Origin of the sequence: Ochrobactrum sp. AP1BH01-1, assembly GCF_018066705.1 — a bacterium.
Lineage (GTDB): Bacteria > Pseudomonadota > Alphaproteobacteria > Rhizobiales > Rhizobiaceae > Brucella.
This window is the reverse complement of the sequence record NZ_JAGPOU010000001.1, coordinates 1,086,589-1,137,580: the sequence shown is the minus strand read 5'-3', so window position 1 is coordinate 1,137,580 and position 50,992 is coordinate 1,086,589. Positions and strand designations below refer to the sequence as shown.

Below are 50,992 nucleotides of genomic sequence, written 5' to 3'. Positions count from 1 at the left end.
CGTTCAGATAACGCAAAAATACCAAAACCGGTTCAATAAACACACCATGGCGCGGGGTGGAGCAGCCCGGTAGCTCGTCAGGCTCATAACCTGAAGGCCGCAGGTTCAAATCCTGCCCCCGCAACCATCTTTACTTGCGACCCCGTAGCACCCGCTGCGGGGTTTTTGCTTTGCGTGGAAATCGTAAGGATTCCAGCAAGATCGCCCTGAACGTCGATCTCCACCTTGCCCTCCACCGGCGTCAGAACGATCTGGTCCACCAGCGAGCGCAGGATGTCCGCCGCTTCGATCCGCTTCTTTTCTTCTTCGTCCTGCAAGGCTTCGTAGAACTGCTGGACCCGCTTGCGATATTGCAGCGCCATCGACGGGTGCAGCAGGGGAGGCGGTTCCTCAGCCTCGGCCAGGAACGCTCTCAGCTCCGCTTTCCGAGCTTCCAGCCGCTTCATGTCCTCCACGATTGCTTCGATCGGCCCGCCAGCCTTGATGGCGGTCAACAGCTTCGCCAGTTCACGCTCGGTCCTTTCGATCTCGGACTCGGCCGAGGCAATACCCGCACGGCCCTCCATGCGTAGGCGATTCATCTCCTGTGTGAAGATCTCGCAGAAGCGGGCGAACATGGCGGGATCGACCAGCTTGGTGCGCAGGGCGTTGAGCACCCGCGCCTCCAGCTCGTCTCGGCGGATGTTCACACGGTTGGAGCAGGTGCCCTTGTTGCGGGCCGTCGAGCAGCCGATCAGGGTCGCCGAGATCGCGGAATAGCCGCCGCCGCAGCAGGCGCATTTGGTCAGGCCCGAGAACAGATATTTGGGCCGGCGGCGATAGTTCATTGTTCGGACGTCGGCGACGCCGCTTTCGTCGCGCTCGGTGCGGTTCTCGCCCTGCCTCGCCTTCACGGCGTTCCAGAGATCGTCGTCGAGGATGCGCAGTTCCGGCGCTTCCTGAATGACCCATTCCGATTCCGGGTTGGGGCGGGCTTGTCGCTTGCCGGTATCGGGGTCTTTGACGAAACGCTGGCGGTTCCAGACGATCTTGCCGACATACATCTCGTTGTTGAGGATGCCGTTGCCACGCTTCGGATTGCCATTGATGGTGCTGAAACCCCAATCGCCGCCGGAAGGAGCGGCGATGCCGTCCCTGTTCAGGGCAAAGGCGATGGTCTTGGCGGACTTGCCGGCGGCATAGTCGCGGAAGATGCGGCGCACGACCTCGGCTTGAGCTTCGTTGATCGTGCGATCGCCGCGGATCGGTTCGCCGTTAGCGTCCAGCTTCTTCACCACGTCATAGCCGTAGGAATTGCCGCCGCCCGACTTGCCCGCCTCGACCCGGCCGCGTTGTCCGCGCCGGGTCTTGTCGGCCAGATCCTTCAGGAACAGCGCGTTCATCGTGCCCTTGAGCCCGACATGCAGATGCGAGACTTCACCCTCGGAGAGGGTGAACATTTTCACGTCGGAATAAGACATGCGCTTGAAGAGGCCCGCTATGTCCTCCTGATCGCGCGAAAGCCGATCCATGGCTTCGGCGAGGATCAGATCGAAACGCCCGCGCGTGGCGTCGGAAATCAGGGCTTGGATGCCGGGGCGCAGCAGAGACGAACCAGAGATCGCGTGATCGGAATACTCCTCGACGATCCGCCAGCCCTGCTTCTCCGCATGAAGGCGGCACATGCGGAACTGGTCGGCGATCGAGGCGTCGCGTTGATTATCGGACGAGTAGCGGGCGTAGATCGCGACCTTCAATGTACCTCTCCTTTCGGCATCAGGAGGTGCGCTTCCCCCGTCGCCTCGTCATCTTGACTTCTTCCGCGTAACATTCCCGTGCCGCCTGCCGCGCCAGAAAGTCGACCAGACGCAAAAGCCGCGGGTCGGGATCGCCCCTTGGAGTAAAGGTCAGTTCCGGCTCGTCGATGAGCAGGGATTCGAGCAGCGCTTCGCGCTCGTTCCTTGTCATCTTCGCCGACGCTTGGATTGATCGTGAGGTCATACATCCAAGCATTCACCTAAATATCAGTGTAAGCAATTGATATAACACGCGTATATTGGGCGGCAGAAAGCCTGTTCTCGGCGGCTTCGGTGAAGTCTGGCGTATTCCCTCGTGCCGCAGCATATAGAAAATACTGGCGCAAATGCGCAGTATTCTTCTGCATTACCTCACAGCGGTGGGCGGCCCAAGGCATCGCTGACATCCCTTGTTTGCAAGGCCAGTATCGGCTATATGTCAGGATATAGCACGGAGGCCCGTCATGAGCAATGCGGCACAGAAGAGAGCGATCGAAAATTACCGGGCACGCTTGACGCAGCGTGGCTTCAAGCGCTTCGAGGTCTTAGCACTGGAATCCGACCGCGAGCTAATCCGGTCGCTTGCTCGCCAACTGGCGGAAGAGGGGCCGGAAGCGGAAAAGGCGCGGGCTGCGGTCAAGGCGGCCCTTGTTGCAGGTGAGCCGCCAAAATCCGGTGGCATCCTGTCTGCCCTTCGCCGTTCCCCCCTTGTCGGCGCGGATCTCGATCTGTCGCGTCCACGCGAAGAAGGGCGCCGGGTCGATCTGTGACGCGTTATCTTCTCGACACCAACATCATTAGCAACATCGTCAAACCGCAGCCATCCGAAACCCTTCTGGATTGGATGACCGCGCAGCAGGACGAGGATCTTTTCGTCACTACGTTGACCATCGCTGAGATCCGACGTGGCATTCTGGAAAAGCCGCGTGGGAAAAAGCGCGATGCGCTCGATGCCTGGTTTTCGGGACCGGAAGGGCCACAGGAACTGTTTGCCGGTCGCATTCTCTCGTTCGATGAAAAAGCTGCCCTCATCTGGGCACGATTGATGGCGGAAGGGAAGGCGGCAGGTCGTCCACGAAGCGGACTCGATATGATTATCGCCGCGATCGCGGGAGCACACGACTGCGTAGTCGTCACAGATAACGAAAAGGATTTCAGGGGGCTTCAGATCGTCAACCCCTTGCGCCGTGGAACAGAGGGGGAGGAGACATGACAACAGCGGCACCTGTGCCGATAGAATACCAGCTCATTGGCCTTACGGAGGGCGGCGGTGTTGGTGATCTGCTTTCCGGGCTTGATCAGAAGCAAGGGCGCATTCGTCTACAGGCGTTGATCTCGGAATGGCTGCGTATGGAGAATCTCGTCGTCCTGACGGGATCGGGCACCTCGGTCTCGGCAGGCGGCAAGACCATGGCCAACCTGGAGAAGGACGTTCTCGCAACCATTGAAGCGCTGCCCGACCTCCCGCCCTCGATCGCGCCCATCATAGAATCGCGGAAGAATGCAGTGGCGTTTGCGGACATTCTCGGTGCTGCAATCGGTTTTGAGGCATGGCTGTCCTTCGTCGCCAACGCCTTGGTCGTCGCCGAATCTGCAGGCGCACCGTTTTCTGCTGTCACTTGGCCAGAAACGCCGGCCCCAAATACCGCCGATTTGGGTTGGTTCGTTCGCCGCCTGCGGATCGCCATCTTCGCAGAATGTGCGCTATCACTGCCAGACACCACGTCCGCGACTTCGGCAAAGGGGATCGCACCCCAATTGGCGTTTCTCTCAAAACTCGTTGCCCGCGACAGCAATCTCGGGCGCACCCATCTTTTCACCTTGAACTACGACACCCTATTCGAACAGGCGCTGGAACTTCTGGGCGTCCAGTACTTCGATGGGTTCACGGGGCGCGCGGCGGCGCGCTTCGATCCGTCCGTCTATGGGCTCGACATCTATTATCCCGGCGAGGTGGCGGAAGGCCGTGTCCGCCGTTTCGACAAGTTTCTGCATTTCTACAAGCTGCACGGCTCGATCCACTGGTTCGAGCAAGGCGATGAAATGCGCGCCCGTCATCCCGACCTGACGCTTTTCCAGTCCTATGCAGCGAAGAGTCCGGCGGACAAGGCGGCGGCACTCGTGCCACTGGCTGACAAAACGCCCTCGGTAGGCATCCTGCCCACCGCCAACAAGTTCGCGCAGACGCTGACCATGCCCTACGCGCATCTGTTCCGGTCGTTCCAGGTCCGACTCGGCATTCCCCAAACCTTCTTGCTCGTCCTCGGTTATGGGTTCGGGGATGAGCATGTCAGCCGGATCATCGAGAATGCCTTGATGAATCCTTCGCTGGTGATGCTGGTAATCGAACCCAATCCAGAAAGTCCGGTCATCGAACGCATCCGACGCTACAAGGATCTCGGCAAACGCGCCTTCGTTCTCTGCCCCACGACAGATGCTTTCGCCGCCGCGCCTTTCACATTTGCGACGTTCGACGACTTTGCGACCTCGGTGATGCCCGACGTGCAATGGCTCGACGACTTCCTGCGGCTGCGGCGTTTCGAGAAACAGATTGCCTCCTCTGAAACGCCAACCGATCCAAACGCCGGTGTGGGGGCTTAGATGGATAATCCCCGGCTTGTCGGCCATATCGTTTCGGTCCAGGGTTTTCGGGTCAAGGTAGAGTTGCTCCCCGAAACCCGTTCGGCGTTACGTGCCACTCTGGATGGCGTTCAGGTCGCGATCGCGATCAATGCTTACCTGACCTTCTCGCTCGGGGCGGGGGAGACCGTCATCGGCATCATCACCGATCTGGAGGCCCGCGAGACCTTCGATCCGAACAGCGGCGATGATCTCAGTCTCGAACTGATGAAGCCGCGCCGCGTCGCCAGCGTACAATTGCTGGGCGCCATCGAGCATGCGGATGATGAACCCTCCTTCAGCCCAGGCATTTCCGTTCTGCCGACGCTCGATACGCCAGCCGAGATCGGCTCACCCGACATATTACGGGCGGTCTTCGAGATTCCTCCCCGCCGCAATAAGCCGGAAGACTACGACGATAAGGACTTCGACTGTGACCTGAGAATAGGGTTTCCGACTGGTCAGGCCCGCAACGTCGTGCGCGCTTCCTACAATGACCTGTTTTCGCGGCCTTTAGCTATCGTAGGCAACACTGGGTCCGGCAAGTCATTCTCCGTATCGAGCCTGATACAGAAAGCCATGAAGGCCCTCGATGGCGCGGCCGAGGAGCCGCATGTCTTCATCCTCGATATCAACGGGGAGTACGGCAAAGCCTTTCCGACAGTTGCAACAACCGCGCGTTTGCCGGACCGAATCTATCTGAACGGCAGGGAGTTCGGTCTCCCTCTCTGGTTCATGAATGCCGAAGAGATCTGTGCCTGGCTCAGTGCGGCGGAGCAGACACAAGAGCCTGTGCTGAAGGATTGGTGGGCGATCGCCAAGGGCGGCGATGCCGCCGCCGCTGTCAGTATGAACGCGCTCCAAAACGCCATGAGTGCACTCGATCAACTTCTCAGCGAACTGACCAAGATCAAGAAAAAGGCAGCAGGTTCGCATTGTGATGCCGTGACAGGCCATCTAGCAGATACCGACATCGATACTGCAGCCTTCGAGGTGTTGTTCGAGAACCATCGGCTCGTCAACGACTACAACACCGAGGTCATGAACAACCAAGCTGCAATTGCGGCAGAGGCGGAAAAGCTCAAGGACGTCATCAGAGGTAAGATTGTGGGTGGAAACGCGACGGCAGAAGCCGGAGTGCGGACGGCCGACTCTCCGTTGCCAATTAGTCGAGCTACGCTGACCGATCCCTCCCTTATCAACCGCGCGGTATCGAAGGAGGATAGCTTTCGCGTCGACGCCCATCTCACCACACTAAAATTGCGCCTCAAGACTCGTTTGGATGACAAGCGTTGGCGGGCCTTTCTAAACTACGAGGATACCGGTACGAAAATCGAGAATCTGTCAGGCTGGTTCCGGCGCTTCGGGCTTGGTGCGGCAATGGGACCAAAGGTTTCAGTTCTCGATCTCTCCATGCTCAGCAACGAGGTTCTGCCCTACGCCTGTGCGATAATCGGCCGTGTGTTGCTGGAAGCGCGTGAGCGCCTGCCGGCGGCTTCGCGCTACAGGAATCCCTGGGTTTTGGTGCTCGAGGAAGCACACAATTATGCTCGTCCAGCCAGATCCGATGAGGATCGGGGACATCGCCTTGCGCGTCTTACTTATGAACGGATCGCCAAGGAGGGGCGTAAATTCGGTCTTTCGCTTATCATCGCCAGCCAGCGGCCGAGCGAGATCAGCCAGACCATCATCAGCCAATGCGCGAACTTCATCAGCCACCGGCTTCAGAACCCCGACGATATCGACCATTTCCGCCGGATCATCCCCATGCAAGCGCGGCGACTGTTGGATCAGGTGACTATCCTAGCCTCCGGTGAGGCGATTGTTTTCGGTAGTGCCTTCCATATCCCGACACGCGTACAGTTCGACCGGCCTGATCCGGGTCCGTACAGCCAGACTGCAGCTCCGTTCCATGAATGGTCAAAGAGTAGCACGCCATTTCCCCTCGATACCGTGATTGATGCGTGGGGCACCTGACCGTACATTTCCTCGGGTAATCCAGTGGGCGAGCGGGCAGTCATGGCAGCACCCTTAGACGATGATCTCCTCGGCATTTGGGGAGGGAAAGCCTTCCCCCTGGCCGGCGCCGCAGTCGCCGGCACACCCCCTTCTGCGGGGAGATCCCCAGGCTGTGCAGAAACTCAGCGAGGACTCGATGCGGCCGCGATGACGCAAACCGAATAGAGCGGGGTTCTCAGCCCCGCGACATCAGCGCTCCGGTTCCGAAGGCGTTCGAAGCGCGGATAATGTTGAATGCCAGAACCGAGAGGGCAGCTTCGGCTTTCACCCGCCGCAAACCGCGGGTCAGGAAGCGACCTCCGCCAGACATTCGCTTGATGGTGCCGAAGGGATGCTCGACCGTGCAGCGCCGGATCGTCATAAGATCAGGTTTCTCCTGAACCCGACGTTCCATCCGATCGAGCGCGCCCTGATCCACGAGCCTGTGAATGGTGCGCTGATATCCCGGCGTACACTGCTGTTTGATCTGGCAAGTCTGGCAGGCGGCCGTTCTGTAACGGATCGCCCGATTTCGGGTATGCTTGCCCTTGGGATACATAGTTTCACCAGCAGGGCAGCGGATCGTGTCGGTCTGCTCGTCATGGACGAATTGCACGGGGCGGAAGTATTGCGCGCTCATGGCCCCGCGCTTGATCGGCGCTGCCACGCGGACACCGTCCTGTTCGCAACGCGCGACTTCCTGCGCGTTCGAGTAGCCTCCGTCCGCCAGCACTTCGAGCTGGTCGACGTCGAGCACTTCTTTTGCCGCTATCGCCATTGGATGCAGCAACTGGCTGTCGTTGGCTTCGTTGGCGACATCGTTGTGAATGATCAGCCCGCTTTCGATATCGACGACACTCTGGAGATTATAGGCCGGGAACTTCGGCGCCCGGCCATATCCCATTGGTCGTGCATCCGGCTCTCCGAAGACCACGACGTTGGTATCATGCTCAGCAAGTTCGGCCTGCCGCTTTTCCAAGCGCTGCTTACGGCGTTCGAGTGACGCGATCGCGCTGGCAAACGCCGCGCGATTGACCGTCTGATCGCGCGCGCCCGCCGAGTGTTGATCTGCTATGTTGAGGCGGTCGAGATAGTAGGCGATTTCTGTTTCGGTATGAGCGATGTCGCGTGCCAAACGATCCGCTCCTGCAATATTCTTCGCGCTGGCAACCGCCCGCATCTTTGTTCCGTCCAGCGCCACCTTGCCAGGAGTGACCAAGCCGTTCTCGCGACAGAAGCTGATGAATGCGGCCCCCGTGCGGATGATCGCTTCGGGGTTGTCGTGCCGGAACGCCGCAATGGTCCGATAGTCCGGGGTCATGCGCCGCATCAGCCAGATGGCCTCCAGATCGCGCTGGCAGGCGCGCTCCAATTGTCGCGATGAACGCAACTGGTTCAGGTAGCCCCAGATGTAGAGCCGCAGCATGTCGCCGGGGTGATAGCCAGGTCGTCCTGTCGGGGCAGAGACGGTGCGCTCGAAGCCGAGCGCCGTGAGATCGAGGGTTTCGACGAAGGCATCAATGACGCGGACGAGAGAGTCCTGCGACACGTAATCTTCAACACAGGCCGGCAGCAGTAACGGCTGGCTCCGGTCATATCCCTCAATAAAGCGTCCCATCGTGCCCCCGTCCCGCAAATAATTAAGTGTACCATCCGCAGGTGAATAACCCCAGTAAATGCTTGGCAATACGAGCAATATCTACTGAGCGCGCTTGGGCTTCCCGTCCTCACTGTTCGGCGGCGCTGTCCAGCTACCCGACCAGATGGAAACTTCGGATCGTCCCTGCCTAGACTCTCGCCAATATGTCGATTAGTCTCGACATATGGAATCAGATAATGCCATCCTCGCTTTCGCCGCGCTCGCGCAACCGACCCGACTCGACGTGTTCCGTCTACTGATGGAGCATGAGCCGGACGGGTTGCCCGCAGGCGAGATCGCCCGCAGGTTAGATGTCCCCCACAATACGATGTCCACACATCTGGCGACGCTGACGCGCGCCAGCCTGATAGAGGCGGAGCGGCATAGCCGGTCGATCATTTATCGGGCAAGGCTCGACGCCGTTCGCGCGCTTGCCAGCTTTCTCGTCAAGGATTGCTGCGGCGGCCGACCCGAGATCTGCGCGCCGCTGATCGCCGATTTTTCCCCTTGCTGCTCACCGCAAACCCTCACCGCAAAGGAGGCCACTCATGACTGACCGCATCTTCAACGTCCTGTTCCTCTGCACCGGCAATTCGGCGCGCTCAATCCTCGCGGAAGGCATCCTGAACAAGGATGGCGAAGGCCGATTTCGTGCCTTCTCTGCCGGGTCGCAACCCAAGGGGGCGGTCAATCCCTTCGCGCTGAAGGTGCTGAAGAGCTTCGACTACCCCTCTGAAGGCTTCCGCTCGAAGGGTTGGGAAGAGTTTGTTGGGCCTGATGCGCCTGTTATGGATTTCGTGTTCACCGTCTGCGACAACGCCGCCGGCGAAACCTGCCCTGTCTGGCCTGGCCAGCCGATGACAGCTCATTGGGGCATCGAAGACCCTGCCGCCGTCGATGGGCCGGATATCCAGAAGGAAGCCTCCTTCGTTGCGGCCTTCCGCTACATGAAGAACCGCATCTCGGCGTTCACGTCCCTGCCGGTTGCTAGTCTCGACAAGGCGTCGCTGCGCACGAAGCTGACCGAGATCGGCCAATCAGATGGCGCGTCGTCTCCCAGAAACAGCGCGGCGTGAGGCAAGCCATGGATGTCATCATCTATCACAACCCGGATTGCGGGACTTCGCGCAACACCTTGGCGATGATCCGCAATGCGGGCGTCGAGCCGCATGTCATCGAATATCTGAAGACGCCGCCATCTCGGGACATGCTGACTCGGCTTATCGCGCGCATGGGTATATCTGCGCGAGAGCTGCTCCGTGAGAAAGGCACGCCTTATGCCGAACGTGGCCTTGGCGACCCGGCTCTGAGCGAGGCGCAATTGCTCGATGCCATGATGGCGCATCCTATCCTGATCAACCGACCCATCGTCGTCAGCCCTAAGGGCGTCCGGCTCTGCCGACCGTCCGAGGACGTGCTCGACCTGCTGCCGCCGCAACGCGGCGCGTTCGTCAAGGAAGACGGCGAGCGCGTGATCGACGAACACGGCCAGCGTGTCGCAACGGCCTGAGGGAATTGCATGTCCACCTTTGAACGCTACCTGACCCTCTGGGTCGCGCTGTGCATTGTCGTCGGCATCGCGCTCGGCCATTTTCTGCCGGGCGCATTTCATGCCATCGGCGCGATGGAAATTGCCAAGGTCAACCTGCCGGTGGCGGTACTGATCTGGCTGATGGTCATCCCTATGCTGCTCAAGATCGACTTCGCTGCGCTTGGTGAGGTCGGCCGCCACTGGCGCGGCATCGGCGTAACGCTGTTCATCAACTGGGCGGTAAAACCGTTCTCGATGGCGCTACTGGGCTGGTTGTTCATCGGCTGGCTGTTCCGGCCCTATCTACCTGCCGACCAGATCGACAGTTACATTGCCGGCCTCATCATCCTTGCAGCCGCGCCATGCACGGCCATGGTGTTTGTCTGGTCGAACCTGACCAAGGGTGAACCGCATTTCACATTGAGCCAGGTCGCCCTCAACGACGCGATCATGGTCGTCGCCTTTGCGCCGATTGTCGGCCTGCTGCTGGGCCTGTCAGCCATCACCGTGCCGTGGGGCACGCTGGTCCTGTCGGTCATCCTCTATATCGTCATTCCCGTCATCATCGCGCAGATCATCCGTCGCCGGATGCTGACAAGTGGCGGGCAGGCAGCGCTTGACCGGCTGCTTTCAAAGCTCGGCCCGGCTTCTCTCGTCGCTTTGCTGGCGACGCTTGTTTTGCTGTTCGGATTTCAGGGCGAGCAGATCATCGCGCAGCCGGCCATCATCGGCCTGCTGGCAGTGCCGATCCTGATTCAGGTCTATTTCAACTCCGGCCTTGCCTATCTGCTCAACCGGCTTGCCGGCGAACAACATTGCGTTGCCGGTCCCTCGGCGCTGATCGGCGCGTCAAATTTCTTCGAACTGGCGGTTGCCGCCGCCATCAGCCTGTTCGGTTTTCACTCGGGTGCGGCGCTCGCCACCGTTGTCGGGGTGCTGATCGAAGTGCCGGTGATGCTCTCGGTCGTCTGGACCGTGAACCGCTCCAAAGGCTGGTATGAGCGTGGCGGCAAGGTGTCCGAACTCGCGAAAGAGCAGCGTTGATGCCGGACGATCTTCCCAATCTTGATGCCGGCTGCGTTGATACTCCCAGCCTTGGTCGGCTGCGCGTAACCGACCCTTCTACCCATCCGCCGCGTATCCTGCTGCTTTATGGCTCGCTCCGCGAGCGATCCTACAGCCGTTTCCTGACATTCGAGGCCGAGCGCCTGCTGAAACACTTTGGCGCGGAAACACGCATCTTCGATCCGCATGGCCTGCCATTGCCGGACGGCGCCGAGGTCAGGCATCCGAAAGTGCAGGAACTGCGAGAGCTCTCGCTCTGGTCGGAAGGCCAGGTCTGGACCAGCCCGGAGCGGCACGGCGCAATGAGCGCGGTGATGAAGGCGCAGATCGACTGGATTCCCCTTTCGGTCGGCGCGGTAAGGCCAACGCAGGGCCGGACACTCGCGGTGATGCAGGTCTCCGGCGGCTCGCAGAGCTTCAACGCCGTCAACCAGATGCGTGTGCTCGGCCGCTGGATGCGCATGGTGACGATCCCCAACCAGTCCTCCGTCGCCAAGGCCTTTCAGGAGTTCGACGATGCGGGCCGGATGAAACCGTCCTCCTATTATGATCGAGTGGTCGACGTAATGGAGGAACTGATGAAGTTTACGCTTCTGACGCGCGACGTCTCACCCTACCTGACCGACCGCTATTCCGAGCGCAAGGAGAGCGGCGAGGCCCTGATGCAGCGGGTCAATCTGACGGCTGCAACCTGAGAATCTATCCCGCGCCGATCGCGCGTCATCGCTCGCAAGAATGCCCCAACCAACGAGGTCCCTTGAATGGATCATAGCCCGCAACAGTCGCAAGGAAGCGTCTCCGAGGTATTCCGCGCATTCCTGAAGCTGGGGCTCACCTCCTTCGGTGGACCGATCGCACATCTGGGCTATTTCCGGGACGAGCTGGTGACGCGGCGAAAATGGCTGAGCGAAAGCGCATATGCCGATTTGGTGGCACTGTGCCAGTTCCTGCCCGGTCCGGCTTCCAGCCAGGTCGGCTTTGCTCTTGGTCTGACGCGGGCGGGATGGCTCGGCGCGTTCGCAGCTTTCCTCGCCTTCACCCTGCCATCGGCCATGATCCTTCTTGCGCTTGCCATGACGGCTACGCGGCTGGAAAGCCCGTTAGCGCTTGGCGTCCTACATGGTCTCAAGATCGTCGCCGTCGCCATCGTGGCGCAAGCCGTGTGGGGCATGGCAAAAAACCTGTGCCCCGATAAGGAGCGCGCCACGATCGCGGTGGTGGCCGTGCTTCTGCTTGCCTGGGCGCCGGGAGCGATCGGGATGATGGCGGCCATACTGCTGGGCGCACTTGCCGGGCTGGCTCTTGGCAAAGGACAGGTCACGATTGGCGAGCATCTGCCTGTGCCGGTTTCACGCAAAGCCGGACTGATGGCCTTCGCGCTGTTCGTCGCCCTACTGATTGGCCTGCCGGTCCTAGCGGGGCAAGCGCAAGGATGGGCGCTGGCGGACAGCTTCTTTCGTGCCGGCTCGCTTGTCTTTGGTGGCGGACATGTCGTGTTGCCGCTGTTACAGGCTGAAACGGTCACGCCAGGATGGGTGTCCGATGATGCCTTCCTTGCGGGTTATGGCGCAGCGCAGGCGGTCCCCGGACCGCTCTTTACCTTTGCCGCCTGGCTCGGAGCGGTCATGGGACCGGCGCCGAACGGCGTGGCCGGCGCGACGATCGCTCTTGTCGCACTTTTCCTGCCGGGCTTCCTGATCCTGATCGGGGCGTTGCCCTTCTGGGATCAACTGCGCCGTAAGACGTGGGCGCAGTCGGCCATGCAGGGCGCCAATGCCGCAGTCGTCGGAATCCTCGGCGCTGCGCTTTATTCGCCTGTCTTCACCAGCGCGATCGGAGGCATGCCGGATTTCGCACTGGCCTTGATTTGTTTCGTGGCGCTGATGGCCTGGAAAGCTCCGCCATGGGTCGTCGTGTTGCTGGCGGCCGTGGGTGGAGCTGCGCTTAGCCTGTTGATGTAAGGCGGTTTCGAAAGCTATCGGGCTCACTCTGTCAAACCCGAGGTAGCACGATGCTGAATTGTGTCGCGCCACGCCAACGCTAGCCGGCGAGATCCAAGCCCAGCGACATCAGGGAGAGTTTCTGCACAGCCTGTCCCGCAACGCCCCCTTTAGAGTGAGAGTGCGGGTCGGATTTGCCGTGACGGGAAGATAGCCGGAGGAGAGTCTTCCGGCGCCCGTCGCGGAGAACCGCGATGTCCAGACATGATCGCAATGTTCGCACCGGCTCGGACCGGACGAACCTCTATGACGAAATCACCACCAAAATCATCGCCGAACTGGAGGCTGGTCGCGTGCCGTGGGTGCAGCCCTGGGGCACATCGGTCGCCAAGGCGCTGCTCGGCCTGCCGAAAAACGCCGCTACCTCTCGCAGCTACAGCGGCATCAACGTGCTCATCCTTTGGGGCGCTGTCATCGAGCACGGCTTTCCCTGCCAGGGCTGGCTCACATTCCGGCAGGCGCTTTCGCTCGGCGGCCATGTCCGCAAGGGCGAGCACGGCACCACGGTCGTCTATGCCGACCGCTTTACGCCGGGAGACGAGAAGCGCCGCGCCCGCGAGACCGGCGAGGAAGCGCATGCCATCCCGTTCCTGAAACGCTTCACAGTCTTCAACGTCGCGCAATGCGACGGGCTGCCCGACGACATCGCCACCGTCGCGCCGCCGCCACCGCCCGACCTGATAGAGCCGAGGGTCGAGGCGCTCATCAAGGCGACCGGCGTCGATTTCCGCATTGGCGGCAACAGGGCGTTCTACGTCCCGTCCCAGGACTATGTGATGGTCCCTCCGCCCCAGGCGTATTTCGAGCCGATCAACTGGCACCGGACGGCTCTGCACGAACTCGGTCACGCCAGCGGCCATCACAGCCGATTGAACCGTGACCTGACGGGCTCGTTCGGCTCGAAGAAATACGCCTTCGAAGAACTGATCGCCGAGCAGATTTCGGCCTTTAGCTGCGCCGCGCTCGGCATCGTGCCGACGGTGCGCCATGCCGATTACATCGGCAGTTGGCTGGAGGTCATGCGCGAGGATTCCCGCGCTATCGTGCGCGCGGCCTCGCAGGCGAGCAAGGCGGCCGACTGGCTGCTGTCCTTCCTGCCGGAAGACGAGCAGCGGCCTGCCACACCCGAGACGGCTATCGACAGGAGGGCAGCATGATCCTCCTGACCGACGAGCTGCGCGCGCAGCTTCTCGCCAATGGCCGCCAGCGCGATACCGATCATGTGCCGGTCGTCAAATTCTTCAACCCGCTCGGCGCCGGCGTCTGGCTGGCGACCGAACTCGATGCCGACGGCGATATCCTCTTTGGGCTTGCCGATCTCGGCGAGCCGGAGCTTGGCTATTTCTCGCTCGAGGAGATGGCTTCGGTGCGGCTGCCTTTCGGACTCGGCATCAAGCGCGACGTTCTCTTTTCCGGCGACTTTCCGATTTCGATCTGGGCCGAGGCTGCACGGGAAGCCGGCAGCATCCGCCGCGCCGAACGGATCATCTATGCCGCGGCGCGTGCGCGGCGGGGGAGCATCTGATGCGCTTCCGCCGCTGGCATAGACCCGAACCCTATGGAGATACGTCGCGCAAGCGTGCGGCGTTTCTCCGCAAGCAGCGCCTCGAACGCGAGGCGCTGCCGCTCTTCGCCGAAGAGATCGCCGCCGGCCAGCACGGCGTCGACGATGAAATGGCCCGCCGCGCCGTGTGGTGGGACGAGGCGGAACGCGAACGCCGCGACCAGCGAGCGGTGTGGTGGCGGAAGGGCCGCGCCCGGCTCTTCGCGCTGCCCGACAGGCTGCGCGCCCGTGTCCGCGAGATCTGGCGGACCTGCCCATATCCGGCCGACCCGGCGAGCTTCGTCGATTTCCTGCATCAGATCGCGGTTGGAAAGCTCGATCCCTGGCGCCCGCCGTGGCAGTTCCATCCCGAGCGGACTGCGCGGATCACCGGCGATCCGTCAACCTTCAACGAAGCCTTCCGCAGGATCGGCGGCCGCAAGGCCGGCATCGGTCCGAGCGCGCCGGACGTGGACGAATTGCTTTACTGCGGCAATCTCGGCTCCGGCATCCTGTTTCTTCGGTCGAGGCTGCGCCCGGTCGATACCGGCGGCAATGTCCACATCGCCGCGTGCCATCACGCCAACGCCGCCCAGCGGCTCGAAATCGAGGTGCGCGGCGCGTGCTCGGATACTGAGCTGGCTCTGATCGAGCGCCTGGCGCAGGCGACCGAGACGCGGCCCGTCGTGGTCCAGCGTGTCGTCATGGGAGGCCCGTCATGATCGGGCCGACGATACGCGGACACAATGGCGGACCGCCGCTTGACGAGCCCGTCGACCGGTGCTCCGGCCAGTGCAAGCACTGCATCCATTGGGACGCGCCGCCGGAAAGCGAACAGCGCGTTTATGAATGGTTCCGGCTCGGCCTTTCGCGCCGCCGCGTAAAGCGCCCGTCCGGCACCTGTGATCGCGTGCTTCTGCCGGGTCGCAAAAGCACCGTATTCTCGGCTACCTCGGCCGTGTTTGGATGCCTCAACTTCGAGGCGAAGCCGTTCCCCGTCCGCTCGACCGGGGGCGGCTTCGTTACGATTCGGTGGAACGGCCGCATCGCCTGGCAGGGACCGGAGGAGAACGTCCCGCCGCGCTTCCTTCAGGACGTGCTCGATCCCGGCCCGCCTGATGACAGAGGACAGCGTGATGATGCCTCCTGATCGTCTGCGCTTGCTGCTGGCACGCATAGAGGACGCGCTTGCGGATGCGCGGCGCAATCTCGGACTTGCCGAACGCGCACTCAGCAATCGCGCCGAGGACGAGACGGTCCGTCTCCGCCCGAAATCCCGGCACTACCACCGGCGCATGAGCCGGTGGACCGGCGCGGACGAGGCGGAATACCGGCGGGTGCTCGATCGGCTCCTGGTGGTTGCGGGGCCGGATCTCGACCGGCTCCGGCGCAAGATCGACCGGCAGGAGGCGGCGATCCTGGCGTTGCGTCGGAAATACCGGGTGAATGCGGAGCGACCGCAGCGCTTCGACTTGTAGCGCCGCGCCCGCTCCACGGTCGAGAGTGAGAGAGGGGCTGTGGATTTCGTGACGGGTTGGAAGGTCGAGAGAGGGTCTCGGCCGCCCGTCGCGGAGAACCACCATGGCCAAAGTTGCCAGGAAGTCGAAGAAGCCTGCCGTCGCGATGATCGTCTTCTCGCGCTCGCGTGATATTCCCTTCAATCGCATCCGCCTCTCGGACAGCAACGTCCGCGAAACCGACGTCGAGGCCGGTCTCGACGATCTCACTCACGACATCGACCGTCGCGAGGACATCGTGCAAGGCATTAATGTCCGCGCCATCCTCGATGCCGACGGCAACGAGACCGGCGATTTCGAGACCCCGGCCGGCGGCCGCCGGTTCCGGGCGATCGCGCGGCTGGTCGCGGCCGGACGCTTTCCCGCCGATGGCCTCGTTCCCTGCCTCGTCAAGAAGACCGACGCCAAGACCTCGGCCGTCGACGACTCGCTCGCGGAAAACATGCTCCGCCTCGGCCTGCATCCGCTCGACCAGTTCCGGGCGTTCAAGCGCATGTTCGACGACGGCATGACGAAAGAGGAAATCGCCGACGCCTATCGCACCACGCCGCGCTACATCACGCAGCGTATGCGCCTGGCTTCAGTCTCGCCAACTCTACTGGAGGTCTATGCGCGTAACGGCATGCCGCTGGCGATGCTGGAAGCGTTCACCGTCAATCCCGACCATGCCCGCCAGGAGCAGGTCTGGGAGGCTGTCCAGCGCTCCTACAATGTCCAGCCTTGGCAGGTCCGCCAGCTCCTGACCGAGACCACCGTTCCAACCGACGACAAGCGCGTGCGCTTCGTCGGCGTGGACGCCTATGAGCAGGCCGGCGGCGCGATGCTGCGCGACCTTTTTTCCGAAGACGATGGCGGCTGGCTCGAAGACGTTGCGCTTCTCGACCGCCTGGTTTCGGAGAAGCTGAAGGCCATTGCCGATGAAGTGGCGGCCGAGGGCTGGAAGTGGATCGCTGTCGATACCAGCCATCCCTACGGTTACGACAACGGCCTTCGCGAGATCACCGGCAGCTTCGCCGATCTCACCGACGAGGAGCGCGCCGCGCGCGAGGCATTGCGCAACGAGTACGACGATCTCGAATCGGAATATTCCGAGCACGACGAACTGCCCGACGAGATCGATCGGCGGCTGGGCGAGATCGAGGCCGCTCTGGAAGGCTTCGAGAAGCGCCCCGTCATCTATGATCCTGCCGAGATCGCCCGCGCCGGTGTCTTCATCAGCATCGACCGCGACGGCGAGCCTGTCATCGAGCGCGGCTATGTCCGGGCCGAGGACGAGCCGGTGGCCGATGCCGGGAACGGCGAGAACGAAAACACCATCGTCGCCGGCGGAAATGACGGCGACGTGCAGCGCGCCGTCATCACCATCGGCGGCCAGCCGGCCGAACCCGAAGAGGACGATGACGACGACGGGATCAAGCCGCTGCCGGAGCGGCTCGTCATCGAGCTGACTGCACATCGCACCGTCGCGCTTCAGGAAGCGCTCGCCAGCAACCCGCACGTCGCGATGACGGCGCTGCTCCACCGCATGGTGATGGAGCGCTATCATTACTCGGCGCCGACCGGGTGCCTGGAGGTTTCCGTTCGCCACAGGTATTTGGCTTCGCAGGGCTCCGATCTCGCCGACAGCCCGTCGGTCAAGGCGATTGGCGAGCGCTTCGATGCCTGGAAGGCCGACATGCCTTCCGACGAAGCAGCGCTCTGGGACTGGATCGCCGCGCTCGACGAGGCGAGCCGCATGGCGCTTCTCGCCCATTGCGTCAGCTATGGCGTGAATGCGCTTTACGAGCGTCCGAACCCTCATAGTGCCTCCGGTATCTCGCAGCATGGCCTTGATCGTCGCCTTGCCGGGGCCGATCGGATCGCCCGCGCCACCGGCCTCGACATGGTGCTCGATGCGGGATGGCGGCCCACGGTCGAGAACTATCTGGGTCGCGTGACCAAGACCCAGATTCTCGCGGCGGTGCGCGAGGGTGCGGGCGAACGCGCGGCCCAGCTTATCGACCATCTGAAAAAGGGCGACATGTCCAAGGAAGCCGAGCGGCTGCTGGCCGATACCGACTGGCTGCCCGAACCGCTGCGCCTGGTCGATCTCGATAGTGATGCGACCGCCGACACCGATGGCGAGGTCGAGGCTTTGCCCGACTTCCTCGCCGGCGACGGTGACGACGAGGAAGCAGCGGCTGAAGAAGACGAAGACCGGCAGCACCTCGTCGCTGCGGAATGACCGCATACGGGGCGGCGCAGGCCGCCCCGTATCGTTCTTCAACTCGCCCGGCCATCGCGCCGGGCATTTTTTATGGAGGTCGTCATGGCTGACCATATCGACATCGACTTCATCTTTCAGGCCGACCGAGAAAATCCCCCGGCCGAGCGGTCACTGCCCTGGGAGGAGACGCGCGACGGCGTCACCGTCGTCGTCGAGCCCAAGCCGCATTGGGCCGACGATTTGCGGGCCTTCCGCCTCGGTGCCCGCGAATATTGCTACTATGCCGACTGGAGCCGATGCGGTGCGCGCGCCCGGTTCTATGGCCATATCGATACCTGTGGCGATGACCTGCTGCTGAAGGCCCGCGCCCTGATCGTCCGCGAGATTGCCGAGGGGCATTGGAGCTGACCATTATCCCGGTCGCGTTTCAGTTTCACCAGCATCCGCCGTCCTTGCCATGCCGTGTGGAGTTGGATTCCGTCTCCGGCCTGGAACACGTCGATCCGGTGAGACCGGCATGGGGGAAAGGCTGGCGCGGCGCGGCACCTGCGACGGGATTTCGGCATCCTGTCAGAGGCAGAACACCACCCCCGCTTCCATTCGCTGACCTTGGTCTGAGCCGTTTCCTTGTCAATCAACCCACGAGGGGGGTCGGCTTACGCGAGCGTGCCGCCCTCGCGGATTCGGACGAGCCGAACGCGCGAGGGTGATTGCAGACCCGTTCAGACACTTCGGGCGCCTGTCGCGCGGGGGATGGTCCCCCGCCTCCAGAGACAGGAGCCGGAACCCATGTCCTACGCAGATGCCACCGCCTTCGCCGCCAGCCTCGCCACCACGCTCATGGTCTCAATCGTCGTGTTCCAGGCCGGAGACGGAACCCACGGCGCCATGCCCGCCGACGAATTCGACGGCGACGACGAGATGGTGAAACTGGAACTCGACCCATGGAGCTGAGGCGCGCAAGCGCCTCATTCCCGGCGGCCCGGAACGCTCAGGAGGCGTCCGGGCCTCCTGCCTTGCGATGGGGCTGCCCATCGCCGGCAACATCGCCGAGGCGGACGCCTTCGGCAGATGAGAGGAAGAGGTCGGGCCTTTGGCCGTGACGGGTTGGATGCTGAGAGAAAGGCTCTCTGCGCCCGTCGCGGAGCGATCCCGATGACCCATGCCAGCCAATCCACCTTCGCCCCGATCGGGCGGATTCTCGCCGACCGGGTGCTGCCCGAATTTCAGCGGACGCAGAAGCTGCCGCTGCGCATTTCCTGCCTCGGCACTGTCAGCTATGCCGGAGCCGCCGATGCCGATTATCGGGACCGCAGCGTCTCGCTTGGCGAAGCTGCTTCGCCGGAAGACGCCATCGCTCTTGCCGCGCTCCGCGTTTCACGCGGCGATCTCGGCCCCGGCGACGACACCGCATTGCGCTTCGAGCCGCGCCTGATCGTCATTCAGGACAGCGCGCTCGGCTTGGTTCTCGGTGGCGAAATCCGAGCCGGGATCATTCTCTGGCGGCAGCCGGTCGCCAGCGACGGCGAGGCCCGCCGCATCATCATCGAAGCCAGCCGAAAGCGCGGCTTGGCCTTCGCTGCCTCCGGCCGAGGCGATCATGTGTCGGCCCGCGTCCTGCGATTCGGAGCGGCGTTGCTGGAAGCGCGGCTGGTCGATCCGCTTTGGCGCGAGACCGCCGCCGAGCTGCTCAGGCTACCGCAGGCGGCCTGATTCCATTCCCTTCCTTCAATCAGCCCGGCTTCGCGCCGGGCTTTGTCGTTTCAGGAGCCTGACATGGCCGACTACTTCACCCATTTTTCCTGCCTGCTCGATGTGGGGACGTCCGACAACGCCGCTCGCGCCCTCGATCTCTACAATCAACTTTCCGAGGAAAACGCTTCGGAAGAGCCGCCGTCCGACAGTTTCCTCCTGTCAATCCAGCCCGAGCATGGCGGCACCAAACTCTGGATGCGCGATGACGTCACGGGCGACCCGGAGCGCCTGATTCAGTTTGTGAAGCGTTGCGCCGCCGAATTCGGACTGACCGGCCGCTGGGGGTTTCAGTATGCCAACGCCTGCTCGAAGCCGCGCGTCGACGGCTTCGGCGGCGGCGCTCATGTGCTCGATCTCGCTACAGGGGAAACCGTAGCCTGGACCTACACCGACGGCTGGCTTGCCGAAGTGCTGGATGGAGGTGATCCCGATGCCTGAGATCATCGAAACCACGGTCTATCGGCTCGACGAGCTTTCCGATGCCGCAAAGGACAAGGCCCGCGCCTGGTATCGTGAAGGCGGCTTCGACTATGACTGGTACGATTCCGTCTATGAGGATTTCCAGCAGATCGCGGAAATCCTCGGAATCCGCTTCAAGACCCGCACCGTCCGCCTCATGGCCGACGGCACACGTCAGGAGCCTCGTGTCGCCTTTACAGGCTTCTGGTCGCAGGGCGATGGCGCATCGTTCGAATGCTATTATTCGTATCGGAGGAATGCCGCGGCCGAGATCCGATCCTATGCGCCGCAGGACAAGAAGCTGCATGAGATTGCCGATGCGTTGCTGGCGATCCAGCGCCGGAACTTCTACCAGCTTCGCGCCGAGACTAGCCATCGTGGGCACTACTATCACGAGTATTGCATGTCCATTTCGGTCGAACGTGACAGCCCCACCTATCAGGACATGACCGCCGACGCCGAGGAGATCGTCCTCGAGGCGCTGCGCGATCTGGCCCGCTGGCTCTATCGCCAATTGGAGCGCGAATACGAATACCTGTCCTCGGACGAGGCAGTCGATGAGACGATCATCGCCAATGAATACACCTTTACCGAAACAGGTCGCCGGTTCGGCTGACGCCATTTGAGCGCCCCCTCTACAGGCGGGGCGCTCTTTTTGTGTCTGCCATGGTCTGGTCGGCAAGCAAGGCCGGCCATGTTGCCACTCACCCTTCGGCCGCCAGGGGCCGCGATCGGCGGCTTTCGGCGATTTTGGCCGATGGAGTGAGAGTGAGAGCGAGGCCGGGACGGATGCGAGCCTGCGCGGTCAAGAGAGAGCGCTGCGCGGGCTCGATTCTGTCCCGCTCTCCCGAGGCTCCTTCCATGAACATGATCTCCGCATCCGCGGCGGCATCCGCCACCGCGCCGCTTTCGCTTGTCCCTGACACCGACATTCCTGCCGCCGTCTTCGCCGCGGCGGAGCTTCTCCTGCCTCACCTCGAACGCGGCCAGCGCGTCGACGCCGCTACGCTGCGCGGCGCGATGGAGGCTACCTTCGGCGCCTCCGACGCGACCGGAGCGTGGAGCTGGAAAACGGCCTATGACGCCTGCGAGGCGGCGACCGTGCTTTTCCTGCGCAAATACGGCAAGGCGCTTTTCCGCAAATCCGCTTCTCCGGCGACGGTTCTGCCGCAGCTCACCGAGATCGCCGGCCTCCTGCCGATGCATACGCGCCGCTCAGAGGAATCCCAGTCCTTCCAGCAATTTTCGACTCCGCTCTCCCTCGGCCTCGCGGCCGTGACGGCGGCGGCGATCACGCCCGCCGACCGCGTGCTGGAGCCCTCGGCCGGCACCGGGCTTCTCGCCATCCTGGCCGAGATCGCCGGAGGCTCGCTCGTTCTCAACGAATTCGCCGAGACCCGCGCCGGTCTCCTGTCTCTTCTCTTTCCGGCCCTGTCCGTCTCCCGCTTCGACGCGGCGCAGATCGACGATCATCTCGACACTGGCATTCTGCCATCCGTCGTGTTGATGAACCCGCCGTTCTCCGTCATGGCCAATGTCGAGGGCCGGATGGCCGACGCCGCCTTCCGCCACGTCGCCTCGGCGCTTGCGCGTCTCGCGCCCGCCGGCCGTCTCGTCACCATCACCGGCGCGAACTTCGCGCCCGACGCGCCGGCCTGGTCCGCAGCCTATGGCCGGCTGCAGGAACGCGGTCGCGTTGTCTTCTCCGCCGCGATCGACGGTTCGGTCTACGCGAAGCACGGCACGACCTTTCCGACGCGCCTGACCGTCATCGACAAGATGCCGGCGGACGACCCGTCCGTATTCCCGACCGCGCCGGGCGTCGCGCCGGATGTGGCCACGCTGCTCGGATGGCTAGCCGAGCATCTCCCGCCACGCCTGCCGGTTGATCCGGCCGTCGCCGTGCCTGCGGCAGCACCTCGCACGGTTCGCGCCTATGTCAACCGGGCGGCCAGAGACGCGCCTGCCGTGGCGCATGCCGAGCCGGAGGGCGTTCCGCTCGACTACGAAACCGTCGACTGGAAGCCGGCGGATGCCGGTCGCCTTTCCGATGCGATCTATGAGGAATACGGTCTCCAGACCGTCCGGATTTCCGGTTCTCAGGCGCATCCGACCCGGCTCGTGCAGTCGGCGGCCATGGCGAGCGTCGCCCCGCCGAAGCCGAGCTATCGCCCGACGTTGCCGGCGAACGTCGTCGATCTCCTGTCCGATGCGCAGCTCGAAACGGTGATCTATGCCGGAGAGGCGCATTCGGATTTCCTTGCCGGTGCGTGGACGGTGGACGACATCTTCGACAAGCTGACCGCTGCGTCTGAGGACGCCAAGGGCGCCGTCAGGCTGCGCCAGGGCTTCATGATCGGCGACGGCACCGGCGTCGGCAAGGGTCGCGAATCGGCTGCGATCATCCTCGACAACTGGCTTCAGGGACGGCGCAGGGCCGTCTGGATCTCTAAATCGGACAAGCTGATCGAGGACGCACAGCGCGACTGGGGCGCACTCGGCATGGAGCGCCTGCTGGTCACGCCACTGTCGCGGTTCCCGCAGGGCAAGCCGATCACGCTGAGCGAGGGCATCCTATTTTTAACCTACGCCACGCTGCGCTCCGACGACCGCGGAGAGAGGGTTTCGCGGGTCAAGCAAATCGTCGAATGGTTGGGCTCCGACTTCGATGGAGTGATCATTTTCGACGAGGCGCACCAGATGCAGAACGCCGCTGGCGGCAAGGGAGAACGCGGTGATGTCGCCGCCTCGCAGCAGGGCCGCGCCGGCCTGCGCCTTCAGCATGCGCTTCCGAACGCCCGCGTCGGCTATGTCTCCGCCACCGGCGCAACCACCGTCCACAACCTCGCCTATGCGCAGCGGCTCGGGCTGTGGGGCGGCGAGGATTTCCCGTTCGCCACGCGCGCCGAGTTCGTCGAGGCGATCGAGGCCGGCGGCGTGGCGGCGATGGAAGTGCTTGCCCGCGACCTGCGCGCGCTCGGCCTCTACACCGCCCGCTCGCTCTCCTTCGCCGGCGTCGAATACGAGCTGGTCGAGCACGAGCTGACGCCCGAGCAGGTCCGCATCTATGACGCCTATGCTGCGGCCTTCGCCATCATCCATAACAATCTGGATGCGGCGATGCAGGCCGCCAATATCACCGGCGGTGGTGAAGGCGGCTCCGGTACGCTGAACAGGCAGGCGAAATCCGCTGCGCGCTCTGCCTTCGAGAGCGCCAAGCAGCGCTTCTTCGGCCATCTGCTGACCAGCATGAAGACGCCGACCCTGCTGCGTTCGATCGCCACCGATCTGGAGTCGGGCCATTCGGCCGTCATCCAGATCGTCTCGACCGGCGAAGCGCTGATGGAACGGCGGCTGGCGGAGCTGCCGACGGAGGAGTGGAACGACGTCCGCGTGGACATCACCCCGCGCGAATACGTCCTCGACTATCTCGCCCACTCGTTTCCAGTGCAGCTCTACGAGCCGTTCACGGATTCCGAGGGCAATCTGTCGTCACGGCCGGTCTATCGCGACAGCCAGCCGGTCGAGAGCCGCGAGGCCGTCGCCCGTCGCGATGCGCTGATCGCCAAGCTCGCCAGCCTGCCGCCGGTTCCCGGCGCGCTCGACCAGCTCGTCCAGCATTTCGGGACGGATATGGTTGCCGAGGTAACGGGCCGCTCGCGGCGCATCGTACGCAAGCGTGGCGGCAGCGCCACCATCGACCGGCTTGTCGTAGAGACGCGCGCAGGAGCCGCCAATCTCGCCGAGACGCAGGCTTTCATCGACGATGCCAAGCGCGTGCTCGTCTTCTCCGACGCCGGCGGCACCGGCCGCAGCTACCATGCGGAAATGTCGGCGAAGAACACGCGCCTTCGTGTGCATTACCTGCTCGAGGCAGGCTGGAAAGCCGACACCGCCATTCAGGGCCTCGGCCGCACGCACCGCACCAACCAGGCACAGCCGCCGCTCTTCCGGCCGATCTCGACCAACGTGAAGGCGGAGAAGCGCTTCCTCAGCACGATCGCCCGCCGCCTCGATACGCTCGGCGCGATCACGCGCGGTCAGCGCCAGACCGGTGGTCAGGGTCTGTTCCGACCGGAAGACAATCTGGAGAGCCACTACGCCCGCGATGCTTTGCGCCAGCTCTATCTCCTGCTGGTGCGCGGCAAGGTCGAAGGCTGCTCGCTCGACCGCTTCGAGCAGGCCTCCGGGCTGAAGCTGATGGACGCGACCGGCATCAAGGACGATCTGCCGCCGATCACGACCTTCCTCAATCGGCTGCTCGCGCTCACCATCGAGCTTCAGGGCGTCCTCTTCACCGCGTTCGAGCAGCTCCTGACCGCCCGCATCGAGGGCGCGATTGCGTCGGGAACCTATGACGCCGGGCTGGAGACACTTCGCGCCGAAAGCTTTGTCGTCGTTGGTCGCCAGACGATCTACACCCACCCGCGCACCGGCGCGGAAACCAGCCTGCTCACGATCAACGAACGCAGGCGCAACCGTCCGGTGACACTCGATGCCGCTCTCGCCGAACTCGGCGATCCGCGCGCGAAGCTGCTCGTCAACGAGCGTTCCGGCCGCGCTGCTGTTCAGATCCCGGCCAGCAGCATCATGCTCGACGATGGCGAGGTCGAGCGCCGTGTCCGGCTGGTCCGCCCGACCGAGGCGCATAACATCCCGGTGCGCTTCATGGCCGAGACCAATTGGGTCGAAGCTGACCGGGAGACCTTCGCGTCGGCCTGGCAGGCTGAGATCGCCGACGTGCCGGAATTCACCGACGCGACGCTTCACATGGTCACGGGCCTGCTTCTGCCCATCTGGAAGCGGCTGCCGAACGATTCGACCCGCGTCTACCGGCTCCAGACCGACGACGGCGAGCGCATCATCGGCCGCAAGGTCTCGCCTGCCTGGGCCGCGAATGCGACCGCAACCGGCCCAGCCGCGATCACGCCGGATGATGCGTTCACCGCCCTGATGGACGGTCGCACCATCCTCGATCTGGCCGAAGGTCTTCAGCTTCGCCGCGTCCGCGTCATGGGCGCGAACCGGATCGAGCTGTCCGGCTTCGACGACACGATGCGCGAGCGCCTCACGGCCTACGGCCTGTTCCACGAGATCATCTCGTGGAAGCTGCGCATGTTCGTACCGACCGATGCCAATGGCCCCGCGGTTCTCGCCAAGCTGCTCGACCGCTGGCCGATCGAGCGCATCGGCGAGAAGGAGGCAGCGTGATGGCCCGTCACGATGCTTCCGAACTGGCATCCCGTCTCGGCCGCAATGCCGAGGCGGTTTGCCGCCACTACCTGTCGTCCGGCCACCGCGCCGGACGACACTGGGTGGTCGGAGACGTTCAGAACAGCCCCGGCCGCTCGATGTTCGTGCGGCTGACCGGGCCGGAATCCGGCAAGGGTGCTGCCGGCAAATGGACCGATGCATCAACGGGGGAACATGGCGATCTGCTCGACGTCATCCGCGAAGCGCTCGGCCTCATCGACTTCAACGACGTGGCCGAGGAAGCGCGCCGCTTCCTCGCTCTCCCGCATCCCGAACCGAAGAAGACGAGGACTCCGACCGGCAGGACGTCGAGCATCGCTATCGGCTCGCCCGAAGCGTCGCGGCGGCTTTTCGCCATGTCGCAGCCGATCGGCGGCACACTGGCGGAAATCTACCTCAACGGGCGGGCGATCACCTCCCTCGCGGGAACCTCCGCGCTGCGCTACCATCCGCGATGCTACTATAAACCGGACGAGCATTCGCCCACAGAGATCTGGCCGGCGATCATCGCTTCCGTCACCGATCTTCACGGCAACCAGACCGGCGCACACCGCACCTGGCTCGCTCCGGACGGTTCGGGCAAGGCGCCGGTCGAGTCACCGCGGCGCGCGATGGGCGACCTTCTCGGGCACGGGGTCCGCTTCGGCGTCGCCGGTGAGGTGCTCGCAGCCGGCGAAGGCATCGAGACCGTGCTGTCGCCCCGTCAGGTTCTGCCCCACATGCCGATGATGGCGGCGCTCTCAGCGGCTCACCTCGCTGCCATCCTGTTCCCGGCGACGCTGCGCAGGCTCTATGTCCTCAGAGATCGCGACCCGGCCGGTGACGGCGCAAGAGACAGCCTGGTCGCCAGAGCAAGGAGCGTCGGGATCGAGGCGATTTCTGTGTCGCCGATTGCCAAGGACTTCAACGAAGATCTGCGCTGGCGCGGCATCGACGCCCTCCGGGCGACCTTGATGGAGCAGCTTCATCCTGAAGATGTCCACCGTTTCGTGGAAGGGTGAGGAGATCGGTGGGGACAAGGCGCGGTCGAGGCGTCTCCACCTGCCGTCTCCATTCATCACCGCGAACATCCTTTGAAGTCGGAGAGAGCGGCGCCCACGGCCTTCTGAGAGGGCGATCGGCCCACAAACGGCCCGGGCAGGCAATGGCCGTGTTCGGGCTATTTTCCGCCGGCGCCTGACCACCCCACGCGACAGGTCGCGTGGGGACCCCGGATCAGCCGCCTTTGCAGCGCGAAACAAAATAGCCCGAACCCGGCCATCGAAGCCCTCGCGAGGGCGCGAGCGTGCCAGTCCAGTCCGCCCGTGGGCTTCCGACGCCTGCGAAGGCCGCGATGGGCGCGGTCTCCAGACAAAGGACGCTCCCGATGACGAACGAAGACGATAACGTAGGTTTCGAGCCGAACCACACCCCGTCCCCCACCGATCATCTCCTCACCGAACTCCAGCTCTACGGCTGGCGGCCGTATCAGGACGAACCCGATCCGAGGCCGCTCCCGGAGGGCAGCGCCGTCGCCGCAGCCGTCGCGGATATCTTCGACGCCCTCGTTGCGACGCTCGGCGACACGCGCCTCGAACCCGACCTCGACGAGTTGCTCTGGGGGACCGTCAATCTCTTTCACCGCGCAACGAGCCGGGTCGAACGCGATCTCGACGACAACGAGCAGTCGCAGCGCCGCCTCCAGCGTGAACAGGACGGCAGCGAGGTCAAGTCGGTAGAGCTTGAGCGCCTCACGGCAGAAGGGCAGACCCTTATCGAGCGGCGCAACAGCATGGAACTCTTCCGCGACGTCGCCTCGGAAGCCTTCGAACACCACACCGGAAGCGCCTGGCGGCCCCGTAGCGGCTCGATGGTCAACCACCGCAACCTGACCGCCGCGATGATCGACAGCCGGGACTTCCTTGCCGCGAAACACCGGGCCGAGACCGAGGTGATGATGCCCGCCGGTCCCAAGGTTGCCTTGACCGGAGGCGCCGACTTCAACGATCACCGCCTGATCTGGGCAAGGCTCGATCAGGTCCATGCGAAGCACCCCGACATGGTGCTGATGCACGGCGGCACGCCGAAGGGTGCTGAACTGATCGCCTCCCGCTGGGCTGATAGCCGGAAGGTGTCTCAGGTCGCCTTCCGGCCCGACTGGACGAAGCACGGCAAGGCCGCGCCCTTCAAGCGCAACGACGCGATGCTCGACGTCCTGCCGGTCGGTGTCCTCGTCTTCCCTGGCACCGGCATCCAGGAGAACCTTGCGGACAAGGCCCGCAAGCTCGGCATCCCGGTCATGAAGTTCGACGGCGGCGCGTAGCGCCGCCGTTTGGTGGCTGTTCCAGTCGCGCAAACTTGAATTTCCGCTTGCGACCTTAACGTCTGTCGTTGCGACGAAAAATGTTCCCACCACATAGCGGACATTGATCCTGCACGAAAACGCGCTGTACACTCCCAGTAAAAGTGGACCAAGTAGGAGGGTGCTGTGCGTCGCGCCAAGCACTGCTTGTTAGAATGTCATTAGAAATCAGAGACAAGATTCGTAAGAGCGGTTACATATTTTTCAGCAGCCATCGGCCGAACGATAGCATCATCGAGATCGCGGAGGATCTGGGCAAGCCTTTGGACCCATGGAAAGATGGACCCGTCCAGACGCTCGTGCCGCGTAGCCAGGCTGCGCCGAACAGCTATGGCGGCATTTTCGGTCTCAATCATTTCCCTTTTCATTCGGATCTCGCTCACTGGCGCACTCCACCACGCTACCTCCTTCTGCGTTGCGTCGTCGGCTACGCCGATGTGCCGACAATGGTGATAGACGGGCACGACCTTATCGATGCCGTTACCCTTGACATTTTGCGGCGCGCCATCTTCAAACCGCGACGACCGCGTGACGGGAGCGTCTCGCTCTTGCGCCTTTGCGAGCCTGCTGACGATATCGTCCGGGTTCGCTGGGACGAGGTCTTCCTGAAGCCGGCGAGCAGGGTTGGTGAAGTCGCCGACCTGCGTGTTCGCGAATGGCTTTCGACATGCATGCCGACCGCGGTGTCCCTGGCCGAAACGCACGACACGCTGCTGATCGACAATTGGCGGATGCTGCATGCCCGCTCCCCGATCTTACCTGGGCGCGAGAACCGGGCGATCGAGCGTGTCTATCTGGAGGGGCTTCATTGAAGAAATCGATTTCACCCGGCGCGACGCCGGCATCATGCGATCCGGATGCGCTCTATCTCAAGGCAGAGCGGTACATCCAGCATATGAGCGCATTCGACAGCGACGACTGGGAATATGCCCTGTGGTCCAGCCTCGCGCTCGAATTTCTCGCCCGCGCCGCGCTCGCCAATGTCAGTCCCGCCCTGATCGCGGACACCGATAAGAGCTGGTCGAGCTTATATCACGCGCTGGGTTTCACGCCCACGGAGGAGCGGTTTGCGCCAAAATCGATCGCCGTCACCGAGGTCTTCAAGCGGCTCACCGCGATCCTCCCGGATTTCGCCAAGGAGCATGAAAATTTTGGCGTCCAGCATACGGGCCGCCGCAACGCCGAGCTTCATTCCGGTGAGCTTGCCTTCGACGGGGTCAAGGGATCGTCCTGGCAGCCGCGCTTCTATCAAACCTGTGAGGTTCTCCTCGCCTCGATGGGGGCGACGCTCAAGGATTTCCTCGGCGAGGATGAGGCGAAGGTCGCAACGAAACTGATCGCCGCTGCGGTCGACGAAAGCGCGAAGGTGGTAAAGGGCGAGGTCGAGGCCCACAAGAAAGTCTGGCTCGCCAAGGCCGACGATGAGCGAGACACACTGACCAAACAGGCAGCGGTCTGGGCCACGCGCCATGCCGGCCATCGCGTCGATTGCCCCGCTTGCGCCTCCCAGGCGCTTATCTGGGGCGAACCGGTTTCTGCGCCACAGCAACGGCTGAGCGACGGCGAGATCACCGAAACGCAGGAATTCCTGCCGAACTGGTTCGAGTGTGTCGCATGCGGGCTTAAAATAAGCGGCCTGTCGCGTCTCGCGGTGGTTGGCTTGAGCGATCGATACAAGAAAACACAAGTCTACGACGCTGCCGAATATTACGCACCGGAAGATGACTATTCCGGATATGAGGATGACAACAACGAACGCTGAACGTCGTCGCTCGGCGCGGTCGGCGTGGAACATGGCCTAGCGAAGGGCCGGGAGGGCAAATGGCCGGCGAGGAACATGTATCCGTCGCGGTAAGAGATGATTTCGTCGCGCGGCAGACCAAGGCGAAGCCGGTGCCTGCCCTTGCCGAGCTGCTGTGGAACAGCCTCGATGGCGACGCCACCGAGGTATCGGTCGAGTTCGCGCATAACGATCTCGCAGGCGGCATGTCGAAAATCGTCGTCTACGACAATGGTGATGGATTTTCCCGCAGCGACGCCCGTGCGCTGTTCGGTAATCTCGGTGGCTCTTGGAAGCGCCATGTCCGACAGACCAAACGCAACCACCGCATGATCCACGGCCAGGAAGGGCGCGGCCGCTACAAGGCGTTCGCCCTCGGCCAGTCGGTCACCTGGAAGGTCTGCTACGACGATCCGGCCGGACGCAAGGCGTTCGAGGTTCGCCTTCTCGAGGCCGATCTCACCGACGTCACCATCACTGAGGAGGTGCTTGCGCCCGACCGCTTAACGGGCGTCATCGTCGAAATTGGCGACCTCCGGCGGGATTTCAAAACCTTCAAGAGCGAAGGCGGCATTCAGGACCTGAACGAGATTTTCGCGCTCTACCTGATGAACTATCGAAGCGTGTCGATATCAGTCGCCGGCCAGAGGCTCGACCCCGAGAAGGTCATCGCCAGTCACCACAAAGCGTCACTGCCGCCGATCGAAAAGGAGGATGGCGCTGGGCACGACGTCGAGCTCGAAATCATCGAATGGCGAACGGATGCGCGCCGTGTCCTGTATCTCTGCTCCGCGAGCGGCTTTCCTTTCGATCAGGTCGAAACGCGCTTCCACATTCCTGGTTTCTCTTTCTCAGCCTATCTGAAATCCACCTATGTCGAGGAATTGCACAATGAAGAGCGCGTTGCGCTGTCGGAGATGGATCCGCTGCTGAGAGCAGCTGTCGAAAGTGCGCGCTCGGCGATTAAAGACTATTTCCGCGACAAATCGGCGGAAAAGGCGCGATCCCTGGTCGACGAGTGGATTGCCGAAGACGTCTATCCCTATCGCGGCACGCCGCAGAACGCCGTCGAGAAGGTTGAGCGTCAGGTGTTCGACATCGTCGCGGTCCAGGTTCAGGAGCTCGCGCCCGATCTCGGCATCAGCTCGGCAAAGGCGAAGGCGCTTCACCTTCGCATGCTGCGCAACGCCATCGAGCGCGGACCGGAGGAATTGCAGCTCATCCTAAAGGAGGTGCTGGAACTGCCGGCGCGCAAGCAGAAGGAGCTTGCCAATCTCCTGCAAGAAACGACCCTGTCCGCGATCATCACCGCGGCAAAGACCGTCGCCGATCGGCTGAAGTTCATATCCGCACTCGAATCGATCGTCTTCGATCCGGAAACCAAAGGCCGATTGAAGGAACGCACCCAACTTCACAAAATCCTCGCTGAAAACACCTGGGTGTTCGGCGAAGAGTATAATCTCTGGGTGAGCGACAAAGATCTCCGTCGCGTCCTCGAAAAGCATCGCGACCATCTCGACCCGAGCATCGCGATCGATGAGCCGGTGAAAGTGATCGGCAAGGCGCGCGGCATCATCGACTTGATGTTCTCGCGCTCGACGCGCCGGCATCGTGCGAACGACATCGAGCACATGATCGTCGAGCTCAAGGCGCCGAAAGTGAAGATCGGCGCCGATGAGATCACGCAGGCAAAGAAATACGCGATCGCCGTCACGTCAGACGAGCGCTTCTCGACCGTCGACGGCGTGCGCTGGCACTTCTGGCTGGTCTCCAACGCCTATGACGACTTCGCAAAGCATGAGATCGAAAGTGGTCCGGATCGCGAGCGCCGCCTGATCGCGCGGGGGCCGCGGCATATTGTCGGTATAAAGACGTGGGGCGAACTGATTGAGGAAAATCGAGCTCGGCTTCAGTTCTTCCAGGAGCATCTTCAGCATTCCGCAGACGAGAACACGGCCATCAAATATCTGCAGCAAAAGCACAGCCAGTTTTTGGAAGGTGTCATTGTCGAAGACACGGACGAAAATGGTGACGATCAGCCGGAGGCTTTGGTACAGGAAGCGGCTGAGAGCAGTGCCTAGCCTGAATTACTAGGGGCTGATCGGGCTCCGCAGTGGCGGAAGGCCGGGTTTCGCTCTTCGCGCGAAAAGCGGCCGGTCGGCTTTGCATCCCATTATGGACATTCAATTAAGGGGCTGATTCACGCCCATACTTGACGCGATTCCATCTTCGTCGTCGAATGAAAAATCCTTGCAGAACCGGAACAGTAGTATAGTCGCAGGCGGAGCGTATCTACAGGCAGCCTGTCGTGATCCTCAACCGATCATGTGGAGGTTTCCATGTCGCTCATCCTGCTCGCAATCTCCTTGACGATCGCGTTCTGCATCTTTGCCTACAACCTTGCGATCTACGCTTTGCCTTTCATGGTTGGGCTGTCCGCTGCCCAATATACCTGGGGCGCCGGAGGCGGCATCCTCCTGTCGGGATTGGCCGCCATCGGCGCGGCGTTGGTTTCGATCGGCCTGGTCATCGCAGTTCTCGGCTTCGCCAGGAATCCGGCTCTGCGGCTGATCGCTCTCGCCGTCTTTGCCGTACCAGCAGTCATCGCCGGATATGCACTCGTCCACGGCGTGGCGAAGAACGCCATCGACCCCGGCTTGATGCTCAATTTGCTTTCCGGCAGCGCCGGCTTGTTCATCGGCATCGCGGCCATCATCAATCTGAACGCCCTCGGCGTGTCGTTCTTCTCGCGCTGATTAGTCGGTCGCAATCCGGCGCGACCGTTAAAAACCCGGCGGCTTTCGCCGCCGGGCTTCACGTTTTCCGCGCAGTCGAAACTGTCGCGTCAGCGCTGCCTTTGTCGTTGTTGCTTTCGGTCCGCTTCACCCGGCTTCGGAAGTCGGTCATGGGATTGATATCCGTATGCCGTGGACAATCGGTGCCTACCCGTCCATCCATTCGTAGTGAGGACGCGAGGGCGAATCAGAACCTTCATTCCCTTCTCGCTATTCGGCTGAATCGGACCATCCGTCGTCAAACACGGTAATGCGCTGCTGGTCCGTGCTCTGAAAGCCCGATAGCCTGCTCGTTCTTCTCCAGCCCATGTGCCCGTCAAATCGGCGAAGACGCGAAATGGCCGGAAGCGGAGAAGGTCGGGAGTCGCCCCGAAGTGCGCAGGTCCGTGAGCCTGCCTGGTCGGCGTTACCGGTGAGGACGATGGTTCGGCTGCGCGTCCCCGTATTCGTGCTTTCAAAGGCACCAATCCCTCCGACTGACTGATCCCCTAAGTCCGTTCTGTTTCCTCCAGCAACCCCGGCGGCTCCCAGCCGTGTTGCCGCGCAAGCGCGGCTGCCCGCCCCACCTGGGGCCTTAGGGGGCAAGCTGCCGAAAGGTTCGGCAGCTGCGGGAGTCTCCCGACGGCCTTGGCCGGGTCTCGTCGGAGGGATGGTCCCTCCGAGAAGCAACGGAGACTTACAATGCAGAACATCGTCATTCTCGCCGGCAACGTCGGTCAGGCCCCCGAAACCCGCACCACCCAGGGCGGCACCCGGATCACCCACTTCACGCTGGCCACCTCGCGCCCCCGCTACTCGGACGGCAAGGTTGTCCGGGACGAAAAGGGCTACCGGGTCCAGGATACGGAATGGCACCGCATCACCGCCTTCAACGGCCTCGGCAAGACGATCCAGGAGTATTGCGAGAAGGGAATGAAGGTTCTGGTTCGCGGCCGCATCCACTACACGAAGTGGACGGATCAGCAGGGCAACGACCGCTACGGATGCGAGATCATCGCCGAGACGGTCGACTTCCTGAGCCGGGCGAAGCAGACCGAAAGCGAGGACGGCAAGTTCATCGACGACGATGACATCCCGTTCTGAGCGGGAACCGCGAAGCCCGGCGGCGCAAGCCGCCGGGTTCTCTCATGGCAGGCCATGCGCCGAAACGACCGAATCAGTCGTCAAAGGAAAGCTGATTGCAGTGTCGATTAGGCATTTCATGCTGGCGAAGTGAGCCAAGAACGACTAATTTAGTCGTAGTTCTGGAGTGCGCACAGGTCCGAATGGGAGGTGATCATGCATGATCACCGCCCGACAATCACGGGCCGCACGCGCGTTGCTGGGTTGGACACAGGAGACGCTCGCTGACAAGGCCCGAGTAGCACTGACCGCACTGAAACGCCTCGAATCCGAAAGCGGTCTCGAAGTGTTCGAATCGACGCGCGATCAGGTGCGCCGGGCCTTCGAATCGGCCGGGATTGTTCTCCTTTCGACAGACAAGGGCGAAGGAGTTTTGCTCCTGCATGACAGGAGCGATTCGTCCCGGTAGTCACGCCGGGCACCGAGCTACCAAACCCTTGTCAAAAAAAGAGGCTATCTCCTGAGAGAGATGGTTAACGGACTTAGCGCGCGTGAATATGGTGGCTCGATGGCACAGGAGACGCAAACATTTCTGGACGAACCACCGTTCAGCGAAACGATCACGTCTTATGACCGCAAACATATGAAGCTCTACATGCGGCTGGTCGACGCCAACCGCGACGGCGCAGACTGGCGCGAGGCGGTGCATATCCTGTTTGGCCTCGATCCCGATCAAGACCCCAGACGCTGCCGCTCTATCCACGATGCGCATCTGGCGCGCGCCCGGTGGATGATGGAGCGCGGCTATCGCCAACTGGTTCGTGAGAGCCAGCGCGGGTCGCCATCGTGATGCGCCGAACGCATCACCTGTTGAGGCGCAACTGACTTCCGCAGATCAACCCAAACGGGAATCGTGATTCTCCCAAAGACTTAGACAAATACTTGGGAGGATCAGCGATGACACCCGACGCATCGATCTGGCGTTCCTCGGAATATGATCATCTGGACGGCCTGACCGCGTCCGATCTGGCCTGGGAATGGCTCCGCCGCAACGACGCCTATGACGCGGATTTTGAGGCTTCGGCCTCCGCTCGCGGAATGCATGAACCACTGACCGTGCGAATTCGACAGCAGTGGGGGTTGCGATTTCCCGGTCGATCCCCTGACACCTCCGCCGGAAGCGCCGGTCTTCTGGCTTCCGCAGGAGGACACAAGCGTTGTAATGCTCGCCGAGGCGCCCGTTGACCTCGGCTCAGGTATCACAAGCGATGCTTCCGCGCTGTGGCGGCATGGGTCGCCGATGGGCGATGATGACGCTACATTTCGCTTAGCCCTCGCAAACGGTCAGTCCCTCCAGATCATTGACCACGCCATCGACGGAAAAGAAAATGCCGTTGCGGTCATTCCTCTCGGCATAGACGGCTTCGACCGGATCGAAGCTGTCTATCGATTCCTCTCAGCCTTGCATGGCCGCGCCATTCCCCCGGACACGCGCCTGACGCATCAGCAGCGCGCCCGCCAGCGCCGGATGCTGCGCGCCTTCGACGGCTATCGCGCCGGCGCCACGCAGCAGGAAATCGCCGAGATCATTTTTCACATCGACCATCTCGACCGTGACGCTTGGCAGGCGTCTTCCATACGCCACGCCATCAAGACGCTCCTGCGCGATGCCCGCGCCATGATAGCGGGCGGCTATCGAAAACTCCTTCGTCATCGCCGCCAATCCTAGCGCGGTCTCGCCCGCTGCATGGTGGGCGAATTCGATACCCCCCAACTTTGCCCTGCAACTCGCCGGCTCTCCTCCGCCACCGTGGTCATTGCCCGCCGCTGATCCGCGACGGTCGTCCCCAACACCACGGAGGCCCGATCCATGCCACATGAACCCGTCGTTCTCCCGCCGCGCTTCCTGCGCACCAAGGAAGCCGCCGAGTTTCTCAGCCTTTCGGCCCGCACTCTTGAAAAGCACCGGACGTATGGAACCGGCCCGGCCTATCGCAAGCTCGGTGGCCGCGTCGTCTACGCCATCGACGATCTCGAAACGTGGGCCGCTCGCGGCGCGGTGACGTCGACGTCCGATCCTCGCGGCTCCGTGCTGCCGGCGAAGCGCCACGTCATTCCCTCCGGGCCGCAGTTCGGCCGCTACGCACGCTGACCGCGGCCGGTTCCGTTCATGGCGGTGCGGCGTCGATCCCTTTCGGAGCGCGGACAGCTCGATCTGTTCCGGGCGCTTCCCGGCGACTTCGCGCCACGAGACGCGCAGGATCTCATGGCCTATCCCTTCTTCTCCCTTTCCAAAACCCATCGCGTCGCCCCGATCGATTTCGTTGCGGGCAACGTGACGATCCGGGTCGAGGCGGTCCCGGATCATGGCATGGCCACGATCTGGGACGCCGACATCCTGATCTGGGCGGCGAGCCAGATCGTCGAAGCCCGCGATAACGGGCTTCGTACCTCGCGGCTGATGGCCGCCACGCCCTACGAAATCCTCACCTATGTCGGCCGGGGCACCAGCTCGCGCGACTATCAGCGCCTCAAAGCCGCCCTCGACCGCCTGCAATCGACCACCGTTTCCACCTCGATCCGACAGCCTGCCGAAGGCCGCCGTCATCGCTTCTCGTGGATCAATGAGTGGCAGGAACGCACCGATCGCAACGGCCGCCCCGAGGGCATCGAGCTGATCGTGCCGGACTGGTTCTATCAGGCCGTCCTCGACGATGCGCTCGTGCTGACCATCGACCGGACTTATTTCGACCTGACGGGGGGCCTCGACCGCTGGCTCTACCGCCTGGTGCGCAAGCATGGCGGCCGCCAGCGCGATGGCTGGCGCTTCGACTTCCGTCACCTTCACCAGAAATCCGGCAGCCTGTCGCCGTTCAAACGCTTCGCCTTCGAACTGCGCGACATCATCCGGCGCCAGCCGCTGCCCGGCTACAGGCTCTTTCTCGAAGCCGAGATCGGTGGGCGCCTGCTGCTCGCATTCGAGCCGCTGCCCGCCTGTGGACAAGCTGTGGATAGCCTCGTGCTATCGGGAACCCGGTCTATCGTGCTATCGGGAACCCGAGGCTCGTGCTATCAGGAACCCAAACAGGGTGTAAGCCACGGAAACTCCACACGAAATCGCGCCCTTAACTTAGAGTCTAACATAGACTCTAACCTTGAAGAGCGCGCGCGTGATGTGGAAAACCTCATCCGCGATGCCGCCAGAAGCCTCAGCGTTACCGCGAAGAAGAGCGTATCGATCGCGCCCGCCGAGCCGGTATCGACGGCAGTGCAGGACCGCGCTGGCTCTTCCGCATCCGCCAATCCCACGATGCCCCGTGTTCCTCTCGACCCACCGGGAGGACGCCGATGATCGTCGCGCTCCTCAACCAGAAGGGCGGCGTCGGCAAGACGACGCTTGCGCTGCATCTCGCCGGCGAGCTGGCTTTGCGCGGAAAGCGCGTCACGCTTATCGACGCCGATCCACAGGGCTCGGCGCTCGACTGGTCGCAGCAACGCTCTCGCGAGGGCCTGCCGCGCCGTTTTGGCGTTGTCGGCCTCGCGCGCGACACGCTGTACCGTGAAGCCCCTGAACTCGCCCGCGACGTCGATCATGTGGTCATAGACGGGCCACCGCGTGTCGCTGGACTCATGCGCTCCGCGCTGCTCGCGGCCGACCTCGTGCTGATCCCGGTACAGCCGTCGCCGCTCGACGGTTGGGCCTCCGCCGAGATGCTGGCGCTCCTGACGGAGGCGCGCATCTATCGGCCCCAGCTCGCCGCCCGTTTCGTGCTGAACCGCTGCGGCGCCCGCACTGTCATCGCTCGCGAGACGGCCGAGACCCTGGCCGACCACGATCCGCCGGTGCTCGCCAGCACCATCGGCCAGCGCGTCGTCTTCGCCGACGCCGCGCAGACCGGGCGGCTCGCCTTGGACATCGATCCGCGTTCGCCCGCCGCGCGCGAGATCGCGGCGCTGGCGGCCGAGGTCGAGCGTCTCGGTATCCGGTGGACCGCGCCATGACGGTTCGCCCCGAAATCATATTGTCCGGAGACTGCCGCGATCGCATGCCGGCGCGCGGTCCCTACGACATGATCCTCGCCGATCCACCTTACGGCGACACATCACTCGCCTGGGATCGCCGTGTCGAGGGCTGGCTGGCGCTCGCGCGCGGCGCGCTTGCCCCGACCGGCTCGATGTGGGTCTTCGGTTCGCTGCGCAGCTTCATGGCAACCGCCGACCGCTTCGCCGACGCCGGCTTGCGGCTCGCCCAGGAGATCGTCTGGGAGAAGCAGAACGGCACCGGCTTCCATGCGGATCGCTTCAAGCGGGTGCATGAACTGGCCGTTCAATTCTACCCCGCCGAGACGCCATGGCGCGACATCTACAACGACGTCCAGACCACGCCCGACGCGACAGCCCGGACCGTGCGACGCAAGCAGCGTCCGCCCCATACCGGCCAGATTGATGCTGGCCACTATGTCAGCCACGACGGCGGGCCGCGCCTCATGCGCTCGGTCATCTACCTGCGCAACTGCCACGGCCGCGCGATCCACCCGACTGAAAAGCCGTCGGCGCTCCTCGAAATCCTGATCCGGACAAGCTGCCCGGAAGGCGGTCTTGTCGGCGACTGGTTTGCCGGTTCGGGCTCCGCCGGCGAAGCCTGCCGGCTCTCTGGCCGACGCTATATCGGCTGCGAGATCGACCCCACGATGGCCGACCGCGCCCGCGACCGCATCGCCACCGTGCTGCCGTTCCATGACGGAGACCCGTCATGACGGCGCGCACCGAAAAGCGTGGGTTCGCGCAACGTCCGGCCGATCCGGATGGCTGGATCAAGGGTGCGGACACGCCTTCGCCACGCAGTGGCGCTGCCGCGACCTTCACGGCCCGCCTCACCATCGACATCACGCCTGAGCTGCGCGGCCGCATCAAGATCGCCGCCTTCAGCCGCAGCGTCACCGTCGCCGACATGTTGCGCGACCTGCTCGAGCGCGAATTCCCCGACACCCAAGGAGACACACCATGACCGGCAATGCGGCGCTCCGCATCGGCGGTCGTCCGTTGCCGGACGGTCCCGCCGCTTTCACCACGCTCGTCGAGCTCACCTGGATCGAGAAGCGCATCGAGAACTGGATCAGGTTCGGCCGCGAAAGCTACGAGCAGAAACTCGACCGCCGGCACAGGGTCGTCGGCTTCGCTCCCGGCACGATCTTCTGCCTCGTCCGCTGGGCCGCAAACGACTACGGAACGATCATCTCGCGCCTGGACATCGTCCGCGCGGTCGACCGCGGCGAGCCGTTCCAGACGCTGCCCTTCGTCCGTCCTGGCGGCGAAATCCTGCTGAAGGTCGAAAGCTGGCCCAAGGTCGAGGACGTACTTCGCCATGTCGACGGCATCGAGGCCCTCGGCATCGATCCCGCCGACGCCGATCCCGATCACTGGCGGCACGTCGCGCACTGGATGAATGCCGGCGAGACGCCGCGCCCGTACACAGCCGAGCGCCATCAGGCGTGGCTCCGGCGTCGGGAGATCGGGCGATGAGGCGGCTCGGCTACCTCGCGGCGACATCCGTCGCCGTGCTCGGCATCGCCGCAGCCAGCGCCATGCCGATGCCGCTGAAACTCATCTGGAACGCGACGGCGAGCGCGCCGATCGGCTTCTACACGATATCGCCGGCCGGGCGGATCGAAGTGCCGGATCTCGTCGCCGTCATGCCGCCGGAGCCGTTCGCCTCCTTCATGGTCGAACGCGGCTATGTCGCCCGCGACGTGCCGATCCTCAAGCACATCGTTGGCCTGCCGGGACAGCGCGTATGCCGCAACGGCCGCGCCATCTCGGTGGACGACGTTCCGCTCGGCGAGGCCCGCGACCACGACAGCCGTGGCCGCGACCTGCCGGCCTGGCAGGGCTGCCGGGTGATCGCCGAAGGCGAGCTTTTCCTCATGAACCTCGAAGCCGCCGACAGCCTCGACGGCCGCTACTTCGGCCCGTTTCCCGCCGCGGCGGTCATCGGCCGGGCCACCCCGCTTTTCACCGACGAGGACGGCGACGGTCGCTTCGTCTGGCGCGCGCCGACGCGGTGAGCGCTCGTCCTTCGCAATCCCACCGCAGCACAGGAGACCATGACCATGGCCCAGATCGGACAGTTCACGCGCACGGAAACCGGCTTCGAAGGCGAGTTCCGAACGCTCGGCATCAAAGAGGAAATGACCCTCGTTCCTGCGGAACCCTCGGAGACCGAGAACGCCCCGAAATACCGCGTCCTGCTCGGTGACGAAGACGGCCTCGATATCGGCGCGGGCTGGATACACGTCGGCGAACGGGCCGGCGAGTTCGTCTCGATCACGATCTACAGCCCGCTACTCGGCGGCACGTTTCGCGCAAATCTCTTCCGCGCCGGTGACGACGGTTCTGCCTGGGTGCTCACCACCGTCCAGCCCTCCAAGAAGCGGCAGGAGGACTGAATGGCGGCGTCCCGAGACCGCGCCTGCGCCGGACGTTTTTCCACCGTCCGGCGCTCAGCGCTCCTTCTCCTTTCCGGCCTGCTCTTCACCGCAGCCGCAACGCCGACGGTTCTGGCGCAAAGCGTGTCGCCTACGAGCACCGTCGCCGCGCATCCGTATGCGGCGCATATCGCCGAGGCATCGCGCCGCTTCGGCATTCCTCCAGCATGGATCGTCGCCGTCATGCGCGCCGAGAGCGCGGGCGACGTGCGGGCCGTCTCCTCGGCCGGCGCGATGGGTCTGATGCAGGTCATGCCGGACACCTGGGCCGAGCTTCGCATCCGCCACGGCCTCGGCCGCAATCCTTACGATCCGCGCGACAACATCCTCGCGGGTACTGCGTACCTGCGCGAGATGTGGGATCGCTATGGCGACATCGCCGCCATGCTCGCGGCCTACAATGCCGGTCCGGCGCGCTACGATGAGCATCGTTCGAAGGGCCGAGCGCTGCCCGCCGAGACGCGGGCTTATGTCGCTTCGCTCGCGCCCGCGCTGCGCGGCGAGCGCCCTTCGAAGAGCGGTTCGACGGTCGCCCGGCCGCTCGATTGGCGCGAGGCGGCGATCTTCGTCGGGCGCGATGGCGGTGCTTCGGCCGCCAATTCCGCGTCTCCGGATCGAGCGCCGGACGACGCTCTCCCACCCGTCACGGCGACATCGCAGATGCTTATCGCGGCACAGCCGGAGGGGCTGTTCGTCGCTCGGAATGCCTCCGGGGAGCGGCCATGAGCGGCCCTGCGGCGCTTCGCATCCCATCGTGCGCTGGCGTGTCGTGGAGGACGCCGGGGGTAGCGGCAGGCGCAGCAACCGGACGATGGCAGGATAAAAGAGCGCACGGTGCGCTTCGGTTGGGCGGTTGTTTTTGTTCAGGTTTTCGGCGCGATCCGCACCGTGTAGCGCTTGCGCGCACCGTGCGCTCCGCGCCTATCTTTCTGTTTTTCCTCCGAGTTTTGCACCGTGCGGGGTCGCATCATGTCCGATAACAGCGAGTTCCGCATCCGTCCCGGCCGCATCCGATCGACCCGCGCGCAGCAGGCCCGGCCTTTCATCGCGCAGGTGCTCGCCGCAGCGAAGAAGGCAGGCGGCGGCGTCTCGCGATCGGGCCGCGTCACATCGGGCAACCGTTCACGCTTCGGGCGCGGCCAGCGCGCCAGCATCCAGGCCAATCGCCTCATCACGTCGCGGACGCGCGGCGCCGTCGTCAAGGCGCGCGTGGTCCGCCACTCCCCACGATCCGCACCGCTCGGTACGCATCTCGACTATCTGCGCCGCGACGGCGTGACCCGTGACGGGGAGAAGGCGCGGCTGTTCGGGCCCGGAACGGAGAATGCCGATGCGCGCGCCTTCGCAGAGCGCTGTGGCGATGACCGGCATCATTTCCGATTCATCGTTTCGCCCGACGACGCGCCCGACATGGCGGACCTCAGATCCTTCACCCGCGATCTCGTCGGCCAGATGGAAAAGGATCTCGGCACGGAGCTCGACTGGGTGGCCGTCGATCACTGGAACACCGAGCATCCGCATGCCCACCTGATCGTCCGCGGTGTGCGCGACGATGGACAGGATCTCGTGATCTCGCGCGACTACATCAAGGAAGGCATGCGCGACCGGGCGCGCGATCTCATCACGCAGGAGCTGGGGCCGCGCACCGACCTCGATATCCGCCGCATTCTCGAAAGCCAGATCGAGACCGAACGCTGGACGCAGCTCGACCGCCAGCTTGTCCGCGACGCCGGCAAGTCCGGCATCATCGACCTCGCGCCGCGCCCCGACCGACAGCCGGACGAATTCCACGCTTTGAAGGTCGGCCGGCTGCGGACCCTCGAAATTCTCGGCGTTGCCGGACAGGTCGGCCATTCGCAATGGTTCATCAAGCCCGAGGCGGAGAGCGTCCTGCGCGAGCTCGGCGAGCGCGGCGACATCATCAAGCGCATGCACCGCGCTCTCACCGATCGCGGCATCGAGCGCGGCGCGGCGAATTATGTGCTGGCCGGCGAAAGCCTCGACGTGCCCGTTGTCGGCCGCCTGCTCGAACGCGGTCTCGATGATGAGCTGAAGGGCACGGCCTATGCCGTGGTCGACGGCGTGGACGGCCGCACCCATCATATCAAGCTGCCGCATCTCGATGCCGCTGGCGACAGCCCACCCGGATCGATCGTCGAGCTGCGCGCCTACGAGGATGCACAAGGTCAGCGCCGCGTCGCGCTCGCCGTCCGTTCCGACTTGGACATCCACGCGCAGGTCAACGCAACGGGCGCGACCTGGCTCGACCGGCAGGCGGTTGCCCGCGAGCCCATCGCGCTGTCGGAGGGCGGCTTTGGCGCCGAGGTGCAGCAGGCGCTCGAGCAACGGGCTGAAAACCTGATCGGCGAGGGCCTCGCCGAGCGGCAGGGCGGCCGCGTGGTCTTCGCCCGCAGGCTGCTCAACACGTTGCGAGATCGCGAGGTCAGTGCGCTGGGCGAGAAGCTCGTCGCCGAAACCGGTCTGCCATTCAATCATGTCGGTAGTGGGGAATATGTCGCCGGCTCCTATCGCCAGCGCTTCACGCTCGCCTCCGGGCGGTTCGCCATGATCGACGACGGCCTCGGCTTCCAGCTCGTCCCCTGGTCTCCCTCTCTCGAAAAGCAAATCGGACGTCACGTCTCAGGCGACGCCCGAGACGATGGCGGCGTCGACTGGGACTTCGGCCGCAAGCGGGGGCTCGGCCTCTAGCACCCGTCAGAAAGGAACCTCGCCATGTCCGGCACCAAGATCCTCTGGGGACAGATCACGATCGTCTTCCTGATCGTGCTCGTTACCACCTGGGGCGCGACGCAATATGTTGCGTGGAGCCTCGGCTATCAGGCGCAGCTCGGCGAGCCGTGGTTCAGGCTCTTCGGTGTGCCGTTCTATTTTCCAGCCGCTATCATGTGGTGGTGGTACTTTTACGACGCCTATGCGCCGGGCATATTCGCGACCGGCGGCATGATCGCCGCGTCGGGCGGTTTCATCGCCATCGCGGTCGCTATCGGCATGTCGGTCTGGCGAGCCCACGAACAGAAGAATGTCGCCACCTATGGCTCGGCCCGCTGGGCAGAGAAGCCCGAGATCGAGGCCGCGGGCCTGCTCGATCCCGACGGCGTGGTACTCGGCCGATACGATCACGAGTATCTGCGCCATGACGGGCCGGAGCATGTGCTGTGCTTTGCGCCTACCCGATCCGGCAAGGGTGTCGGTCTCGTCGTCCCTTCGCTCCTCACCTGGCCAGGCTCGGCGATCGTCCATGATATCAAGGGTGAGAACTGGACGCTGACCGCGGGCTTCCGGTCACTCCATGGCCGTGTGCTGCTGTTCGACCCGACCAATCCCAAATCCTCCGCCTACAATCCGCTGCTCGAGGTCCGTCGGGGCGAGTGGGAGGTGCGCGACGTCCAGAACATCGCCGACATTCTCGTCGATCCCGAGGGGAGCCTGGACAAAAGGAATCACTGGGAAAAGACCAGCCACTCACTGCTCGTCGGCGCGATCCTACATGTACTCTACGCCGAGCCGGAAAAGACGCTGGCCGGCGTCGCCAACTTCCTCTCCGATCCGAAGCGCCCGGTGGAGTCGACGCTGCGCGCCATGATGAAGACCGCGCATCTGGGCGAGACCGGTCCACACCCTGTCGTGGCCAGCGCGGCGCGCGAGCTCCTGAACAAATCCGACAATGAGCGCTCCGGCGTTCTATCAACCGCAATGTCGTTTCTCGGATTGTACCGCGATCCTGTTGTTGCCGAGGTCACGCGGCGCTGCGACTGGCGGATCAGCGACATCGTCGGCGGCGACCATCCGACGACGCTCTACCTTGTCGTGCCACCCAGCGACATCAACCGGACCAAGCCGCTGATCCGCCTGCTGCTCAATCAGATCGGCCGTCGCCTGACCGAAGAGCTCCAGGCAAAGACCGGGCGCCATCGTCTCCTCCTTATGCTCGACGAGTTTCCGGCGCTCGGGCGCCTCGACTTTTTCGAGACCGCGCTGGCCTTCATGGCAGGGTATGGGTTGAAGAGCTTCCTGATCGCGCAATCGCTGAACCAGATCGAGAAAGCCTATGGGCCGAACAATTCGATCCTCGACAACTGCCATGTTCGCGTGAGCTTCGCGACGAACGACGAGCGGACGGCCAAGCGCGTATCGGACGCCCTCGGGACGGCCACCGAGATGAAGGCCATGAAAAACTATGCCGGGCACCGTCTGTCGCCCTGGCTCGGCCACCTGATGGTGTCCCGCTCGGAAACCGCTCGCCAGTTGCTCACGCCGGGCGAGATCATGCAGCTTCCGCCGGCCGACGAGATCGTGATGGTCGCCGGCATTCCGCCGATCCGGGCGAAAAAGGCTCGCTACTATGAGGATGCCCGTTTCCGCGAACGCCTGCTGTCGCCGCCCTCCTTGAAGCGCCCGGAACAGATTCGTCCGGACGACTGGACCAGCCTGCCGATCCCGGCACGACCGGAAGCGCTCAATGCGCAACCGGCAGGCCGATCCGACGACGAGGACCCGACCGAATCCGAACGGCGGCTGCAGCACGAGCTCCACCGGGTAAAGCCGGTAGAAAAGAAAGCGCCGATCGAGAACGAGTTCGAGATCGAGCCGCCTGACGACATCGACGAGGATGCCGTGCGCAACCAGCGCATGATCCGCCAGATGCAGGGCGTCGCACGGCAGGTCTCGCTCGATCCGAATGACGGCATGGAGCTGTAGGCGCCATGACCACTCGCCGAAAGAAGAAAAAAACCACGATCTATCTGGACCCCGACGTCGAGAAGACCTTGGCGGATTTCGCCGCGCGCCGGGATCAGTCACAATCCATGATCGCCGAAGCCGCGATCGCGTCATTTCTCTCGCCGGACGATGCCGAACGGCGAGAGGCGATCATTTCAAAACGCCTCGACCAGCTTGATCGTCGCATGACCCGCCTCGAACGCGATGTCGGCATCGCTGTCGAGACACTGGCGGTGTTCATCCGCTTCTGGATCACCACGACGCCCGCATTACCGGAGCCGGCGGCGCAGGCGGCGCGGGCCAAATCCAGCGAGCGGTATGAAGCGTTCATCACCGCCCTCGGTCGGCGTCTGGCTCAGGGGCCGAAGCTTCGTCAGGAGATTTCCGAAGATGTGGCTGGTCCCGACGCGCGTGAATGATCTCTTCGTGCGTTCTCCTAAAACCGGATCGGAATCGCATACCGCAAAAATGAGGTTTGAGCCATATCTGGGCGAGGGGCTTCTCGATGCGAGGCAGGTGCAATGGCGGCTTCAAACCGGTTGTTTCGCAGCGTTTCCGAAAGTCTCAACACCATGCGCATCGGCCGGTTCTCCAAAAAGCATTCGGGAACAGGTGTCGGGCAAGCGGTGTCGTTCAAGTAGTACGCTCGCAGCTCGGAAGGCACCGCCTCATTCGAATCTTCCGATCGGAGCGGCCACGTTGCGGCGAACGATCCGACCGGTGAAGGGGCCGAGGTCGGCTATTACGCGACCTGCGCGGCAAGCGTTACGGCGTCCGCGCCGGCCGGGATGCGAAACGGAGAAGACGCATCGGTCACGGCCTGCCAGACCGCTTCCGCCACGTCACTTGCGGTGGTGGTTTCGACGAGCTGCGGCGCTGCGGAGAACACCTGTCTGGCCCACGCAGCATAGGCTTCGGGTATGCCGTTCTGCGAGCGGGCACGGGCGGTCGCGCTAAAGGGCGTTTCCGGCGCCCGGCCGGGGACGACCAGCCGCACACGCACACCGAAGGGCTCCACTTCCAAAGCGAGGTTTTCGCTGAATACCTCTACGGCTGCCTTGCTGGCCGTGTAGGCGGACAGCAGCGGCAACGGCTTGAGCGTCACGGCGGACGACACGTTGACGATCACGCCCGACCCTTGCACCCGGAAGCCGGGCAGTGCGGCTTGCGTCATCGCCATGGTGCCGAACGTGTTCAGCTCGAAAAGCTGGCGCGTTGCGTCGATCGACACGCCTTCCAGCGCACCCATCAGACCGGCACCGGCGTTGTTGACGAGGGCGTCGATCGGCCCTGCTTTATCCAGAGCACTGGTGATGCTGGCAGCGTCGGTCACATCGAGTGCAACGACGCGCAGACGTTCGGATGCTGGCAGCACATCGTCACGAGGCGTGCGCATTGTGGCAATGACGGTCCAGTCGCGATCAAGGAAATAGCGGGCAGTCTCAAGCCCGAAGCCGGACGAGGTGCCGGTGATGAGAATCGTGTTCATGCAAAACTCCTGTTTGTGGTGATGGCGTAGCGCGGCCGCGGATGGGGATAGACGCGGGTTACGAGGGAGTGGGAACAGGCGCGTCCGATTACTTCGTCTCGACGCTGCCTTCCGCCGCGGCATCGGCTGCCAGTGTCGCGACCGTTTCGGAAAATGCGGGATCGCCGGGATAGAGCGCGCTGCGGAGGAAGGCGGTGGAAAGACGCTGGATCGCGGCGACCCGCTGCGGCCGTTCGTCCGTCGTCTCGCGTGCCTCGTAGCCGGGGATGCCGCCAAGAGCATGCTCGCCGCCAAAGGCCGTAAATAATACCTTGGGTGAGGGGCTCAAATCGTAGGCATCACGCCACCACTCGGCGCCATGTGTCGAAAGTCTGCCGACATCGCGGTCGCCGACGATGACCAAGGTCGGCGCCGTCATGGTCGAGAAATCTGGATACATGAATGGGTAGGTATGGGCCGCATATTCGGTCAGGCCATTGCCTCTACCTGGCGGCGCCAGCAGCACGCCCGCTTTCACGCGGTTGTCCTTCCTATTGACCACCGATCCGTCGTCGGGATCGGGATGGGTGGTGCCAAGCAAGGTACTGGCGGTCTGGGCGCCCCATGAATGGCCGGCAACCGCGATACGAGAGTGGTCGAGCCGCCCCCGGATCAGCGATGCTTCGTTCTCTATGCGATCAAGCCCGTCGAGGACGGTGGCTAGGTCTTGCTCACGAAAGCGCCAGAATTGGGGGCGGCGAGGATCGTTCGCGGCAAGGCCGAGCATCCGCGAATCCAGATGTGTCGGCTGGATTACGGCGAAACCATGCGCTGCCCAATAATCAGCAAGGGGGCCATAGGCGTGAAACGACTGGCCATTGCCGTGCGAGAAGATGATGACGGGCAGCGTGTAGCCTGAGATCGGTAAGGAAACCCGAACGTGCAGATCAACGCCTCGTCCCGGTGACAGTAAGGTAATGGGAGAGATGGAAACAACGGCGGGTAATCCGGCAGTGCGCGCGCGGGTTTCTGCGAACGGGCTGGACATGAGACTGCGAACCTCCGAACTGGAAACCGGATCAATGATCCGCTATACTATAAATACGGATCATTGATCCGTTTATCAAGAGGGATCGCAAAAATGTTGTCGACCGAACTCCGGAATGCAGGCGAAGCCGCGTCACCGGCTCCTGGCGATGCCGAAGCACCCGCACCGCGAATGCGTGCTGATGCTCGCAGAAACGAGGAAGCCGTTTTGGAAGCGGCCAAGATCGTGTTCGCCCGTTCGGGGGTGGATGCGCCCATCCGGGAGATTGCGACGCAGGCGGGCGTTGGGCTGGGTACGCTCTACCGCCGTTTCCCGACGCGTGCCGATCTGGTGGCTGCGGTGTTTCGCCGGGAGGTTGATGCCTGCGCCGGTGCGGCGGCGATGCTTGCCGCTGAGCATGGGCCAGCCGATGCTCTGGCAGCTTGGTTGAAGCGCTACACGCGCTTCCTCGCTACCAAACAGGGGTTGGCCGCGGCGCTCCATTCCGGCGATCCGGCATTCGCCACCTTGCCGGACTATTTCCGAAGCCGATTTGAACCGGCTCTGTCGATGCTGCTGAATGCTGCTGCCGCTGCGGGAGAAGTCCGAGCTGACATTGCGCCCTACGATCTGCTGCGCGCGATCGGAAACCTCGCCGTGGCTTCAGGGGAGGATGGGCCGGCGCACACCGAACGAATGCTCATGCTGCTGCTGGATGGCCTGCGTTATGGCGCGGCGAAGTCGAAATAGCCGCGACTGCCAAGAAGACGCTCGATAGGGCCGATACCGGACTCCATCGCCTCTCGGGGGAACGACTCTCGCCGATGGAAGCTTTCGCCACTCCCCTTCCCACAAGAAGCCTTACTGGTTTCCACCCCCCTCGTCGCCTTTGTAAGGATCGCCGAATCGCCGACCGGATTTTCACGCGCAATCGGCGAACAATCGCAGCAAGTAATCCGTCAATATGAGGCCCTCGCCGCCGTTCTCCTGTATTTGCACGCTACACTACTACTACGACCGAAACTTGTTGAATCGGCCTGATTCCGGGCTCTTTTAATAATCCCCGATCCGGGGATCATCTGTTGCGTCCCCACGAGAAACGGGGACGACATGGCATCCACCCACCACAGGCAGGAAGCGATCCAGCGCGGAGCGCGCATGCTGCGCACCGCGCTCGGAGCGGCAATCGCGCGGTTTCTGGAAGACCCGGCCGTGGTCGAGGTGATGCTGAACCCCGATGGGCGCATCTGGGTGGATCGGCTTTCCGAAGGGCTGGCCGACACCGGCGAGACGATGACGGCCGCCGATGGCGAGCGCATCGTGCGTCTGGTCGCGCACCATGTCGGTGCGGAGGTCCACGCCCGCTCGCCGCGCGTCTCGGCCGAGTTGCCGGAAACAGGTGAGCGTTTTGAGGGCCTGCTTCCGCCAGTCGTAGCGTCACCCGCCTTCGCTATTCGCAAGCCGGCTGTCGCGGTCTTCACGCTCGACGATTATGTGGCCGCCGGCATCATGACGGCCGATCAGGCAGTGAAGCTGCGCGCAGCGGTCCAGTCCCGCGCCAACATACTCGTCGCTGGGGGCACTTCTACCGGCAAGACAACGCTGACCAACGCGCTGCTCGCCGAGGTGGCGAAGACAGCAGATCGCGTCGTCCTCATCGAGGATACCCGCGAGCTGCAATGCGCTGCGCCGAACCTTGTCGCGATGCGGACCAAGGATGGCGTTGCCACGCTTTCCGATCTCGTCCGCTCCTCGCTGCGCCTGCGGCCCGATCGCATTCCCATTGGCGAGGTCCGCGGCTCAGAAGCCCTCGACCTGCTCAAAGCCTGGGGCACCGGCCATCCCGGCGGCATCGGCACGATCCACGCCGGCTCCGGCATCGGCGCGCTGCGTCGCCTCGAGCAACTCATCCAGGAAGCCGTCGTCACCGTCCCGCGCGCGCTGATCGCCGAGACTATCGATCTCGTCGCCGTCCTCTCCGGCCGCGGCTCGTCGCGCCGGCTGGCCGAGCTCGCGCGCGTCGACGGCATCGATCCCGCCACCGGCGACTACCGCATCATCCCCGCAACCACCTCGAATGGAGAAGCTGAATGAATTCGCCCGTCGTTCCGAATGTGACCAATCCGCCCGTCCTGTCGACCGTGCCCATCGGTCCAGAGCTGCCCGCCGGCTCGATCATGCGCGGCAGCTACAGGCGTCTCGCCAGTTCGACCGCGCTCTTCACCATCATGATGCTGGCCGCTACGCCGCCGGCCCATGCCTCCGGCTCCTCCATGCCGTGGGAGCAGCCGCTTCAGCAGATCCTCCAGTCGATCGAGGGGCCGGTCGCCAAGATCGTGGCGGTGATCATCATCATCGCCACCGGCCTGGCGCTCGCCTTCGGCGACACCAGCGGCGGCTTCCGCCGCCTGATCCAGATCGTATTCGGTCTGTCGATCGCCTTCGCGGCCAGCTCGTTCTTCCTCAGCTTCTTCAGCTTCGGCGGCGGGGTGCTAGTCTGATGGCGGCCGTCCTCGAACAACTCGACGCGGTGCCGGGCTTTTCGGTGCCAGTCCATCGCGCCTTGACCGAGCACATCCTGCTGGGCGGTGCGCCGCGCTCCATCGCGATCATGAACGGCACGCTGGCCGGGGCCGTGGGCCTCGGCCTGCGCCTTTGGCTCGTCGGCCTCGCCATTTGGGCGATCGGTCATTTCGTGGCCGTCTGGGCGGCCCGTCGCGATCCGCTCTTTGTCGAGGTCGGGCGCAGGCATCTGCGCATTCCGGCTTTCCTCGCGGTGTGAGGAGGCGGCCATGATGAATCTCGCCGAATATCGTCGCACCGCCGCTCGCCTCGCCGACTATTTGCCATGGGTCGCTCTGGTCGCGCCCGGCATCGTGCTGAACAAGGATGGCTCGTTTCAGCGCACGGCCCGCTTTCGGGGTCCGGATCTAGATTCCTCCGTCGCGGCCGAGCTGGTTGCCGTTGCAAGCCGCATCAACAACGCGTTCCGCCGCCTTGGCCTGGGCTGGAGCATTTTCGTCGAGGCGCAACGGTACGAAGCCGCCACCTATCCCGACAACATCTTTCCCGATCCCGCGTCGGCTTTGGTCGATGCCGAGCGCAAGGCCGACTTCGAAGAAGCCGGCGCACATTTCGTATCGAGCTACTTCCTCACCTTCCTGTTTCTTCCACCGGCCGAGGAAGCCGCACGTACCGAGTCCTGGCTTTACGAAGGGCGTGAGCGCTCGGGCGTCGATCCGCACGAGATCCTGCGCGCCTTCACCGACCGCACCGATCGCGTGCTGGCGCTGCTCGACGGCTTCATGCCGTCCTGCGGCTGGCTCGATGACAGCGAGACACTGACCTATCTGCATTCCTGCGTGTCGACGAAACACCATCGTGTCCGTGTGCCGGAAACGCCGATCTATCTCGACGCGCTCCTCGCCGACCAGCCACTCACCGGCGGTCTGGAGCCGCGTCTTGGCGATCAGAATCTGCGTGTTCTGACCATTGTCGGTTTTCCGACCGCGACAACGCCGGGTCTGCTCGACGATCTGAACCGGCTGGCCTTCCCGTATCGCTGGTCGACGCGCGCGATCCTCCTCGACAAGACAGACGCAACCAAGCTACTCACCAAGATCAGGCGGCAATGGTTCGCCAAGCGCAAGTCGATTGCCGCGATCCTCAAGGAGGTGATGACCAACGAGCAATCGGTGCTGGTGGACACCGACGCCGCGAACAAGGCCGCCGACGCGGACATGGCCTTGCAGGAGCTTGGCGCGGACGTCGCCGGCATGGCCTATGTCACCGCTACGATCACGGTCTGGGACGCCGATCCGCGCCTTGCCGACGAAAAGCTGCGTCTGGTCGAGAAGGTCATCCAGGGCCGCGACTTCACCGCCATGATCGAGGCGGTGAACGCGGTGGACGCCTGGCTCGGCAGTTTGCCCGG

Annotated in this window: 55 protein-coding genes, 1 tRNA gene and 1 pseudogene (1 of these 57 cut by a window edge); 52 read left to right on the top strand and 5 right to left on the bottom strand. The window is 63.5% G+C overall.

The annotated features are described in order from the left end of the window. Positions 1 to 50: 50 nt before the first annotated feature. Together J9800_RS05405 and J9800_RS22175 are read left to right on the top strand one after the other, a co-directional pair. Positions 51 to 127: transfer RNA gene (locus tag J9800_RS05405), tRNA-Met, on the top strand. Between the two features lie 43 nt (positions 128 to 170). Next, positions 171 to 572 carry a hypothetical protein gene (locus tag J9800_RS22175; protein WP_353618726.1) on the top strand — a complete coding sequence of 134 codons (402 nt, stop codon included), beginning with the start codon at positions 171 to 173 and terminating at the stop codon, positions 570 to 572. Between the two features lie 78 nt (positions 573 to 650). Here the strand turns inward: J9800_RS22175 and J9800_RS05400 are convergent. After that, positions 651 to 1,736 (bottom strand): annotated as a pseudogene (locus tag J9800_RS05400) (recombinase family protein); the annotation flags it as partial. 19 nt (positions 1,737 to 1,755) lie between these two features. After that, a complete protein-coding gene (locus J9800_RS05395) occupies positions 1,756 to 1,947 on the bottom strand; it encodes a hypothetical protein (RefSeq protein WP_236774562.1) in 192 nt (63 codons plus the stop codon). Positions 1,948 to 2,239: 292 nt separating this feature from the next. On the opposite strand from J9800_RS05395, the gene J9800_RS05390 reads away from it, so the two are divergent. From J9800_RS05390 to J9800_RS05375, 4 genes are read left to right on the top strand one after another with little or no spacing between them, the layout of a single operon-like run. Continuing rightward, positions 2,240 to 2,545 carry a hypothetical protein gene (locus J9800_RS05390; protein ID WP_075657396.1) on the top strand — a complete coding sequence of 102 codons (306 nt, stop codon included), beginning with the start codon at positions 2,240 to 2,242 and terminating at the stop codon, positions 2,543 to 2,545. Next, complete coding sequence (locus J9800_RS05385; protein WP_142860200.1) at positions 2,542 to 2,988, top strand: type II toxin-antitoxin system VapC family toxin; 447 nt, start codon at positions 2,542 to 2,544, stop codon at positions 2,986 to 2,988. Before J9800_RS05390 ends, J9800_RS05385 begins: the two co-directional genes overlap by 4 nt. After that, on the top strand, positions 2,985 to 4,376 hold the full coding sequence (locus J9800_RS05380) for an SIR2 family protein (protein WP_142860198.1): 1,392 nt from the start codon (positions 2,985 to 2,987) through the stop codon (positions 4,374 to 4,376). The genes J9800_RS05385 and J9800_RS05380 overlap by 4 nt, the downstream gene beginning before the upstream one ends. Next, the gene (locus J9800_RS05375; RefSeq protein WP_142860196.1) at positions 4,377 to 6,371 is read left to right on the top strand and encodes an ATP-binding protein; all 1,995 of its coding nucleotides are present in this window, start codon (positions 4,377 to 4,379) and stop codon (positions 6,369 to 6,371) included. It abuts the gene before it with no gap. Between the two features lie 217 nt (positions 6,372 to 6,588). On the opposite strand, the gene J9800_RS05370 is transcribed toward J9800_RS05375, so the two are convergent. Then, positions 6,589 to 8,010, bottom strand: a complete 1,422-nt coding sequence (locus J9800_RS05370) for an IS1182 family transposase (protein ID WP_142860194.1) — start codon at positions 8,008 to 8,010, stop codon at positions 6,589 to 6,591. A gap of 205 nt (positions 8,011 to 8,215) precedes the next feature. Here J9800_RS05370 and J9800_RS05365 point away from each other — a divergent pair, with 205 nt between their 5' ends. The 41 genes from J9800_RS05365 (at position 8,216) to J9800_RS05165 (ending at position 44,982) form a co-directional block, all read left to right on the top strand. After that, a complete protein-coding gene (locus tag J9800_RS05365; RefSeq protein ID WP_046845536.1) occupies positions 8,216 to 8,587 on the top strand; it encodes an ArsR/SmtB family transcription factor in 372 nt (123 codons plus the stop codon). Next, the gene (locus J9800_RS05360) at positions 8,580 to 9,107 is read left to right on the top strand and encodes an arsenate reductase ArsC (RefSeq protein ID WP_142860192.1); all 528 of its coding nucleotides are present in this window, start codon (positions 8,580 to 8,582) and stop codon (positions 9,105 to 9,107) included. The genes J9800_RS05365 and J9800_RS05360 overlap by 8 nt, the downstream gene beginning before the upstream one ends. An 8-nt stretch (positions 9,108 to 9,115) precedes the next feature. Next, positions 9,116 to 9,541, top strand: a complete 426-nt coding sequence (arsC, locus tag J9800_RS05355; protein WP_142860190.1) for an arsenate reductase (glutaredoxin) — start codon at positions 9,116 to 9,118, stop codon at positions 9,539 to 9,541. A gap of 9 nt (positions 9,542 to 9,550) precedes the next feature. After that, on the top strand, positions 9,551 to 10,606 hold the full coding sequence (gene arsB / locus J9800_RS05350; protein WP_142860188.1) for an ACR3 family arsenite efflux transporter: 1,056 nt from the start codon (positions 9,551 to 9,553) through the stop codon (positions 10,604 to 10,606). Continuing rightward, the gene (gene arsH, locus J9800_RS05345) at positions 10,606 to 11,322 is read left to right on the top strand and encodes an arsenical resistance protein ArsH (protein ID WP_098107553.1); all 717 of its coding nucleotides are present in this window, start codon (positions 10,606 to 10,608) and stop codon (positions 11,320 to 11,322) included. Before arsB ends, arsH begins: the two co-directional genes overlap by 1 nt. A gap of 66 nt (positions 11,323 to 11,388) precedes the next feature. Continuing rightward, the gene (chrA, locus tag J9800_RS05340; protein WP_142860186.1) at positions 11,389 to 12,588 is read left to right on the top strand and encodes a chromate efflux transporter; all 1,200 of its coding nucleotides are present in this window, start codon (positions 11,389 to 11,391) and stop codon (positions 12,586 to 12,588) included. A 233-nt stretch (positions 12,589 to 12,821) separates the two neighbouring features. Next, positions 12,822 to 13,784, top strand: a complete 963-nt coding sequence (locus J9800_RS05335; RefSeq protein WP_142860183.1) for an ArdC family protein — start codon at positions 12,822 to 12,824, stop codon at positions 13,782 to 13,784. After that, the gene (locus J9800_RS05330; protein WP_142860181.1) at positions 13,781 to 14,152 is read left to right on the top strand and encodes a DUF2958 domain-containing protein; all 372 of its coding nucleotides are present in this window, start codon (positions 13,781 to 13,783) and stop codon (positions 14,150 to 14,152) included. The genes J9800_RS05335 and J9800_RS05330 overlap by 4 nt, the downstream gene beginning before the upstream one ends. Further along, a complete protein-coding gene (locus J9800_RS05325) occupies positions 14,152 to 14,892 on the top strand; it encodes a hypothetical protein (RefSeq protein WP_142860179.1) in 741 nt (246 codons plus the stop codon). The genes J9800_RS05330 and J9800_RS05325 overlap by 1 nt, the downstream gene beginning before the upstream one ends. Then, positions 14,889 to 15,320 carry a hypothetical protein gene (locus tag J9800_RS05320; RefSeq protein ID WP_142860177.1) on the top strand — a complete coding sequence of 144 codons (432 nt, stop codon included), beginning with the start codon at positions 14,889 to 14,891 and terminating at the stop codon, positions 15,318 to 15,320. Before J9800_RS05325 ends, J9800_RS05320 begins: the two co-directional genes overlap by 4 nt. After that, positions 15,307 to 15,648, top strand: a complete 342-nt coding sequence (locus tag J9800_RS05315; RefSeq protein ID WP_142860175.1) for a hypothetical protein — start codon at positions 15,307 to 15,309, stop codon at positions 15,646 to 15,648. The genes J9800_RS05320 and J9800_RS05315 overlap by 14 nt, the downstream gene beginning before the upstream one ends. A gap of 103 nt (positions 15,649 to 15,751) precedes the next feature. Further along, positions 15,752 to 17,911 (top strand): ParB/RepB/Spo0J family partition protein, encoded by a 2,160-nt coding sequence (locus J9800_RS05310; RefSeq protein ID WP_142860173.1) that lies wholly within the window; start codon positions 15,752 to 15,754, stop codon positions 17,909 to 17,911. Between the two features lie 84 nt (positions 17,912 to 17,995). Beyond that, the gene (locus J9800_RS05305; protein WP_142860171.1) at positions 17,996 to 18,301 is read left to right on the top strand and encodes a hypothetical protein; all 306 of its coding nucleotides are present in this window, start codon (positions 17,996 to 17,998) and stop codon (positions 18,299 to 18,301) included. 381 nt (positions 18,302 to 18,682) lie between these two features. Beyond that, positions 18,683 to 18,847, top strand: coding sequence for a hypothetical protein (locus J9800_RS05300; RefSeq protein ID WP_162854490.1), 165 nt, complete (start codon positions 18,683 to 18,685; stop codon positions 18,845 to 18,847). 201 nt (positions 18,848 to 19,048) lie between these two features. Beyond that, positions 19,049 to 19,606, top strand: a complete 558-nt coding sequence (locus tag J9800_RS05295) for a hypothetical protein (protein ID WP_142860169.1) — start codon at positions 19,049 to 19,051, stop codon at positions 19,604 to 19,606. Between the two features lie 63 nt (positions 19,607 to 19,669). Next, entirely contained in the window at positions 19,670 to 20,086 is a 417-nt protein-coding gene (locus J9800_RS05290) for a hypothetical protein (protein ID WP_112585159.1), read from the top strand. Then, positions 20,079 to 20,723 (top strand): DUF8835 domain-containing pootine, encoded by a 645-nt coding sequence (locus J9800_RS05285; protein ID WP_142860167.1) that lies wholly within the window; start codon positions 20,079 to 20,081, stop codon positions 20,721 to 20,723. Before J9800_RS05290 ends, J9800_RS05285 begins: the two co-directional genes overlap by 8 nt. Before the next feature lie 245 nt (positions 20,724 to 20,968). Then, positions 20,969 to 25,318, top strand: a complete 4,350-nt coding sequence (locus J9800_RS05280; RefSeq protein WP_210845645.1) for a strawberry notch family protein — start codon at positions 20,969 to 20,971, stop codon at positions 25,316 to 25,318. Next, positions 25,318 to 26,361, top strand: a complete 1,044-nt coding sequence (locus J9800_RS05275; protein ID WP_142860163.1) for a DUF7146 domain-containing protein — start codon at positions 25,318 to 25,320, stop codon at positions 26,359 to 26,361. The genes J9800_RS05280 and J9800_RS05275 overlap by 1 nt, the downstream gene beginning before the upstream one ends. A gap of 365 nt (positions 26,362 to 26,726) precedes the next feature. Further along, a complete protein-coding gene (locus J9800_RS05270) occupies positions 26,727 to 27,662 on the top strand; it encodes a DUF2493 domain-containing protein (RefSeq protein WP_142860161.1) in 936 nt (311 codons plus the stop codon). Between the two features lie 194 nt (positions 27,663 to 27,856). Next, the gene (locus J9800_RS05265; protein ID WP_142860159.1) at positions 27,857 to 28,513 is read left to right on the top strand and encodes a Fe(II)-2OG oxygenase family protein; all 657 of its coding nucleotides are present in this window, start codon (positions 27,857 to 27,859) and stop codon (positions 28,511 to 28,513) included. Then, complete coding sequence (locus J9800_RS05260) at positions 28,510 to 29,463, top strand: hypothetical protein (protein ID WP_142860157.1); 954 nt, start codon at positions 28,510 to 28,512, stop codon at positions 29,461 to 29,463. Before J9800_RS05265 ends, J9800_RS05260 begins: the two co-directional genes overlap by 4 nt. A gap of 59 nt (positions 29,464 to 29,522) precedes the next feature. Next, positions 29,523 to 31,562 (top strand): ATP-binding protein, encoded by a 2,040-nt coding sequence (locus J9800_RS05255; RefSeq protein ID WP_142860156.1) that lies wholly within the window; start codon positions 29,523 to 29,525, stop codon positions 31,560 to 31,562. 258 nt (positions 31,563 to 31,820) lie between these two features. After that, positions 31,821 to 32,237, top strand: a complete 417-nt coding sequence (locus J9800_RS05250) for a hypothetical protein (protein ID WP_142860154.1) — start codon at positions 31,821 to 31,823, stop codon at positions 32,235 to 32,237. A gap of 720 nt (positions 32,238 to 32,957) precedes the next feature. Beyond that, on the top strand, positions 32,958 to 33,359 hold the full coding sequence (locus J9800_RS05245) for a single-stranded DNA-binding protein (protein WP_210845643.1): 402 nt from the start codon (positions 32,958 to 32,960) through the stop codon (positions 33,357 to 33,359). A gap of 199 nt (positions 33,360 to 33,558) precedes the next feature. Beyond that, positions 33,559 to 33,807 (top strand): helix-turn-helix domain-containing protein, encoded by a 249-nt coding sequence (locus J9800_RS05240; RefSeq protein ID WP_142860150.1) that lies wholly within the window; start codon positions 33,559 to 33,561, stop codon positions 33,805 to 33,807. 99 nt (positions 33,808 to 33,906) lie between these two features. Then, complete coding sequence (locus J9800_RS05235; RefSeq protein ID WP_142860148.1) at positions 33,907 to 34,188, top strand: DNA -binding domain-containing protein; 282 nt, start codon at positions 33,907 to 33,909, stop codon at positions 34,186 to 34,188. 107 nt (positions 34,189 to 34,295) lie between these two features. Then, the gene (locus J9800_RS05230) at positions 34,296 to 34,583 is read left to right on the top strand and encodes a transcriptional regulator domain-containing protein (protein WP_142860146.1); all 288 of its coding nucleotides are present in this window, start codon (positions 34,296 to 34,298) and stop codon (positions 34,581 to 34,583) included. Beyond that, positions 34,561 to 35,067 (top strand): DUF2285 domain-containing protein, encoded by a 507-nt coding sequence (locus J9800_RS05225; protein WP_142860144.1) that lies wholly within the window; start codon positions 34,561 to 34,563, stop codon positions 35,065 to 35,067. The genes J9800_RS05230 and J9800_RS05225 overlap by 23 nt, the downstream gene beginning before the upstream one ends. Positions 35,068 to 35,208: 141 nt before the next feature. Beyond that, complete coding sequence (locus J9800_RS05220; RefSeq protein ID WP_142860142.1) at positions 35,209 to 35,490, top strand: helix-turn-helix transcriptional regulator; 282 nt, start codon at positions 35,209 to 35,211, stop codon at positions 35,488 to 35,490. A gap of 18 nt (positions 35,491 to 35,508) precedes the next feature. Then, the gene (locus tag J9800_RS05215) at positions 35,509 to 36,690 is read left to right on the top strand and encodes a replication initiator protein A (protein ID WP_142860140.1); all 1,182 of its coding nucleotides are present in this window, start codon (positions 35,509 to 35,511) and stop codon (positions 36,688 to 36,690) included. Further along, positions 36,687 to 37,340, top strand: coding sequence for a ParA family partition ATPase (parA, locus tag J9800_RS05210; RefSeq protein ID WP_142860139.1), 654 nt, complete (start codon positions 36,687 to 36,689; stop codon positions 37,338 to 37,340). The genes J9800_RS05215 and parA overlap by 4 nt, the downstream gene beginning before the upstream one ends. Next, positions 37,337 to 38,095 (top strand): DNA-methyltransferase, encoded by a 759-nt coding sequence (locus tag J9800_RS05205; RefSeq protein WP_142860137.1) that lies wholly within the window; start codon positions 37,337 to 37,339, stop codon positions 38,093 to 38,095. The genes parA and J9800_RS05205 overlap by 4 nt, the downstream gene beginning before the upstream one ends. Next, the gene (locus J9800_RS05200; RefSeq protein WP_142860135.1) at positions 38,092 to 38,346 is read left to right on the top strand and encodes a hypothetical protein; all 255 of its coding nucleotides are present in this window, start codon (positions 38,092 to 38,094) and stop codon (positions 38,344 to 38,346) included. The genes J9800_RS05205 and J9800_RS05200 overlap by 4 nt, the downstream gene beginning before the upstream one ends. Next, positions 38,343 to 38,861: a DUF2840 domain-containing protein gene (locus J9800_RS05195; RefSeq protein WP_142860133.1), complete on the top strand. Its 519-nt coding sequence runs from the start codon at positions 38,343 to 38,345 to the stop codon at positions 38,859 to 38,861. Before J9800_RS05200 ends, J9800_RS05195 begins: the two co-directional genes overlap by 4 nt. Continuing rightward, positions 38,858 to 39,403 (top strand): S26 family signal peptidase, encoded by a 546-nt coding sequence (locus J9800_RS05190; protein WP_142860131.1) that lies wholly within the window; start codon positions 38,858 to 38,860, stop codon positions 39,401 to 39,403. Before J9800_RS05195 ends, J9800_RS05190 begins: the two co-directional genes overlap by 4 nt. A 45-nt stretch (positions 39,404 to 39,448) precedes the next feature. Next, complete coding sequence (locus tag J9800_RS05185) at positions 39,449 to 39,784, top strand: DUF736 domain-containing protein (protein ID WP_142860129.1); 336 nt, start codon at positions 39,449 to 39,451, stop codon at positions 39,782 to 39,784. Beyond that, a complete protein-coding gene (locus J9800_RS05180) occupies positions 39,785 to 40,549 on the top strand; it encodes a lytic transglycosylase domain-containing protein (protein WP_142860127.1) in 765 nt (254 codons plus the stop codon). Positions 40,550 to 40,792: 243 nt separating this feature from the next. Beyond that, positions 40,793 to 42,532: a relaxase/mobilization nuclease domain-containing protein gene (locus J9800_RS05175; RefSeq protein ID WP_142860125.1), complete on the top strand. Its 1,740-nt coding sequence runs from the start codon at positions 40,793 to 40,795 to the stop codon at positions 42,530 to 42,532. A gap of 24 nt (positions 42,533 to 42,556) precedes the next feature. Continuing rightward, the gene (locus tag J9800_RS05170) at positions 42,557 to 44,542 is read left to right on the top strand and encodes a conjugal transfer protein TraG (RefSeq protein ID WP_142860123.1); all 1,986 of its coding nucleotides are present in this window, start codon (positions 42,557 to 42,559) and stop codon (positions 44,540 to 44,542) included. Between the two features lie 5 nt (positions 44,543 to 44,547). Beyond that, a complete protein-coding gene (locus J9800_RS05165) occupies positions 44,548 to 44,982 on the top strand; it encodes a CopG family transcriptional regulator (protein ID WP_142860121.1) in 435 nt (144 codons plus the stop codon). Between the two features lie 323 nt (positions 44,983 to 45,305). Here the strand turns inward: J9800_RS05165 and J9800_RS05160 are convergent, their stop codons facing one another. Together J9800_RS05160 and J9800_RS05155 are read right to left on the bottom strand one after the other, a co-directional pair. Further along, positions 45,306 to 46,052, bottom strand: a complete 747-nt coding sequence (locus tag J9800_RS05160) for an SDR family oxidoreductase (protein ID WP_142860120.1) — start codon at positions 46,050 to 46,052, stop codon at positions 45,306 to 45,308. A gap of 88 nt (positions 46,053 to 46,140) precedes the next feature. Beyond that, positions 46,141 to 47,079: an alpha/beta hydrolase family protein gene (locus J9800_RS05155; RefSeq protein ID WP_142860118.1), complete on the bottom strand. Its 939-nt coding sequence runs from the start codon at positions 47,077 to 47,079 to the stop codon at positions 46,141 to 46,143. A gap of 93 nt (positions 47,080 to 47,172) precedes the next feature. Here J9800_RS05155 and J9800_RS05150 point away from each other — a divergent pair, with 93 nt between their 5' ends. From J9800_RS05150 to trbE, 5 genes are all read left to right on the top strand, one after another. Further along, positions 47,173 to 47,808, top strand: a complete 636-nt coding sequence (locus tag J9800_RS05150) for a TetR/AcrR family transcriptional regulator (protein WP_142860117.1) — start codon at positions 47,173 to 47,175, stop codon at positions 47,806 to 47,808. A gap of 360 nt (positions 47,809 to 48,168) precedes the next feature. Continuing rightward, positions 48,169 to 49,152 (top strand): P-type conjugative transfer ATPase TrbB, encoded by a 984-nt coding sequence (trbB, locus tag J9800_RS05145; protein WP_142860115.1) that lies wholly within the window; start codon positions 48,169 to 48,171, stop codon positions 49,150 to 49,152. Positions 49,153 to 49,235: 83 nt separating this feature from the next. Beyond that, positions 49,236 to 49,559, top strand: a complete 324-nt coding sequence (locus J9800_RS05140) for a TrbC/VirB2 family type IV secretion system protein (RefSeq protein ID WP_133036454.1) — start codon at positions 49,236 to 49,238, stop codon at positions 49,557 to 49,559. After that, positions 49,559 to 49,840, top strand: a complete 282-nt coding sequence (locus tag J9800_RS05135; protein WP_100653002.1) for a VirB3 family type IV secretion system protein — start codon at positions 49,559 to 49,561, stop codon at positions 49,838 to 49,840. Before J9800_RS05140 ends, J9800_RS05135 begins: the two co-directional genes overlap by 1 nt. 10 nt (positions 49,841 to 49,850) lie before the next feature. Beyond that, positions 49,851 to 50,992, top strand: partial view of a conjugal transfer protein TrbE gene (trbE, locus tag J9800_RS05130; RefSeq protein WP_142860113.1) — the 5' end (the start) only. 1,291 nt of this gene lie beyond the right edge of the window; the window shows 1,142 of its 2,433 coding nt (coding positions 1–1,142); the start codon lies at positions 49,851 to 49,853; its stop codon lies beyond the right edge, outside the window.

Bases quoted from the DNA above. Each gene is read 5' to 3' on its own strand.
- J9800_RS05395 (WP_236774562.1), bottom strand. From the start codon at position 1,947: ATGACAAGGAACGAGCGCGAAGCGCTGCTCGAATCCCTGCTCATCGAC.
- J9800_RS05390 (WP_075657396.1), top strand. From the start codon at position 2,240: ATGAGCAATGCGGCACAGAAGAGAGCGATCGAAAATTACCGGGCACGC.
- J9800_RS05380 (WP_142860198.1), top strand. From the start codon at position 2,985: ATGACAACAGCGGCACCTGTGCCGATAGAATACCAGCTCATTGGCCTT.
- J9800_RS05375 (WP_142860196.1), top strand. From the start codon at position 4,377: ATGGATAATCCCCGGCTTGTCGGCCATATCGTTTCGGTCCAGGGTTTT.
- J9800_RS05370 (WP_142860194.1), bottom strand. From the start codon at position 8,010: ATGGGACGCTTTATTGAGGGATATGACCGGAGCCAGCCGTTACTGCTG.
- J9800_RS05365 (WP_046845536.1), top strand. From the start codon at position 8,216: ATGGAATCAGATAATGCCATCCTCGCTTTCGCCGCGCTCGCGCAACCG.
- J9800_RS05360 (WP_142860192.1), top strand. From the start codon at position 8,580: ATGACTGACCGCATCTTCAACGTCCTGTTCCTCTGCACCGGCAATTCG.
- arsC (WP_142860190.1), top strand. From the start codon at position 9,116: ATGGATGTCATCATCTATCACAACCCGGATTGCGGGACTTCGCGCAAC.
- arsB (WP_142860188.1), top strand. From the start codon at position 9,551: ATGTCCACCTTTGAACGCTACCTGACCCTCTGGGTCGCGCTGTGCATT.
- arsH (WP_098107553.1), top strand. From the start codon at position 10,606: ATGCCGGACGATCTTCCCAATCTTGATGCCGGCTGCGTTGATACTCCC.
- chrA (WP_142860186.1), top strand. From the start codon at position 11,389: ATGGATCATAGCCCGCAACAGTCGCAAGGAAGCGTCTCCGAGGTATTC.
- J9800_RS05335 (WP_142860183.1), top strand. From the start codon at position 12,822: ATGTCCAGACATGATCGCAATGTTCGCACCGGCTCGGACCGGACGAAC.
- J9800_RS05330 (WP_142860181.1), top strand. From the start codon at position 13,781: ATGATCCTCCTGACCGACGAGCTGCGCGCGCAGCTTCTCGCCAATGGC.
- J9800_RS05325 (WP_142860179.1), top strand. From the start codon at position 14,152: ATGCGCTTCCGCCGCTGGCATAGACCCGAACCCTATGGAGATACGTCG.
- J9800_RS05320 (WP_142860177.1), top strand. From the start codon at position 14,889: ATGATCGGGCCGACGATACGCGGACACAATGGCGGACCGCCGCTTGAC.
- J9800_RS05315 (WP_142860175.1), top strand. From the start codon at position 15,307: ATGATGCCTCCTGATCGTCTGCGCTTGCTGCTGGCACGCATAGAGGAC.
- J9800_RS05310 (WP_142860173.1), top strand. From the start codon at position 15,752: ATGGCCAAAGTTGCCAGGAAGTCGAAGAAGCCTGCCGTCGCGATGATC.
- J9800_RS05305 (WP_142860171.1), top strand. From the start codon at position 17,996: ATGGCTGACCATATCGACATCGACTTCATCTTTCAGGCCGACCGAGAA.
- J9800_RS05300 (WP_162854490.1), top strand. From the start codon at position 18,683: ATGTCCTACGCAGATGCCACCGCCTTCGCCGCCAGCCTCGCCACCACG.
- J9800_RS05295 (WP_142860169.1), top strand. From the start codon at position 19,049: ATGACCCATGCCAGCCAATCCACCTTCGCCCCGATCGGGCGGATTCTC.
- J9800_RS05290 (WP_112585159.1), top strand. From the start codon at position 19,670: ATGGCCGACTACTTCACCCATTTTTCCTGCCTGCTCGATGTGGGGACG.
- J9800_RS05285 (WP_142860167.1), top strand. From the start codon at position 20,079: ATGCCTGAGATCATCGAAACCACGGTCTATCGGCTCGACGAGCTTTCC.
- J9800_RS05280 (WP_210845645.1), top strand. From the start codon at position 20,969: ATGAACATGATCTCCGCATCCGCGGCGGCATCCGCCACCGCGCCGCTT.
- J9800_RS05275 (WP_142860163.1), top strand. From the start codon at position 25,318: ATGGCCCGTCACGATGCTTCCGAACTGGCATCCCGTCTCGGCCGCAAT.
- J9800_RS05270 (WP_142860161.1), top strand. From the start codon at position 26,727: ATGACGAACGAAGACGATAACGTAGGTTTCGAGCCGAACCACACCCCG.
- J9800_RS05265 (WP_142860159.1), top strand. From the start codon at position 27,857: ATGTCATTAGAAATCAGAGACAAGATTCGTAAGAGCGGTTACATATTT.
- J9800_RS05255 (WP_142860156.1), top strand. From the start codon at position 29,523: ATGGCCGGCGAGGAACATGTATCCGTCGCGGTAAGAGATGATTTCGTC.
- J9800_RS05250 (WP_142860154.1), top strand. From the start codon at position 31,821: ATGTCGCTCATCCTGCTCGCAATCTCCTTGACGATCGCGTTCTGCATC.
- J9800_RS05245 (WP_210845643.1), top strand. From the start codon at position 32,958: ATGCAGAACATCGTCATTCTCGCCGGCAACGTCGGTCAGGCCCCCGAA.
- J9800_RS05240 (WP_142860150.1), top strand. From the start codon at position 33,559: ATGATCACCGCCCGACAATCACGGGCCGCACGCGCGTTGCTGGGTTGG.
- J9800_RS05235 (WP_142860148.1), top strand. From the start codon at position 33,907: ATGGCACAGGAGACGCAAACATTTCTGGACGAACCACCGTTCAGCGAA.
- J9800_RS05230 (WP_142860146.1), top strand. From the start codon at position 34,296: ATGACACCCGACGCATCGATCTGGCGTTCCTCGGAATATGATCATCTG.
- J9800_RS05225 (WP_142860144.1), top strand. From the start codon at position 34,561: ATGCTCGCCGAGGCGCCCGTTGACCTCGGCTCAGGTATCACAAGCGAT.
- J9800_RS05220 (WP_142860142.1), top strand. From the start codon at position 35,209: ATGCCACATGAACCCGTCGTTCTCCCGCCGCGCTTCCTGCGCACCAAG.
- J9800_RS05215 (WP_142860140.1), top strand. From the start codon at position 35,509: ATGGCGGTGCGGCGTCGATCCCTTTCGGAGCGCGGACAGCTCGATCTG.
- parA (WP_142860139.1), top strand. From the start codon at position 36,687: ATGATCGTCGCGCTCCTCAACCAGAAGGGCGGCGTCGGCAAGACGACG.
- J9800_RS05205 (WP_142860137.1), top strand. From the start codon at position 37,337: ATGACGGTTCGCCCCGAAATCATATTGTCCGGAGACTGCCGCGATCGC.
- J9800_RS05200 (WP_142860135.1), top strand. From the start codon at position 38,092: ATGACGGCGCGCACCGAAAAGCGTGGGTTCGCGCAACGTCCGGCCGAT.
- J9800_RS05195 (WP_142860133.1), top strand. From the start codon at position 38,343: ATGACCGGCAATGCGGCGCTCCGCATCGGCGGTCGTCCGTTGCCGGAC.
- J9800_RS05190 (WP_142860131.1), top strand. From the start codon at position 38,858: ATGAGGCGGCTCGGCTACCTCGCGGCGACATCCGTCGCCGTGCTCGGC.
- J9800_RS05185 (WP_142860129.1), top strand. From the start codon at position 39,449: ATGGCCCAGATCGGACAGTTCACGCGCACGGAAACCGGCTTCGAAGGC.
- J9800_RS05180 (WP_142860127.1), top strand. From the start codon at position 39,785: ATGGCGGCGTCCCGAGACCGCGCCTGCGCCGGACGTTTTTCCACCGTC.
- J9800_RS05175 (WP_142860125.1), top strand. From the start codon at position 40,793: ATGTCCGATAACAGCGAGTTCCGCATCCGTCCCGGCCGCATCCGATCG.
- J9800_RS05170 (WP_142860123.1), top strand. From the start codon at position 42,557: ATGTCCGGCACCAAGATCCTCTGGGGACAGATCACGATCGTCTTCCTG.
- J9800_RS05165 (WP_142860121.1), top strand. From the start codon at position 44,548: ATGACCACTCGCCGAAAGAAGAAAAAAACCACGATCTATCTGGACCCC.
- J9800_RS05160 (WP_142860120.1), bottom strand. From the start codon at position 46,052: ATGAACACGATTCTCATCACCGGCACCTCGTCCGGCTTCGGGCTTGAG.
- J9800_RS05155 (WP_142860118.1), bottom strand. From the start codon at position 47,079: ATGTCCAGCCCGTTCGCAGAAACCCGCGCGCGCACTGCCGGATTACCC.
- J9800_RS05150 (WP_142860117.1), top strand. From the start codon at position 47,173: ATGTTGTCGACCGAACTCCGGAATGCAGGCGAAGCCGCGTCACCGGCT.
- trbB (WP_142860115.1), top strand. From the start codon at position 48,169: ATGGCATCCACCCACCACAGGCAGGAAGCGATCCAGCGCGGAGCGCGC.
- J9800_RS05140 (WP_133036454.1), top strand. From the start codon at position 49,236: ATGCGCGGCAGCTACAGGCGTCTCGCCAGTTCGACCGCGCTCTTCACC.
- J9800_RS05135 (WP_100653002.1), top strand. From the start codon at position 49,559: ATGGCGGCCGTCCTCGAACAACTCGACGCGGTGCCGGGCTTTTCGGTG.